This is a genomic window from Massilia sp. DJPM01, from assembly GCF_030348125.1.
In the GTDB taxonomy this organism is placed as follows: Bacteria; Pseudomonadota; Gammaproteobacteria; order Burkholderiales; family Burkholderiaceae_D; genus Telluria_A; species Telluria_A frigida.
Window position 1 is genome coordinate 1 of record NZ_JAQOZV010000053.1, and the last position, 56,380, is coordinate 56,380.

The following is a 56,380-nucleotide window of genomic DNA, read 5'->3' on the forward strand; positions in this document are numbered from 1 at the left end:
CCCTGCGCTGGTGGGCGCATGATGATGCACCGTCTTCCTTGTCCCAATGAAAACGGGCGGGCCCGGCTTGCGCCGGAACCCGCCCGATCAGACAGCGATGCCGTGAATTACTTGGCTGCTGGCGCCGCGGCCGTTGCCGGACGCTTGAGCCACATGGTCCAGTAACGCGCCAGGTCGCCGATGCCATCGTGACCCTTGACGGTTTCAAAGGTCTTGATCGCATCATCCTTGCGGCCAGCCTTGGCGTACGCCATACCCAGCTTGAGCTTGGCTTCTTCCGGACGCTTCAGGCCGCCCTTGGCGATGCCTTGTTCGATCCGCTCGATACCCTTGTCGAACTCGTCCATGGTCACGTAGGCATAGCCCAGATTCACCAGGCCGGTGCCGTCTTTCATCTTGGCAGCGCTGGCTTCGCCGCTGGCGATGTTTTTCGCGTCGTCGGCCGCACCCTTGTTGACGCGGTCGCGCAACGCCTTGTGCTTGCCGGCGTCGGCGCCGGTGCCCAGGACGTTGGCGGCGAAGCCGGCGTCAACCGCCTTCTTCGCTTCGACCGGGAAGCCGGCGCGCACTGCTTCTTCAGCCATGTTGACATAGGTCTCGGCTTCCAGCTGTTTCAGCACGGCCGACTCAAGACGGTAGGCGTCGAGCAGCAGGCGCGCGTTGAAGCTGGTCTTGCCATACATGCGGTGCAGCAAGTCGGTCCACAGCTCTTCGCTCGGGTAGGACGCGATCAGCTTTTCCAGTGCGGCCGTGTAAGCCGGCCAGTCTTTTTGCTTGCCGGTGATGGCGACCACCAGGCGCAGGTCGCCCTCGGTCGACGCGGTGCCGGTCTTCTCGTTCTCGGCCAGCACGGCCAGCGCTTCGGTCTTGGCCGTGGCCAGGTCGTTATTCAGGTAATAGGCGCGGGCGATCGAGCCGCGCACGCGCGCCGGCGAGCCGCCTTCGGCGATGTAGCGCTTCATCCATTCAATCGCCTTCGGATAGTTCTTGGCGTTGGTTTGCAAATTGCCCATCGCCAGGATGAATTCCGGCTTGTCGATGGCCGGGGTGCTTGGCGAGTTGATGATCGCTTCGAGCGAGGTCGCCGTCATCGCTTCATTGCCACTGGCCGAACCGAGCGAGAATTTCATGCGCTCGATGACGTAGTTTTCGTACGGGGTGCGATTGGCGTAGGCTTCGGCGGCAGTCAGTCTTTCCTGGACTTCAGCGAATTTCTTGCCATCGATCAAGACCTTGACGGCGGCCGGGTCGAGCAGCTTGTACAGTTCCGGACGAACGGTTTCCGGTTTGGTCGGAGCGGCGCTGGTCGCAGGCGTGGCAGGGGCGGATTGCGCGCTGGCGCTGGTCATCAGGGCGGGTGCGGCGTTCAGGCCGATGGCGGCCAAGATCAGACTGATACGGGCAAGACGAAACTGGGACATGGAAAATCCTTCAATCAAAGACATAAAGACAGCCTGACGCTATAACGCATCAGCCCGCCGAACCGTGGACACCTGGCCTACATGGGCGTCGTCCGCTTGGTGCGAATTTCGGACGAAGCGCATATTGTCACATAAACTTCATTTCTGCATCCTGATTTCCGTGCGGACCGGTTCAGGCGCGCAAAAACGCGCGTCCCCGGCCGTCGAACAGATGGCAGTGCGCGGGCGGCAAATGCAGCGCGATGCGCTCGCCCGCCAGCAGCATGGCGCCGCCCTGCGGCTGGCGCAGTGCGATCAGGGCCGGGTCGCCCGGCATGCTGGCGTAGACGATGGTCTGGTCGCCCAGGTACTCGACGTGGCCGACCACGGCCGCGATCGCATTCGACTGCTGGGTAGCGGCCGGCAGCAGCGTCATGTGCTCGGCGCGGATGCCGAGCGTGACTTTGTCGCCGGTCGTGGCGTCGCTGCCGTCGGCGTCGGCATCAACCAGCGTGCCGTCGGCCAGGCGCACGCGCACGCCGATGGCGCCGATATGCGTGACCTCGGCGGCGATGAAGTTCATCTTCGGCGCACCCAGAAAGCCCGCCACGAACAGGTTGCCTGGATTGTTATACAGCTGGTACGGTGTGCCCACCTGCTCGATGCGCCCGCCGTTGATGACCACGATGCGCTGGCCCAGTGTCATCGCCTCGACCTGGTCGTGGGTCACGTAGATCATGGTGGTCTTGAGTTCCTTGTGCAGGCGGCTCAGCTCCACCCGCATCTGCACGCGCAGGCTGGCGTCCAGGTTCGAGAGCGGCTCGTCGAACAGGAATACTTCGGGTTTGCGCACGATGGCGCGCCCGATCGCCACGCGCTGGCGCTGGCCGCCCGAGAGCTCCTTGGGCCGGCGCTGCAGCAGATGGGTGATCTGCAAAATCCCGGCGGCGCGCCCGACCTGCGCTTTCAGTTCCTCGCCCTTGTGGCCGGCCAGCTTGAGCGCGAACGCCATGTTCTCGAACACCGTCATGTGCGGATACAGCGCATACGACTGGAACACCATCGCCAGCCCGCGCTTGGCCGGCGCGATCTCGTTGGCCAGCAGGCCGCCGATATGCAGCTCGCCGCCGCTGATCTCTTCCAGGCCCGCGATCATGCGCAGCAAGGTCGATTTGCCGCAGCCGGACGGCCCCACGAAGACCACGAATTCGCCATCGGCGATATCAAGGTCGACGCCGTGGATGATGGTCTGTTTGTCGTCGTAGCGCTTGACGACCTGCTTGAGGGTGACGGCGGCCATGCTCAGCGCACCGGCGACAGCTTGGCGGCCGCCAGTTCCGCCTGCTGGCGTTCGCTGGCGCTCATCGGAATGATCTGCGACAGGATCGCCACCGGCACCGCGGCCGCCAGCACCCACAGGAAGAAGTTGTGGTAGCCGAGCGCGATCTGGATATCGCCGCTGATCCATTTGAACAGCGAGAAGCCCAGCTGCATGATCCCGGTCGCGAACGCATAGTGCGCGGTCTGGTATTTGCCCGGCGCGACCACCTGCATCATGTACAGGATGAGGCCCACAAAACCGAAGCCGTAGCCGAACATCTCCACGCTGAGCGCCGCGCCGATCAGGGTCAGGTCGGTAGGCAGGGTGGTCGACAGATAGTAGAACACCAGGTTGGGCAGGTTCACCGCCAGGATCAGCGCCAGGATCGCACGTTTGAGGCCCAGCCAGGAAGTGAAATAGCCGCCCGCGATGCTGCCGACCACGAAGGCGATGGTGCCGGCGGTGCCGTACACGGCGCCCACTTCGGTTGTGCTCAGTCCCAGCCCGCCCAGGTTGCGCGCTTCGCGCAGGAACAGCGGGCCTATCGTCTGCACCTGCGCTTCGCCCGCGCGGAACAGGATGATGAACAGGACCGATACCCAGATGCCCGGCTTCTTGAAAAAGTCGATGATGACTTCCTTGAGCGTGCGCGCAATCTGCGCCGCCGTGATGTCGGCGCTGGCCGGGTTTTTCGCCAGCGGCAGCGCCCAGCCGTTGTACAAGCCGAGGACGGCCATCGTCGCCGCCAGGATGCAGAATACGATGGTCCAGGCCGAGACCACGCCCATGGTCTTTTCGAAGTACCCGGCCAGCAGCAGCAGGCCGCCGGACGAGATGAAGCGCCCGGCATTGAAGAAGGTGCCGGTCCAGCCGGCGTAGGCCGCCTGTTCCTTCTGCGTCAGGCTGGAGATGTACAAGCCGTCGCAGGCCACATCGTGGGTGGCCGATGAAATGGCGACCAGCGTGAGCATGACGACGCAGGCAGCAAACCAGAACGGCATGTGCAGCGCCACCGCCACCAGGCCAAGGCAGGCGCCCCCGATCAGCTGGAAGCCGACCACGACGATTTTTTTGCTGCTCGCCAGCTCCAGGAATGGGCTCCAGAGCGGCTTGAAAATCCAGGCCGACATGATGGCGGCGGTCCAGTGGGAGATATCGTCGTTGGCCACGCCCATGCTCTTGAACATCTGGCCAGCCACCATCGCGACTGCGAAGAAGGGCAAGCCCTGCGCCAGGTACAAGCTCGGTACCCAGGCCAGTGGGCTGCGTTCTTTTTTAGTTGTTTTAGTCAGTTCCATTGACATCCTTGGGTGGGGTTTCTTGACAGCGTTACTTGACTGCGCCGTCCATGCCGCGCATGAAGAAGCGCTGCGTGAACAGGAAGGCGGCCAGCGTGGGCAGGATCGTCAGCACGGTGCCGGCGGCGATCACGCGGGTACTGCTGCCGAAGGTGCCGCGCAAATACAGCACGCCCACCGACAGCGGAAATTCATCCGGCTTGCTCATCACGATGGATGGCCAGATGTATTCGTTCCAGGCTTCGACCGCCGTCAGGATGCCGACCGTGGCCAGCCACGGCGCGATCAAAGGCAGCATGATCTTGCTGAAGATGATCCACTCCGACGCGCCGTCCACGCGCGCGGCGTCGATCAGGTCTTGCGGCACTTCCTCGAACGCTTGCTTGAGCAGCAGGATGGCGACTGCGGTCACCACGTTCGGCAAAATCACGCCGGTGTAGGTGTCCACCAGCGACAGCTTGGTGACGGTGATGAAGTTCACCAGGAAGTTCACTTCCGACGGCAGTACCAGCGTGGCGAGGATCACGCCGAACACCAGTTTGCGGCCGCGAAACTGCATGCGCGCCAGCGGATAGGCCGCCATCGAACACAGTGCCAGCTTCCAGAACACGGTGCATACGGCGATCAGCACCGAGTTCTTGAAAAACGCGATGATGGGAATCGCGCGAAATACCTCGGCGAAGTTCTCCAGCGAAGGCACGCGCGGCCAGAAGGTGGGCGGAAAGGCGAATACATTGCCTTCGGTCGAAATCGCCGTGACCAGCGTCCACCAGAACGGGAACACGCACACCACGGCCAGCACGCACAGGATCAGGTAATGGCCGAACGTGGCCAGCGGACGGGCGCGCATCAGCGGTGCTTCGGTTTGAGGTAGCGCAGGCACACCAGCGCGATACCGATGCAGATGCTCGATACCACCAGGCTGGCGGCTAGTGCGCGCGGCAGCTTGAGGTGCTTGAGGCCCTGGTCGTAGGCGTAGTACAGGGCGGTGAAGGTCGAATTCATCGGCCCGCCCTGGGTCAGCACATCCACTTCCTGATAGGCCTTGAGCGCGGCCAGCACCGACAGGATCGAACATACCGCAATGGTCGGGCGCAGCATGGGCACGGTGATCTTCCAGAACTGCTGCCAGCGGTTGGCGCCATCGAGCATGGCTGCTTCCTGCATGTCGGCGGGGATGGCTTGCAGCGCGGCCAGGTACATCACCATGTACCAGCCAAGCCCGCGCCACAGGGTGACGAACATCACGGCGAACAGGGCCAGCGTGTCGTCGGTCAGCCAGCCGATGGGTGCGTGCGCCAGGCGCAGCTGCATGAAGACGTAATTGAGCGTGCCCTGTTCGTGGAACATGAAGCCCCACATGATGCCGACCACCGACACCGTGGTCACCACCGGCACGTAGAAAGCGGCGCGGAACCAGCGGATGCCGGGCAGCTGGTTATTGACCAGCACCGCCAGCGCAATCGCGCCGATCTGCACGAACGGCACCATCAGCAGGAACAGCAGCGAATTTTTCAGGCCCGTGACGAACATCTCGTTATCGAAAATGTAGCGGAAGTTGTCAAGCCCGACGAAGGACGTTGGCCGTATCAGGCTGTAATCGGTGAACGCGAGGAAGGAGCCGTAGGCCACCGGCCAGAATGAAAACACGGCCAGCAGCACCAGTGCCGGTGCCAGGAACATCCATGCCTGCAAGGTGTGGCGTCGTGTATTCATTAGTGCAGCCTCTGTTTGGACAGCTTCTTGTTCCAGATCGCGACCGCCTGGTCGAGCGCCTGCTGCACGTCCTGCTTGCCGGTGACGCCCGCTTCGACAGCTTTCACCAGCGAGCGCCGAAGTTCGTCGTAATCGTCGATACCGGCCACGTACAAGGTGTGCGAGTGCGCCATCGAGCGCGCGCCCGCTTCAACAGCTTTTTCGGCCGCGCCGGCGTTGGCAGGCAGCGCCAGGAAGTAAGGATCGGCGGCCGCCTTGACGGTGGTGGGGAACACGCTGGCCTGCTTGGCAAAGGCCAGCTGGTTGGCGTCGCCGGTCAGGTACAGCGCGAACTTGCCGACCGCAGGGAGCAGCTTCGCATCGACACCTTTGGGTATCGCGAAATGAATCAGCCAGCCGCCGTCGGCGATGCCGGTCGGGCCGAGCGGCGCCGGCGCCACGCTGGTGATGGCGTAGATATCTTTTGCATCGTTCTGGATGCGTTTCAGAGCGGTTGGTGGCGCCAGCAGCATGCCGAGGCGCCCGCCCTTGTAGGCATCGACCACGGCGGGGAAGTTATCCTCGGCGAACAGGCTTTCCTTGAGCAGGCCGCCGGCCTTGTAGGTCGCGGCGAGTTTCTGCACCAGCGCCACGTGCTGCGCCGAATTGAATACCGCCTTGCCATCCTTGATGACGGCCAGGCCCTGCCACATGAACAGGCCATCGATTTTCGACAGCGCCGGGGCGATGCCGGCCTTGCCGGTGCGCGCGGCGATCTGGCGTGCGAACGCAAGCTGCTCGTCGAAGCTGTTCGGACCGCTTGTTAAGCCCGCATCCTTGAAGATGTTCTGGTTGTAGGCGATCACGGCGACGTTGCTGTACATCGGGAAGCCGTAGGTCTTGCCCTTGAAGCGCAGGTCTTCCAGGGTGCTCGGGATGTAGCTGGCCTTGGATGCGCCGAGCAGGGCGTCGATGGGCGTGAGCAGTTCGTCGCGCGCATATTCGTCGGCCCAGGGCACGTTCAGGTTGACCAGCGCCGGCGGCGTGCCGGCCACGATGCGCGTGACCAGCTTGGTCTGGATCACGTCCCACGGAAAATCGATCCACTCGATCTTCACGCCCGGATTGGCAGCCTCGTAATTGCGCGCCACCGATTCGAAAAACGGCGTGAACTTGGGCTTCATGCTGAAGGTCCAGAATTCGATTTTCGTGTCGGCGGCGGCTGCGGAAGCTGCCAGTCCCGTTGCCATCAATGCCGTCAGCAGTGTCTTTATCTTCATTGATGGCGGGCGCGCGTCAGTTGGTCTTGGTGACTTTGCTGAGGTGGCGCGGGCGGTCCGGGTCCATGCCGCGCGCTTTCGACAGGTGCGCCGCCATCACATAGAACGCTTGCACGGCGACGATCGGGTCCAGGTCCGGGGTGGCGGCGGTCGGCAGGGTCAGGTCGCGTTCAGGCACGTCGCTTGGCGCCGCCAGCAGCACGCGCGCGCCGCGGGTACGCATTTCGGCCGCCAGCGCAATCAGGCCGGCCTGGGTCGGTCCGCGCGTTGCGAAAATCAGCAGCGGATAGCCATCTTCGATCAAGGCCATCGGGCCGTGCTTGATTTCGGCGCCGCTGAACGCTTCCGCCTGCAGGGCCGAGGTTTCCTTGAACTTGAGCGCCGATTCGAGCGCAATCGGAAAACTGATGCCGCGTCCGACCACCATGATGTTGCGGGCCGGGGTGAGCACCTCCAGCGCCGGCGACCAGTCCACCTGGGCGGCGCTGCGCAGCGCCTCGGGCAGGGCGGCCAGGCCTTCGGTCAGTTCCGGGTCGTTCTGCCACTGCGCCACCAGGCGCGCACCGGCCACGAGACTGGTGATGAAGCTCTTGGTGGCGGCCACGCTCTGCTCCTTACCGGCGCGCAGCGGCATTGCCCATTCGGCAGCGGCGGCCAGCGGCGAATCGATATCGTTGACCAGCGCGATGGTGGTGGCGCCGCCGTCGCGGAAATAGCGGATCGGTTCCACCACGTCCGGGCTCTGGCCCGATTGCGAAATGGCGATGGTGAGCGTGTCGCGCGTGACCAGCGGCGACTTGTACAAGGTCACCAGTGACATCGGCAGCGAAGCGACGATGCGCCCCATGCGCGCCATGATCAGGTAGGCGCAGTAATTGGCGGCGTGGTCGGAGCTGCCGCGCGCCACCGTCAGCGCGGTGTTGAAGGTGGTGGTCCTCAGCTTGCGGCCCAGTTCCGCGTAGCGTTCGACGTCGTTTTCCAGTTGCAGGGCGACGCAGTCGGCGGCGGACAGGGCTTCTTTAAGCATCAGTGAGGTCACACTTTTCTCCTTCGATATAGACAGCTTTGATTTTCAAATCGCGGTCCAGGACCACCATGTCGGCAAAGGTGCCTGGTGCCAGGCGTCCGCGTTCGGTTTCGCCGAGGTAGTCGGCGGCGTAGGTCGACACCCGGTGCGAGGCATCTTCCAGCGACAGGCCCAGGCTGACCAGGTTGCGCAGCGCCTGGTCCATGGTCAGCGTGCTGCCGGCCAGGGTGCCGTCGGGCAGGCGCACGCCGCCCATGCATTTCTGCACGCTGTGGCGGCCAAGCTTGTAGTCGCCATCAGGCATGCCGGTGGCGGCGGTGGAATCGGTAACGCAGTACAGGTGCGGAATTGCGCGCAGCGCCACCTTGATCGCGCCCGGGTGCACGTGCAGCAGGTCGGGAATCAGTTCGGCGTACTGCGCATGCGCCAGCGCCGCGCCGACCATGCCCGGCTCGCGGTGATGCAGGCCGCTCATGGCGTTGAACAGGTGCGTAAAACCGGCTGCGCCGTGCTCCAGCGCCGCCACGCCATCCTCGTACGAGCCGAGCGTGTGTCCGATCTGCACGCGGATGCCGGCGTTACTCAGTTCGCGCACCAGGTTCAGGTGGCCGGCGATTTCCGGAGCCACGGTAATGAGGCGCATCGGCGCGTAGGTGCCCAGCTGCTGCACTTCGGCCAGGGTGGCGGCACGCGCGTAGTTCGGTTGCGCTCCCAGCTTGCCGGAGTTGATGTACGGGCCTTCCAGGTGCACGCCGAGGATGCGCGCCGCGCCCGGCCGACGGTCGGCACAGGCTGCGCCGATGGCCTTGAGGGCACGCGTGATCTCGTGCGGCGGCGCCGTCATGGTGGTGGCCAGCAGGCAGGTGGTGCCGTGCCTGGCGTGCATGGCGGCGATCACGTGGGGCGCGTCGCCGGCCTCCATGATGTCCTTGCCGCCACCGCCGTGCACGTGCAGGTCGATGAAGCCGGGGATGACGTAGTCGTCGCCGTTGACCGATGGATCGATCGCGCCGCCTTGGAAGCCCGTCACGCGTTCGCCGAAGCTGATTGCACCGTTGATCCAGCCGCTGGTGGTCAGGATGTTGCCTTTGATTGCATCGCTCATCGGCGCGACTCCGCTACGAATTCATAATAATCACTGCGGCAGAACGAGTGGGTCAGTTCCACCGCCGCGCCGCTGTCCAGGTAACTCACACGGGTAATGTGCAGCATTGCCGCCCCCGGGGCCAGGCCGGCCAGGCGCGCCTGCTCCGCATTGGCGTTGACGGCGCGGATATGCTGCAGCGCGCGCATCGGAATCGCGCCGCGCGCCTCAAGGTAGCCGTACAGCGAATCGGTCACGCCGTGCGGGTCGGGCATGTGGATGGCCGGGATGGTGGTCGTTTCGATCGCCATCACCACGTCGTCGGCGGTGCGCAGGCGGCGCAGGCGCGCCACCGGCATGTTGGGCGACAGGCCGAGCGAGAGCAGTTCGAGCGGGGCCGCCACGCCGATTTCGCGTTCCAGCCAGCGCGAGCCGGCGGTGAAACCGCGCTGGCTCAATTCTTCCGAAAAGCTGGTCAGGCGCGAGAGCGGCTGTTCCAGCTTCGGCGTGATGTAGGTGCCGGAACCGCGCCGGCGCGTCAGCATGCCACGCTCGCACAGCATGTCGATGGCTTTGCGCGCGGTGACGCGCGAGATGTCGAGCACGTCGGAAAGCATGCGCTCGGACGGCAGCGCTTCGTTGGCGCGCCAGTCGCCGCTGGTGATGCCGGCCGATAGCTTGTTCGCCAGTTGCATGTAGAGCGGGGTGACGCTGTCGGCGTCGGGCTTGAAATCGCTGAGCTGCGCAAGCATGGTTAGTGTCCTCTCACGTGGAGTTCGATCATGCGCAGCGCGCCGCTGGCGGAGTCGCCCAGCGGAGCAACGCTGCGTGCCAGAAGGTCTGGCGGCAGGTAGGCGCGCAGCGGCACGCCAAGGCCGCCGCACAGTGCCAGCGGCAGTTGGCCGGATGGGTCGAGCGCGTGCGCCATCAATGCCACTTCGCCCCCGGCGTCGGCCAGGATGGCACGCGCGGTGTCGCAGGTGTCGGCATGGGCCACCACCAGCGGTGCGAGCGAGGCAAAAGCGGTCTGGGTGGCGCGGCCGATCCAGACCTGGATCGCATTGCGTTCGCCGCCGCAGGCATCGATCACCGCTTGCGCAAAGGTGCTGTGCGGCGCGCGCCCGTCAATGACTTTTTCAATGTGGGCGATGGCGCGCAGGCCGATCCAGCCGCCGCCGGCTTCGTCGCCGGTCGGGAAGCCCCAGCCGCCCACTTCGCGCTGGCTGCCATCGGCCAGCAAGGCCTGGCCCACGCTGCCGGTGCCGATGGCGACGATGGTGCCCGGTTTGCCGCCGTGCGCGCCCATCAGCGTGGTGAAGCCGTCGTTCTCAAGGCGGATGGTGCCGAAGCCGGGATCGGCGGCCAGAAATTGTTCGGTCCACAGCGGATTGTGCACGCCGGCCAGGCCCAGGCCGATGGCGATGCTGGCGTTGGCCGGCTGCGCAATGCCGGCCGCGCCGAAGGCCGAGGCGAGCGCCTCGGCGACCGAGTTCCATGCCTGCGCGATGCCGAGCGAGAGGCCGGACGGGCCGCCCTGGCCTTGTGCCAACTGGCTGCCGTCGGCGCGCGCCAGGCGCACCCTGGTACCGGTTCCACCGCCATCGACGCCGATGAGATATTCGATCATGTGTGTTGTTGTCCGGGTTCTGAAGTGGGGAAGGTGTGGGCACTATATGATCGCCCAACCACCTTGTCAACAGGTATTTAAGTGGTATTATAAAATACTGAATTGGCCTTGCGTCCCCGGGCCTCGATATCGTCGTAAGTCATTGTTTTTAAATATTTTATTAGGCAGGGGTAATGGTATTAATCTGGCTCTGGTTTAGTGCCAATTTGGTATGGGGAGTGTGGTGGTGCGGGCGTGCGGCTTTGTTGCCCGGCGCCTGTACGCCCTGGCGGCCGATCGCTGATGGGGGCGGACGGAACGGCCCGCAAGGCAGGTTTTTCCGCGCTCTGCGCGTATTCATAAGGCATTGTCAGGTAAGTCGAGTGCGCGCCCCGCTCACGTCGATGGCCTTGGTGTGTATACCAGATAGTGGAGCCCTGCAGGGGTTGCACGGGAGTGCTTCAGGTCCAGTTGTACTGGATCGCCCTGGTTGTCAAGCAGGCGGCGTCCGTGTCCCGCCATGACGGGACAAAGAAGAAAATGCAGTTCATCCAACAGGCCAGCGAGCAGCAATGATTGGACCAGGCTGATGCTGCCGTGTACGCCGATCGTCTTGCCCGTTTGCGCCTTGAGTTCGCCAACGGCAGCCGCAAGGTCGCCATCGAGCAGCGTTGACTGCTTCCACTCCACATTGCGCAACGTGCGGCTGACGACAAACTTCGGGTTGTTGTTAATGAAGGATGCAAATGGCTCAATCGTCGAATCCGGCCAGCATTGCGACCATTCCTGATATGTCTTCCGGCCGAGCAGAATGGCGTCTTGTCCGGCGACCGTGTCGCGCGTGAACTCGTCAAAGTCGGCGTACAAGTTCGGACGGACGAAGGTATCAGGCGCTTCGACGACGCCGTCGAGCGAGATAAAAAGGTGGGATGTCAGCTTTCGCATGGCGTTCTCGTCGGTTGGTGAGAGCTGCACGATGAAGCTCTCTTGCCTTGACGACGAGCGGCGATGTCCGGAATCGACATCCGCTAATCACTTTTTTTCAAGCTACAGGTATCCCGGCGCCGGCAATCTTGCCCGCCGGAGCACTCAGTTGCGCGTCGTGCTGGCGCCTTTGCGGTCGTAGTGCACCAGTTGCGCTGGCCGCAGCGGTCGGTTTGACCCGCACTTCGGCCGTGCCGGAGCCACGCACGGTCACGCTGGCCTGTTGCGCCTCCAGGTTTTCGCCCTCCACGCTGCCCGAGCCGTTCAGCTCCGCGCTCAAGCTGCCGACCGTGCCGTCGATCTGGATCTCGCCGGAACCGGTGACCACCAGCCGTGCCTTGTCGGCCCGCAGCTGCCTGACCGTCAGTTCGCCCGAGCCGTGCACTTCACCGTGGAATTGCCCTGTGCCGCCGGGGACGCACGCTTCGCCCGAACCGCGCAGCACGGCGCTGCTGCGTTCGACCGCCAGGCCGCAGGCTTCGAGCTCGCCCGAGCCGTGCGCGTCGACCTGCAAGGTGCGCGCGGCGCCGGCCAGGTGGACGTCGCCGGAGCCTTTCATCGTCAGTTGCAGCTTGCCGGTTTTGAGCTGGTACACGTCCACGTCGCCCGAGCCGCTCAGGTTCAGCGCGAACTGCTCGCCTTCGACCTGGCTCAGGGACACGTCGGCGCTGCCCGCATTGGCCAGGCTGCGCAGGCCCGGCGCGGCGATGGTGATGGTGGTGCGCTCGTCGTCGCCGAAGCTGATGTTGAAGCCGGTGCGCGAACGCGGGCGCACGATCAGGGTATCGCCCTTGACGATGGTTTCGATGCGCTCCAGTTCCTTGCGCTGGCCCGACAGTTCGAGCGCTTGCGTGCCCTGGGCGGTGATCACCACTTTATAAGGACCGGACAGTTCGATCGCGTGGAAAGGTGCGAGCTTGCGCACGTCGGAGGTGGCCTGGGCCTGGCTGGCCGCGGCGGCGCACAGCAGGGTGGCGAAGGTGGCTTGCTTGAGGTAGGTCGTCATGGCGGGTCTGCCGCTGGGCGGCGTTGGGTTCGGAGCATGAACAATACGGCCGGGTGCGCGGGCGCGCGAGCGAAAATCGACAGATGGTCGAATCGGCGGCTTGAACGGTCGGGAGGAGGGGGTAGGGCGAGGAGGTCGGAAAACCCGAGGAGGCGTCGGGTTTTCCGGTTTGAACTGTGCTGCGGGCGAACGGTCCGGGGCGGACCGGCGCAATTAGTTCTTGTACTGTTCCAGCTGGACGGCGAAAGCGGTCTTGTAGTTCTTGACGAATTCGACGGCTTCGGCGCTGACATCGCTGCGGCTGCGCGACTGGTTGATGGTCACGGCTGGCACGCTCAGGCTCGATGCGGCGGCCGATACGGCGGTGCTGGCGGCCGGGGCGTCGGCGGCAAAGGCGGAACCGGCCAGGACCAGGGCTGCTACGGCGGTAAACAATTTCGATGCGTTCATAATATTTCTCCAGTATTAGTTCAACGTCGCGATTGTCTGCGGCGGCAAGAGCGGTGCTCTTTGATTAAGGTCAGTGTATTACGTCTGATTAATCCGAAAAAGGCCGAATGACGCAATGCGCAATTGCGGAATTCGCAATAATCAAGCTTAGTTTTTGGACATGTCCAACTGATTAGCCAGCGTCGGCTTCGCATTCTTGGCGGCCTCAAGCGCCTCGGCGCGTACTTCAGCGCGGGTGCGGCTCGCTGGGGCGCTCAGTTCCGGCACATTCAGGCGGGTGGCGCTGATGCTGCTTGCGGCCGCGCTCACGCTGGCATTCGCCACGGCTGCGTCGGCAGCAACAGCGGAACCAGCAACAGCGGAACCAGCAACAAACAGGGCAACAGCAGCAACGAAGGACAATGATTTCATGGTGTTTCTCCAGTAATGAGGTGAACGTCGCTCGCTTGCGGCGTTGACGAGTTGCCTGTTTGCGTTTGCTCGTCCATGTGAAGCAGTCTATACGTTGCGCCATCCGCAAAAAAGGCGAATAATCGCAATGCAACGTTGCGCTAAATGGGATAATCCGATATGGACAGGCTTCAATCGATGCGCGTGTTCGCCAAGGTCGTCGAGCAGGGCAGCTTTGCCCGCGCGGCGCAGGCGATGGATATGTCGAACACGGTCGTCACGCGCAATATCGCGGACCTCGAAGCCCATCTCGGTACGCGCTTGCTCAACCGCACCACGCGCAAGCTCTCGCTCACCGAAACCGGCAAGCAATACCTGGAGCGCGTGCGCCAGATCCTGGCCGATATCGACGATGCCGACGCCATCGCCTCCTCGTCGGCGCGCAAGGCCAGCGGCACGCTGCGCATTTACTGCCATCCCGGCTTCGGCCAGTACCAGCTGGCCAGGCTGCTGCCGCTGTATGCGGCCACCGTGCCGGACGTGGTGCTCGACGTCAGCCTGTCCGATCATTCGGTCGATATCGTCGAGGAAGGTTTCGACGTCGGCATTTTCATGGGCTTGCAAAAATTCGATGCGAGCCTGATCGCGCGCCGCCTGGCCACGTCGAGCGTGGTGCTGTGCGCCTCGCCCGACTACATCGCCCGGCGCGGCGAGCCGCTCACGCCGATCGACGTCTCGTCCCACGATTGCCTCAATTTCGCCTTCGAGCAGCTGCGCCACAGCTGGCCCGTGAAGTGGGACAACAAGCAGGTCGACGTGCCGATCAGCGCGCGCATGGTGTCGAACGATGTCTCGGTGCTGCGCCAGGCGGCCATCGCCGGCATGGGGATCATGGTGCGCTCCTCGCTGACGCTCGAAGACGACCTGAGCAGCGGACGGCTGGTGCAACTGCTCAAGGGCCACCACCTGGGCCAGATGTCGCTGTCGCTGGTCTATCCGAGCCGGCGCCTGCTGTCGTACAAGGTGCGCAGTTTTGTCGATTTCATGACGGCCCAGTTTCCGCGTCCGGAAAGCGATCCCTGGCTCGCGCACATGTAAGGCGCTTGAGTCGTTTCTTTCTTGCCACACTGGCTGACATTTTGTTCATGACAGGTCGACATCGTGTGCTATATTTCTAGTCGGAATTTAGTGATTCCAGAGTGGCATGTGTAATGTGCTTTCTGGCAAATTTTACAAAAACAAGATGTTTGACGGGCACGTGCTGTCCACCTCGAAAGCCCGCTCCGTGCGGGCTTTTTTTCGTGCGCTAACTTTGCCCCGGGTAGCGAAATTGCGCCGGGCAGTGTCATAATGTGACGATGTGAGAACAACCGAGGTTTATTCGCTCCGCTCACGGAATACAAAGGAGGAATAATGATCCGCTATATGGGCACGCGACAGAACGACGACGGTGCCATCGTATATGTGTTTATTATCAACGGTTTGCAGAAGGAAATTCGTGAGCATGCGCTCAAGCAGTATCCCGGCTGTTTCGAGCTGCTGCCCGCCGCTGCCAAGCAAAAAATCGCTGCGAACCGCAATTGGCTGTCCAAGCTATAGAATCGTTATCAGGAGTTCACAATGAGTAAAGCGCAAGACAGTAAGAAAGAATCGAAAAAAGAGCCGGCCAAGTCCGTGAAAGAGAAAAAGGAACAAAAGAAGGTCAAGAAGGAAGAGCGCGCGCGTCAGTAAGCACGCGGGCCAAGGGAGCTTGGATGCGCCTGGCGATGGCTTCGGAACAGGTTTTCCCGCTGGCAGGGCGCATGCGCGCACTGCTGGCGCGAAGCTGCGCCCCGGCCTCGCTGGCCTCGCTGGCCTCGCTGGCCTTTCTGGCGCTCCTGCCTTCTTCCGCCCCCGCCTTGGCCGCGCCGTCGACCTTCGGCCCCGTCATCGGCAGCGCCATCCTGTGCCGCAGCCATCTCGACAATGCCTACTTCCACGATTACCTGGTGAGCGCCTTCGGCCCGTCGTACAAGCACGAGGGCGGCGCCTACTGGTTCAAGGCCGACGCCACCTTGTGGGGCGCGACGGTGACCGACATCATGATCAGCGACGATACCAGCGAACTGGTGTTCGTGGCCGCCGTGGCCGACACCACGCCCGACAAGCTCGAAGAATCGATCCGCAACGCCGTGGGCGTGCGTCATCTGTCGATGGACAACTCGGCTTATCCGGTGCGCGCGTCCAATCCCGGCAGCAAGATCGTCTACTTCAAGACCAAATCCAAGATTTACTGCGCCAAATACAAGCCGCTACCCGTCGGCCGCCAGCGGTGATGCACTTCCAGGGAATCCATGTATAAGCAATTCTTCAGCCTGAAGCAATCACCGTTCTCGATCGCCCCCGACCCGCGCTACCTGTACATGAGCGAGCGCCACCGCGAAGCGCTGGCGCACCTGCTGTATGGCGTCGGCAGCGGCGGCGGCTTCGTGCTGCTGACCGGCGAAATCGGTGCCGGCAAGACCACCGTGTGCCGCTGCTTCATCGAGCAGATTCCGGCCGATTGCCGCCTGGCCTACATCTTCAATCCCAAGCTGACGGTGGAAGAGCTGCTGCTGTCGATCTGCGATGAATTCCGCATCGACCTGCCGCCGGCGCCGGCTGGGGCGGTCAGCGTCAAGAGCTATGTCGACGCCATCAACCGCTACCTGCTGGCCAGTCACGCGCAGGGCAAGAACAATGTGCTGATCATCGACGAGGCCCAGAACCTGTCGGCCGACGTGCTCGAACAGCTGCGCCTGCTGACCAACCTGGAAACGAGCGAGCGCAAGCTGCTGCAGATCATCCTGATCGGCCAGCCGGAGCTGCGCGCGATCCTGGCCCGGCCCGAACTCGAACAGCTGGCCCAGCGCGTGATCGCGCGCTATCACCTGGGTTCCCTCACGGAAGCGGAAACCGCCAGCTACATCGCGCACCGGCTGGCGGTGGCGGGCGGCGGTTCCTCGCGGCCCTTCCCGCGTTCGGTGATGCCGCAGGTTTTCCATTTATCCCAGGGCGTGCCGCGCCGCATCAACCTGCTGTGCGACCGCGCGCTGCTGGGCGCCTACGTCGAAAACAGCCGCGAAGTGACGCGCCTTATCCTGCGCCGCGCCGGCAGCGAAGTGTTTTCCGGCGGCGCCAAGCCGCCCGCGCCGAAAAAGCGCTGGCCGGTCATCGCGGCCGGGGTGCTGGCCGGGGCCGTGCTCAGCGCGGCCGCCGCGTGGCAGATGCGTCCGCCCGCCTCGGTCGAGCCGCAGGCGGCCGCCCCGGCGGCGCTGGCGGCCACGGTGCTGGCCGCCGCGCCGCAATCGCGCGCGGTGCAGGCGGCGCCCGCGCCACGGGTTGCCGTTGCGCCGCTGGCGCACGCCAGCGAGGCGCCGGCGCTGCGCGCCCTGGCGGCGCTGTGGGGCGTGGCCCTGGCGGCCGGCGCCACCTGCGAGGAGGCCTTGAAACTGAACCTGCGCTGCCATCAGGGCAAGGGCGGGCTGTACGAATTGCGCCTGCTCGACCGTCCGGCCATCCTCACCCTGCGCGACGGCGCGCAGGTGAGCTACGCGCTACTGACCGGCATGGACGATTCCCACGCGCGCCTGGATGTCGATGGCAAGCAGCAGAAGATCGACATCGGCGCGCTCGCCACCCGTTCGGACGGCAGCTTCGTGACCCTGTGGGTGATGCCGCGCTACTACCGCGACCAGGTCAGCACCGGCGAGCAGGGCGCCGACGTCGACTGGATTGCTTCGCGCCTGGCCAAGATCAACGGGCTGGTGCCGCCCGCGGCCGACCGGCCGCTGAGCGGCCAGACGGTGGAATTGCTGCGCACCTTCCAGACCCGGCAGAACCTCAAGGCGGACGGCGTGGCCGGTCCGCGCACCTACATGCGCCTGAACCAGCTGACCGGCGTGGCCGAGCCGCGCCTGCTGGCCGCCGCCGCAACGGGGAAACCATAAGATGTCGTATATTCTCGAAGCACTTAAAAAAGCCCAGGCCGAGCGCCAGCTTGGCAGCGCGCCGACCATCCATGCGGTGCCGCTCCATGCCGGCGAAATTGAGCGCGAGGGCAACGGCGCCAGGCCGCTGGTGATCGGGCTGGCGCTGCTGGCCTTGGGCGCCGCAGCCGCCGCCATGGTTGTCTGGCGCCAGCCGGCCACACCGGCGCCCGTGGTGCAGGCCGCCGCGCCCGCGCCCGTGCCTGCTGCTTCTGCGCCCGCTCCGGCTCCCGCGCCGGCTCCGGCTCCCGAACCGGTGCCCGTGGCGGTGGCGGAAGCGCCGCCGCGCAAGCCTGAACCGGTCAAGGTCGCCGTGGCGGAGCCTGCCGCCAAGCCCGAGCGCGTCAAGAAGCCCGAGCCAGCCATGCCCGCAGCCGTGAAAACCGAGCTGGCCAAGGCCGACACGGCGCCGACAGCGCCCGACGAGAAACTGCGCACCCTGCGCGAGCTGCCCGAAGCCTTGCAGCACGAAATTCCAGCGATCGCGGTCGGCGGCTACATTTACTCGAAGAATCCGGCCGACCGGCTCTTGCTCATCGACAAGGTACTGCGGCGCGAAGGCGAGGAAGTGGCGCCCGGCCTGGTTCTTGAAAAGTTGTTGCCCAAGGCGGCTGTCATGAAATACAAGGGCGAGCGCTACCGCCATCCGTATTGATGCCTTTGTATAATGGCGGACTCACTTTACGGCGGAAAGGCCGCGCATGCACAATCTACTTGGTGTGATCGGCTGGTCGGGCAGCGGCAAAACGACCTTGCTGGAAGTGCTGGTCCGCCAGCTGGCGGCCGACGGCCTGCGCATCAATGTCGTCAAGCACAGCCACCACGACGTGATGCTCGAACCGCCCCACAAGGATAGCGCGCGCCTGCGCACGGCCGGGGCGGCGCAGGTGATGATCGCCTCGCCGTTTCGCGTGGCCGTCATCCGCGAACTGCGCGGCGAACCCGAACCGACCCTGGCTGAACAGCTGGCGCTGCTGGGCCAGGCCGACCTGACCCTGGTCGAAGGCTATAAATGGGAAGCCATTCCCAAGCTGGAAGTGCAGCGGCCCTCGCTCGGCCATCCGGCGCTGTATCCGAACGATCCGCATATTGTCGCCGTGGCATCGGATGGGCCGCGGCCCGATGATCTGCCCGATGATGTGACTTGGCTCGACCTGAACGCGCCGGCGGCGGTGCTGGCCTGGCTCAAGGACAGAATTAATTCGCCGCAAGCCTAAAGTCCTGGCCAGTGCGGCCGTTACCATTCGTGATAGCCATTAACACGGGAGAACTCTCATGGATGTTTCAGGAATCGCCTCACTGTCAAGCAGCATGGCCGAGACAGGCATCAAGCAGGAAGTCGGCTACGCCGTCTTGAAAAAAGCGCAACAGATGCAAGGCCAGGTCGCCGCCCAGCTGATCGACGCGCTGCCGACGCCCCAGCGCTTGCCATCGAATCTCGGCAATACCATCAATACGACCGCCTGAGTGCGCCCGTGCCCGCGAGGGCGCCGCTGCCTGGACTGGCCGTGCATCGCCCGGAGTCCTCCCGTCAAAGGAGGCGCCGGGTTTTTTTTACGTTAAAATTGCCGGCGTCAGGGGGAAAGTTGTAAGGAACTGAAAAGCGCGCCGGGTAATCGGGCGGCTGGGCTTTACAATCGCCTCCGACCTGGCAATTCCTGGTTCACTTCACCATTTCCAAGGAGATTTACGATGAACAAACGTCAAGCCCTGATCGCCGCCGCCCTTGCCGGCGTGTACGCGGTATCCAACGGCGCGGCCGCGCACGATCCGGTCGACAAGGCTGAGAAAGAGAAGTGCTACGGCATCGCCAAGGCCGGCCAGAACGATTGTGCCAGCGCCAACGGCTCGCATTCCTGCTCGGGCCAGGCCAGTGTCGACAAAGCCCCGGAAGAGTGGAAATACGTGGCCAAGGGCACTTGCGAAAAAGCCGGCGGCAAGCTTTCCGGCAAGTAAGTCGTGACAGGCGGGGACTTACCGGCCGCTCTTCCATCCGGTCCCGCCGCGCCGGGCACCGGCGTCGGCTTGCGCGCCCCGCATTACCGTCAGTTTCTCGAACAGCGTCCGGCGGTCGGCTGGCTGGAGGTGCATACCGAGAACTTTCTCGACCGCGCGGGCTGGGACTGGCATGTGCTGCGCGAACTGCGCCGCGATTATCCCATCAGCCTGCACGGCGTCGGGCTTGGACTGGGCTCGGCGCGCGGTTTTTCAGCTTCCCATCTTGAACGCGTCTGCGCCCTGGTCGAACGGGTCGAGCCCATGCTCGTGTCCGAGCACCTGTGCTGGGGCGCCGTGGCCGACCGCCAGCTCAACGACCTGCTGCCGATGCCGCTTACCCAGACCGCGCTCGACCTGCTGTGCCAGCGTGTCGAGCAAGTGCAGGATCGCCTGCATCGGCGTATTTTGCTGGAAAATGTCTCCACTTACGTGCGTTTTCACGACGATGCGATGAGCGAGGCAGAATTCATGGCCGAGCTGGCCAGCCGTACAGGCTGCGCGCTGCTGCTCGATGTGAACAATCTCTACGTCAACCAGTGCAACCACGGCGAAGATGCGCTGGCGGCGATCGCGGCCATCGCCCCCGGCAGCGTGGGTGAAATCCACCTGGCCGGCCACTTGGTGACGCCGCAGGCCGTGATCGACCACCATGGCGACGTGGTGGCCGAGCCGGTCTGGACGCTGTACCAGGCGGCGCTGGCGCGTTTCGGACGCTTGCCGACCCTGGTCGAATGGGATACCGACGTGCCCGCGCTCGAGGTGCTGCTGGGCGAGGCGCGCCGCGCGCAGGACATCGCCAGCGCTTATCCGCTGCCGCACGCCGCCAACCCCTGGCGCGGCCGGCCCGCCCGCCCGCTGGCCTCGGACGCCCTGGCTGGCACCCAGCAGCGCTTCGCGGCGGCCCTGTTCGACCGCGCCGGGGAGGGCGCCGCGCTGGCGCAGTTCAAGGGCGAGGCCAATGCCCACCGCTTCGGCCTGTATCGCGGCAACCTGACGGTGACCTGGAACAAAACCCTGGCGGCGGCCTGTCCAGTGCTGCGCCAGTTGGTCGGCGAGGAATTTTTCGGCGGACTCACGCGCGCGTACGGCATGGCCCAGCCCTCGCTCGACGCCGACCTGAACCGCTTCGGCGCCGGATTCGCCCGCTTCCTGGACGGTTTTCCCCACATCGCCGATTATCCTTACCTGCCCGACATGGCGCGCCTCGAATGGGCCTTGCACCGCGCCCATTACGCGCCGGACGCCGACCCCATCGGCGCCGCCGCCCTGGCGACCCTGAGCCCCGAAGCCTTCGAGGATGCGCGCTACACGCTCCATCCGGCTTGCAGCCTGATCGCGTCAAGCTGGGCGGTGGTGCCGCTGTGGCAGGCGCACCAGCCGGACAGCGGCGTCGATTTTCCTTCAGCCATGAATTACCCCAGCGCAGCTCTGGTGGCACGCCCGCGCTGGAAGACCGAACTGGTGGCGCTGACCCCGGCGCACGCTGGCGCGCTCGCCGCGCTGGCGGGCGGCTATACAATGGGCGAGGCGCTCGACGCCGCCTTCGCCCTCGATGAGCAGTTCGACATCGGCGCGCATCTGGCGCAGTGGGTCGCGCTGGGCATCCTGCTGGCGCCGCCGGGCTGAAGCGGCCGCTTTCCCGCTGTGCGGAACGGGCGGATTTTTCCCGCGCCCGTGCGCACGCCGGAAGGCTTGCGTTTTACTCAAGCTATAATCATCCTTTATATCGATTTTATCCATGTCCATGAGCGCTGATCAAGCAATCGACGAATACCTGAGCAATGGCAATACCGTGACCACCGTGGTGGGGACCGTGCTGCTCTCCCCGGAAGCGCGGCGCGCGATCTACAAGCGCCTGGTCGATGAGCCAGCGGCGCCGTTCCACGTCTTGCTGACCCAGATGCTGGCGGAAGAAGTGAAGTTCCGCACCTGGATATCCGAAGAAATCGTGCAGGACGACATGAATTACTACGAAGGCATCTACCAGTGCGCCTTCCTGCTCTACCGTGTGGGCGATGCGCGCGATACCCTGGCCTTATGGGAAGCCAAGTACATCAATATGGATGTGGGAAGTTCCATGGGCGCCGAGTATTTTGTCGGTGCCGGGCTGGACCAGACCCTGGCGTTCCTGGCAAGCTCGCCGGTACCGCAAGCGGCCGAGATTGCGGCCTATCTTCACGGCTGGTTCGACCAGCCGGGCGCCATCACCTGGCAAGAAGCGTGGGAGCGGGAACGCGCCTCGAATATTGCCTGCGCCTGAGGCGGGCATGCTGGACGTCCCCGCGCGCCCGCGTTTTCTTGACTTCAAGGAGCGCTCCTTCAGCGCCGAGGATATTGCCTTCCTGCTCAGCAAGCCCTCGATTCGCGGCCTGACCTTCACCGGTTGCGCGATCGGCGACGACGCCGTGCAAGCCCTGTGCGCGCTGCCCAAGCTGGAACGCCTGTGGCTAGCCGCCAGCGCCGTGACCGACGCCGCGCTGCCCGCGATCGCCCGCGTTCCCGCCCTGAACTGGCTGGTCCTCGACCATACCGGCATCACCGGCTCGGGCCTGGCAGCGTTTGCCGGGCATGCCAGCTTGCGTCACCTGTCGCTGCGCTGCACCAAGGCCGACGACGCCTGCGTGCGCCACATTGCCGCCATCCCGCGCCTGTCCCACGTGGACCTGCAGGGCAGTGCGCTCACGCCCGATGGCATGCTTGCGCTGGCAATCCATCCAACCGTGCGGCCCGGCATCGACAAGGCGTTCGGGCCGGACCTGGCCGACGCTTTCCTGCGCGAACAGCGCCGCCTCGCCAGCCGCACCCCGCCCGGTTTCGTGCCGGCGGCCGGCGAAGCGCAGGCGTTGCTGGACGTGCTGCATGGCTTCTGGGAGGCGATCAGCGCCTGGGAAACCCAGCTCGCGCTCGATCTCAAGGAAACGCCGGACACGGAGGAGTGGCGCCAGCCGGCCTGCGCCGCCATCTTCGATCGTTTCTGCACGCCAAAGGAGCGCACATTCGGCCGTCCGCACGCGCTCAGCTTCAGCAGCCCGCCCGAATACCAGCGGCACACCTTGCTCGACGTGGAATGGCTGTCGACGCGCAAGGCGTGCGTCTATGCCAGGGACCATTCGGGTCAGCAAAGCCGCTTCCTGCTGCTGAAAAAGGGCAGCGCCTGGCGGCTCGATCACAAGCAACAGTTGTTCGACGGGTGGACCACGGCGTATTTGTAGCCGCGCGCAGCAGGCGCAGCGGCGGGCGGAACCAGCGGCGTAGGGAACAGGCGCCGCTGCCGTGCTTATTGGAAGGCGCGCATGATGCGCGCTTCGCCGGACAGATCGGCGTGGTCGGCGTTGGCGGCATGGCTTGCTTCGATCATGCGCCCGAGCTGCTCATCCTCGAACCTGGCGAGTTCTTCGGTGGCCGCGTTCAGTGCCAGCGCCAGCTTGGCGCGGGCACTGCGGTATAACACGCTGGTGTACTGATCCGTGTTCTTCAGCAATTCCTCCGCATTTTCGATCACGAGACGCAGGTCGCCGATCAGTCGGTCTTGGGTTTGCTGGTTTTCTTCAGGGTTATCCATGGCGGCCACCTTGAATCGGTTAATCACGTCTAAGAATATAAACAAAGCAAGAGTTTTCGTGTTTGTCGCGTCGCAATCAGCTCCGCGCCGCAGCTTGTCTCTGCTCAGCATATTTCTAATATTGCCCGATTACAAGGTGTTTATTCTGCGCCAGCGCAATCAGGCGCCATCCGTCCCATGGCTGCGGACGCTGATGCGGATGTCGCCGATGCCGACCACCTGGCCATCGCGGATCTTGGCGGTCTTGCGCAATTCCTTCTTGCCGTCGACCGATACCACGCCCGTGGCGACCAGGTTCTTGCCGGCGCCGCCGCTGTCGCACAGGCCCGACAATTTGAGTAACTGGTTCAGTTCGACGAACTCGCCTGCCAGGTCAAAAGTGACTTTCTGCATTCCTGCTCGTCCTAAAAAAGTATGTAAGAACCGCAGTGTGGCGGGATCGGCGCGGCGCGTCAACGTCCCACGCGCCGCGCCGCCATCACAGTCCGGGCCGGGTCATGTCGAGCGGCACGATCCAGTCCTGGAACTGTTGTTCTGTGACAAAACCGAGCGCCAGCGCCGCCTGTTTCAGGGTGGTGCCTTCGTGCTGCGCCTTCTTGGCGATCTGGGCCGCGCGGTCGTAGCCGATGTGCGGCGCCAGCGCCGTCACCAGCATCAGCGAGCGCTCCATCAGCTCGCCGATCCGTTCGCGGTTCGGCTCGATGCCGTGGGCGCAGTGTTCGTTGAAGGAACGCATGCCATCGGCCAGCAGGCGCGCGCTTTGCAGGAAGTTGTGGGCGATCATCGGCTTGAACACGTTCAGCTCGAAGTTGCCCGAGGCGCCACCCATGGTAATGGCGACATCATTGCCAAATACCTGGCAGCACAGCATGGTCAGCGCCTCGCACTGGGTCGGATTGACCTTGCCCGGCATGATCGAGCTGCCCGGCTCGTTTTCGGGAATGCTGATTTCGCCCAGGCCCGAGCGCGGGCCGGAGGCCATCCAGCGCACGTCGTTGGCGATTTTCATCAGTGCCGTGGCCAGGGTTTTCAGGGCGCCGTGGGTGCCGACCAGCGCGTCGTGCCCGGCCAGGGCGGCGAACTTGTTGGGCGCGGTCTTGAAGCTGATGGCCGTGCGCGAACCGATTTCGGCCGCGATGCGGGCCGCGAAATCGGGGTGGGCATTCAAGCCGGTGCCGACCGCCGTGCCGCCGGCGGCCAGTTGCAGCAGGCCGGGCAGGGTGGACTTGATCGCATGTTCCGAGTATTCCAGCTGCGCCACGTAGCCCGAGAATTCCTGGCCGAGCGTCAAGGGCGTGGCATCCTGCAAGTGGGTGCGGCCGATCTTGACGATGTCGGCGAAGTCGCGCGCCTTGACTTCCAGGGTGCCGCGCAGGCGCGCCAGGGCCGGCAGCAGCGACTGCACCACGGCCTGGGCCGCCGCCACGTGCATTGCGGTCGGAAAGATATCGTTCGACGACTGGCCCATGTTCACATGGTCGTTCGGGTGCAGCAGGCGGCCTTCGCCGCGCGCGCCGCCGGTGAGTTCGGAAGCGCGGTTGGCCAGCACCTCGTTCATGTTCATATTGCTTTGCGTGCCGGAACCGGTCTGCCATACCACCAGCGGGAATTCGCCCGGATGGCGCCCGTCGAGCACCTCGTCGGCCGCCTTGACGATGGCGTCCGCCTTGTCCGCAGGCAGCAGGCCGAGCGAGCGGTTGACGGCGGCGGCGGCGCGCTTGACCTGGGCCAGCGCGGCCACCAGCTCGGGCGCCATGCGTTCGCTTGAAATGGCGAAGTGCTCCAGCGAGCGCTGCGTCTGCGCGCCCCACAAGCGCTGTGCCGGCACCGCGATCGGGCCAAAACTGTCCTTTTCGATTCTTGTTTCCATTTAGCTACCTGTTTATTTGGGACTGGGGTTAAAGAAGTTTATATCAGCGTACGTTAATTACGGCAGGGCTACAGATTTCACTGCGTCCGCCATCATTAGCTGAGCAACATTACCATATATGCACCATTCAGGAATCCTCCGGCTGGTCCGGTCCGGCATTACCCTGTTCCTGGCCCTGGCCCTGGGCGGCGCGCTGGCCTGCGTCCACGCGGCCGAGCTGGGCGAGGTCCAGGTGCGCTCGTACAGCGGGCAGCCGCTGGTGGCCGACATCGAACTGACCTCGCTGGGCGAGTCCGGCGCCAGCGTCCAGGTACGGCTGGCCGATCCGGACGTGTGGCGCGGCGCCAATGTGCGCATGCATCCGGTGCTGTCGAACCTGACCCTGTCGGTGATGCGGCGCGACGGCCGCCAGTTTCTGCACATAACCTCGGTCAAGCCGGTCGAGGGCGATTATGTGCACCTGTTCCTGACGCTGGGCGAAGGCGGCAAGCGCGAAGTGCGTGCCGCCACCTTGTGGCTGAGCCCGGATCCGCAGCCGGCCCCGCCGCCACCAGTTTCCGCGCCAGCGCCGCTACCCGCACCCGCACCCGCACCGGCACCCGCGCGAACCGTGCGAACCGTGCGCGCGGAACCCGCCGTCATCGCTCCGGCGGCGCCGCGCCCGGTACGGGTATTGCAGCTGCCATCGGCGCCGGCTTCCTGTCCCCAGCCATTCAGCGATGAACAAATCAAACTCTGCGCCGCGCTCGATCACAAGAACGGCGTACTGACAGCCAAGATTGTTGAACTGGAAGAAAAGGTCAAACTGCTGCAACTGGCCACCGACAACAAGGGCGCGGCGCCGAGCAGCCACAGCGAAGCGGCCAGTACGCCGGCGCCGGTCCTGTCGCGCGCCGCCCTGGCCAAAAAGAATGCCGCAGCAGCCAAGAAAGGGGAGGAGCTGCCCTGGATGCTGATCGGCGGCGCGGCCGGCGCCCTGATCGTGATCGGCCTGGCGGTCTGGTTCCTGCTGCGCCGTCGCAAGCGCAAGGCCGCGCTTCCCGCCGAGGCCGCCGCGCCGGCCGCACCGGCCGCACCGGCGACGGGCATGCTGGCCAAGCTGGCCGCGCGCTTCAAACGCAAGCCGAAAGCGCCCGCGGCGGTCGCGCATGGCGAGCCCGGCGCGGGCTGATTTCATTGTATTTAGCAAAATGTTGTAAAAAAGATCCGCCCACGCACGAAGTCGTCTACACAAGTCGGAGAACTGCGTTATACTTGTTTCCGTGGTCCTGCGGGACTGCACAAACGGGCCCAGGATCTGGCGCAGCCACCAACGATAGCGTGGCGCGGCAAGCAGATAATCGTTGAAGAAACGCCTGTCCCCGGAAGCGGTCCGCCAGCCAACGATGCGCTTGCGGACGCCGGATGCAACCGGCAAGAGGCGACACCAGGAGATACCTGGTGCTCGCTCTCCAGAATTCTCCCCTCCCCCAGCGATCGATTTGCCTTCACGCTATACTCTTCGGTGATCCCATCACCGAAAGCAAGCTCATGACGACGGCAACACACTCAGCGCAAGCGCAATACGACCTGTTCCTGCAACGCGGACTCAAGCTCGACATGTCACGCGGCAAACCGGCCCCGGAACAACTCGACCTCTCCAACGATTTGCTCGACGCTCTGCCCGGCTTTACTGCGGCCGACGGCACCGACGCCCGCAACTACGGCCTCGGCGTCGGCCTGCCGGAAGCGCGCGCGCTGTTCGGCGGCTTGCTCGGTGTGCCGGCCGCGCAGGTGGTGGTCGACAGCAGCGCCAGCCTGTCGCTGATGCATGATGTAATCGTGTACGCCCTCTTGAACGGCGTGCCGGGCGGCCAGCCCTGGGTCGGCCAGCAAGCGGTGTTTTTGTGCCCGGTGCCCGGCTACGACCGTCATTTTTCGATTTGCGAAGCGCGCGGCATCAAGATGATCAACGTGCCGCTCAACGACGACGGGCCGGACATGGACATCGTCGAGCGGCTCGTGGCGAACGATGCCAGCATCAAGGGCATGTGGTGCGTGCCCAAGTACAGCAACCCGTCGGGCACCGTGTATTCGGACGAGGTGGTGCGCCGCCTGGCCGCCATGCCAACGGCCGCCCCCGACTTTCGCCTGATGTGGGACGACGCCTATCGCTTCCACCATCTGACGGACGAGAACGTGCGCATTGCCGAGATCATCGCCGAATGCGCCAGTGCCGGCCATCCGGACCGGGCGATCGTGTTCGCATCGACGTCGAAGGTGAGCTGGGCCGGATCGGGGATTGCCGCGCTGGCATCGTCACCGGCCAATATCGCCTGGTGGACGAAGCATGCGGGCATCCGCAGCATCGGCCCGGACAAGATCAACCAGCTGCGCCACGTGCGCCTGCTCAAGGATGCGGCGACGGTGGAAGCGCTGATGACGCGCCACGCGGCGCTGCTCAAGCCCAAGTTCGACGCGGTGCTGGCGCAGTTCAGCGCGCATCTGGGCGCGGTGGCCGGGGTGTCGTGGACGGTGCCGAAGGGCGGGTATTTCATCGATCTGGTGACGCCGCCGGGTGCCGCGAAGAGGACCATCGCGCTGGCCAAGGAAGCCGGGATTACGCTCACGCCGGCGGGCGCCGCGTATCCGTACGGGGTCGATCCCGAGGATAGCCATATCCGGATCGCGCCGAGTTTTCCGTCGCTGCCGGAGATTACCCAGGCGGCGGAGGGGATTGCATTGGCGCTGAAATTAGCCGTGGCCGGCTGATTAGCCCCTCGTTGTTCCCGTATCCCGGTTGTTCCCGCCAGTTCGTCGTCTCTGGCATTGCCAGAACCGACGGAGGTGGTGGCGGGAACGACGGAGGTGGTGGCAGGAACGACGGAGGTGGTGGCGGGAACGACGGAGGTGGCGTCAGGACCCCGCCAACAAAAAAGCGCCCTCAGGCGCTTTCATTCACATCGTGTAACTGGCTCAGTGCGTTGCGCACATCACGTCCGACAACTGCCACGGCTCGGTAATCTCGCGCACGGCGCGGTCATTGGCCATGATCTGCTTGAGCAGATCGATCTTGCGCATGCGCGGAGCGCCATCCAGTGCCGGCACGCCGGTCTTGGTCGCCGACGCCTGCTGCGCGCACTGCGTTTCCAGCTTGGCCAGGCCATTCCAGTCGCCCGCTTTTGCCGCGACCGCCATCTTGCCAGTCAGGCCAGCAATATTTTCGTACATCGAGAGAACGTCGTTGGAGGTCATGCGCTCACCTGGCCAAAAAATTTATAAAGATTACCGCGTGTCCTTCCATAACGTCGGGATTGGGCGGAACTTTAGGCCTTTTTTCAAAAAAACCAAAAATATTTCTGACTTGCTTAATTGATAAGCTCTTCCAGCCCGCCGCTCAGCTCGCCCAGCGGCGGAATGCCGGCGAACAAGGCATCGGGCGGCACGCCCAGTCCGGTCGCCAGCGCCGGCGTGAAACAGGCCGCCAGTTCCGCGTCGTTCGGCTGGCGCTCTTCGTAGCGCGCGCGCAGCACGGCCAGGTGAATCACCGCCGCCATCCGGTACGAAGGCGACTCCGGGGTCGGATCGCCGACGTGGCGCAAGGTCTGGTGAAACAGGTCGGGAAACTTCCAGCGTGCCGCCAGTTCCGCCCCCACCTCGGTGAAATCGTAGCCGAACAGGGCTTTTTCGGCGGCGATGCGGCCATGTTCGTATGGTCCGACCGTCTGGTCCAGCTCGCGCGCCTGCTGCGCCACGCCCGCATGCATCACCAGTTGCCCGATCCCGTGCATCATCCCGATCGTGAACGCCAGGTCGGTATTGGCGCCGATCTGCTTGGCGATCCACTTGGCCGCCACCGCCGTGTGCAGGCTGTAGCGCCAGAAGCGCTTCAGGTCCAGGCCCGGCACGGTCTTGAAGCTGCCCACCAGGCCGGAACTGATCACCAGGGTGCGCACGGTCACGAAACCGAGCATGCGCACCGCGTCGCCCACGTTGCCGATCCGGCGCGAGACGTGATAGTAGGCCGAATTGGCCAGGCGCAGCAGCTTGGCGCTCAGCACCGGGTCGAGCGAGAGCTTGCGCGCGATCTCTTCGACCGCCACATCCGGATCGTCGAAACTGCTGATCAGTTCCGCCACCACTTTGGGCGCGGAGGGCAGGGCGTTCGGATTTTGCAGCAGGGCTTCAAGGGTCATCGTGTCTCCTGGTCGATGCGGGGCAGGGAGGACTATATAGCGATTCCTGCGGGCACGCCACCACCGCGCCCCTGGCCGCCGCTCACGCTTCGTCGAGCTGTTCGAAACGGATGGCCAGAAAGTCGATCAGGGTGCGCACGGCGGGGCGCAGCCAGCGCCGCGACGAATACACGGCGTGAATGATCCCGCCTTTGGGAATCCAGTCCGGCATCAGGATGACCAGCGAACCCTGCCTGAGTTCTTCCGTGATCATCATCAGGGGCAGTTGCACCACTCCCACTCCCGCCACCGCCGCAGCGCGCAGCGCGAGCATGTCGTCGGTGACCAGGCGCGGCGTGTGGCGGATGCTCGCCACCGCGCCATCGGGTCCGTCCAGGTGCCAGGTGTGCTGCGCCACGGGACCGCCCCAGTCCAGGGTCGGCACGCCGCTTAGCTCCGCAGGCGCGTGCAAGGCCGGATGGCGTGCCAGGAAATCCGGGCTGGCCGCGACACACCAGCGCCGCGTGCTCAGCACTTTCATCACCAGGTCGCTGTCCTGGAGCGGCGGCACGCGCACCCGGATCGCGATGTCGGTGCCCTCGGCCACCACGTCGACCCGCCGGTTGCTCGCTTCCAGGTGCAGGGTGACCATGGGATGCTCGACCATGAACTGGGCCAGCATCGGCCCGACCCGCACATGCAGCAGCGCGATCGGGCAAGCGATGCGCACCACGCCGCTCGGCTCGGCCCGGGTCCGGTCCACGGCTTCCTGGGCGGCCTGGGCTTCGACCAGCATCGCCTTGCAATGGAAAAAATAACTCTTGCCGATTTCGGTGACTGAAAACTGGCGGGTCGAGCGCTGCAGCAGGCGCACCCCGAGATGCTCTTCGAGGATGCAAATCCGCCTGCTCAGCTTGGATTTCGGAACACCGATCGCCCGGCTGGCCGGCGCGAACCCTTCATGTTCGACCACCTGCACAAAGTAAAACAGATCGTTCAGGTCTTGCACGCCGGTGTCCAGTGTTCCATTGGTAGGACGCTGAGTATAGATTCCGGCGTCTGGCGGCGCAACCGCGTAAAGACTACGATGCGGGTCCGCCATCGGGCCAGGTACGTCGACCAACGTGCCGCAGCCCGACGGCGCCTCCATTTTTATGTGCCATTCAAAGGACTTAGCATGACCAGTGAAACCATCCGGGACGCCAGCAAGGACCATCTGCTGACCCCGCAAAATTCGGCCTTGATCGTGATCGACTACCAGCCGGTGCAGGTCAATTCGATCGCCTCGATGGACCGCCAGCTCCTGATCAACAATATTGTCGGCGTGTCGAAGGCGGCCATCGCCTACGGCCTGCCGATCGTGCACTCGACGGTCAACGTCAAGACCGGCTTGAACAAGCCGCCGATTCCCCAGTTGCGCAAGGTGCTCGAAGGTATTCCAACCTATGACCGCACCACCATCAATTCGTGGGAAGATGTCGAATTCCAGGCCGCCGTGAAAGCCACCGGCCGCAAGAAACTGATCATGACGGCGCTCTGGACCGAGGCTTGCCTGACCTTTCCGGCGCTGGACGCTTTGCGTGACGGCTATGAAGTCTATGTCGTGGTCGATGCCGTCGGCGGCACCTCGGGCGCGGCGCACGAGGCGGCACTGCGCCGCATCGAACAGGCGGGCGGCAACATGATCAGCGTGGTGCAGATGTTCTGCGAATTGCAGCGCGACTGGGCCCGCCATGACACGGTTCCCGCCTTCATCGACTTGTTTGTCGAAACCGGCGGCACGGCAGGCATTCAATTCTCGTACGACAAGGCTTGACGCCCGACCCGGACATGGCGCGGCCCTGGGCGGCAAGGCAATGTCCGGATTTCGGCACTCTGGCGGCCTATTGTGCAGTTGGTCGCATTTGGTGTACGTTTCGCCCTGCGCTCGATTAGAGTGCAGGCTGGGAAGTCGCGCCGTTCCTGGCGCCGCCATGAAGAGAGAAAACACATGACATTATTGAAAGCCAGACTTCTGGCCGCCACCGCGCTGGCCTGCACCGCTTTTGCCGCCCACGCCGAAGCCCCGTATTCGTTCGCCGCCACGCCGGGCAAGCTGCCCAAGGATATTGTCCCGGTGCAATACGCCGCCCATCTGATTCCCGACCTGGCCGCGAATACCTTCCTCGGTTCCGAGACGGTCGAAATCGAAGTGCTCAAGCCGACTTCCCTGATCATGCTCAACGCCGTCGACCTCGAGATCGACGCCGCCAGCCTGTCGGGCAAGAACATCGGCTCCCTGAAACTGGTACCCAAGATCGACAAGGAACAGGAAACGCTCAGCTTCGCGCTGGCGCAGCCGCTCGAACCGGGCCGCTACAACCTGGCCCTCAAGTTCCATGGCACCATCAACCGCGAAGCGCGCGGCATGTTCCACATGAAGTACAAGGCCGGCAGCGCATCGCGCACCATGATCGCCACCAACATGGAGCCGACCGATACGCGCCGCATGCTGCCGACCTGGGACGAACCGGCCTTCCGCGCCGCCTTCAAGCTCACCGTCGACCTGCCGGCCAGCTTCAAGGCCTACTCCAACACCCCGCTCGAACGCCAGGAAAAGCTCGACGGCGGCCTGCAGCGCTTCCACTTCGGCGTCACGCCCAAGATGTCGAGCTACCTGGTGGTGCTGGTCGCGGGCGAACTGGAACGGGTCAGCGCCAGGCAGGACGGGGTCGACATCGGCATCGTCACCACCGAAGGCAAGCAGGAATCGGCCGCCTACGCACTGGCCGCCACCAAGGACCTGCTGCGCTACTACAATAAGTACTTCGGCCAGCCCTACCCGCTGCCCAAGCTGGACCAGATTGCCATCCCCGGCGGCTTTAACGGCGCCATGGAAAACTGGGGCGGCATCGTCTATAACGAATCGACCCTGCTGGTCGACCCCAAAAAGAGCCCCGACAACGTGCGCCAGAACTCGTTCGGCATCAATGCCCACGAAGTGGCGCACCAGTGGTTCGGCAACCTGGTGACCATGGGCTGGTGGGATAACCTGTGGCTCAACGAAGGCTTCGCCTCCTGGATGGCGACCAAGGCCACCGACCATTTCCATCCCGAGTGGCGGGTGCAACTGGGCGCCCTGGCCGAGCGCGAAAGCGTCATGAACCTGGACGCGCGCAAGACCACGCACCCGATCCAGACCCCGGTGCTGACCGAAGCGCAGGCCGCCGACGCCTTCGACTCGATCACCTACGCCAAGGGCCAGGCCTTCTTGCGCATGCTGGAGGCTTACCTGGGCGAGGAGCCCTTCCGCAAGGGCATCCGCGCCTACATGGCCAAGCACCAGTATGGCAACACCACCACCGCCGACCTCTGGTCCGCGCTTGAAAAAGCCTCCGGCAAACCGGTCGAAAAACTGGCCTCCGACTGGACCACCCAGCCCGGCTTCCCTCTGCTCAAGGTCGAACAAAGCTGCGAAAACGGCAAGCGCAAGGTCACGCTGTCGCAGGAACAGTTCCGCCTCGACGAACCGGCCACCGAAAAACGCCTGTGGAACGTGCCGGTCCAAGTGGGCACCGTGGGCGGCAAGGCCAGTTACGCCTTGCTCTCGGGTGCCAGCAGCACGGTCATGCAAGCCTCGTGCGACGGCGCGCTGGTGATCGACCCGGCCAGCGTCGGCTACTTCCGCGTCCAGTACGACAAGGCCGGCTTCGACGCGCTGGCGGGGCAGGCCGCCAAGCTGCCCGACACCACCCGCCTCAAACTGCTGGGCGACACCTGGAGCCTGGTGCAGGCCGACCGTTTGCAGCTCGATAGCTACCTCAAGCTGGTCTCTGCCTACGCCGACGAACCGCGCCTGGCGGTATGGAGTGCCATGCTCGACAACCTGGCCACGCTCGACACCCTGGCCGAAGGCGAACCGGAACGCGCGCTGGTGCGGCGCTACATCACCGGGCTGGCCGGACCCAAGTTCGCGCGCCTGGGCTGGGACGACAAAGCGGGCGAATCGACCGAAGAGCGCCAATTGCGCGCCCTGCTGGCCGGCGCGCTGGCCAAGATCGGCGACCCGGCCGTGATCGCCGAAGGGCGCGCCCGCTTCGCGCGCTTCCTGCTTGATCCGGCCAGCGTGCCGCCATCGATGATCGACTTCGTCATGCGCGTGGCCGGCCGCTATGGCGACGCCGCCACCTACGACGCCCTGGCCAGCCGCGTGGCGCAAGCCCAGACCGACGAAGAGCGCAACCGTTACGCGCGCTCCATGGCGCTGGCGCGCGACCCGGCGCTGGCCCGGCGCACCCTGGCCATGGCGCTCTCGCCCGACTTGCCGGCCCAGCTGACCTCGACCCTGGTGTCGGCGGTGGCGCGCGGCGAACACGTCGAACTGGCGTGGTCTTTCGCCACCGCCAACCGCGCCGCACTGCTCAAGGACCAGGAATCGATTGGCCAGAACCGCTTTTTCCCGAGCGTGGTATCGTCCTCCTCCAATCCGGTCCACGCGGACATGATGGAAGCCTACGTGAAGCAGAACTTCGGCCCCGATGCCCAGGTCGAAGCACAACGCGTGGCCAATGCCATTCGCACCCGCGCCGCCCAGAAAACCCGTTTGCTGCCGCAAGTGCGCGCGGCGCTCAAATAAACACCGCATCAAGGAACCGCATGAAAACCAACTGGACCCCGATCAAGACCGCCCTCAGTGTCGCCCTGTGCGGCGCCTCGCTGGCCTTTGCCCCGGCCCACGGCGCCGGCCAGGATGGCGCCCCTGCCGCCAAGGCCATGACCGCCCCGGTGCTGCCGGGCGACGACTTCTTCGCCTACGCCAACGGCGACTGGCTCGCCAAGACCGAGATCCCGGCGGACCGCAGCAGCTGGGGCGCCTTTGCCGGCATGGCCGAAAGCAGCAATGCGCGCATCGTCAAGCTGATCGAAGAAATCTCGGCCAACAAGAAGGCCAAGGGCGAGGCGCGCCAGGTTGCCGATTTCTACAACACCTTCATGGACGAAGCGGCCATCGAAGCCAAGGGCACGGCCCCGCTCAAGCCGCTGCTGGCCAGGATCGACGCCATCAAGGACAAGGCGCAGCTGGTGCGCGCGCTGGGCGCCTCGCTGCGCGCCGACGTCGACCCGCTCAACGCCACCAACTTCTTCACCGAGAACCTGTTCGGCCTGTGGGTCGCGCAGGGCCTGAACGACCCGGTCCGCAACACCCCCTACCTGCTGCAGGGTGGCCTGGGCATGCCCGACCGCGCCTACTACCTGACCGACAGCCCGCGCATGGCCGAGTTGCGCACCAAGTACAAGCAGCACATCGGCGCCATGCTCAAGCTGGCCGGCTATGCCGACGCCGACGCGCGCGCGGCCAGGGTGTTCGATCTCGAAATGAAGATCGCCCAGTCGCACGCCAGCCGCGAAGATTCGGCCGACGTCCTCAAGGCCAACAACAGCTGGACCCTCAAGGACTTTGCCGCCAAGGCCCCGGGCATGGACTGGACCGCGTTCTTCAAGAGCGCCGGCCTGTCCGGTGCGCAGCACTTCATCGTCTGGCATCCGGGCGCCGTGAAAGGCGCGGCCGCGCTGGTCGACAGCACCGACGTCGCGACCTGGAAAGACTTCCTCGCCTTCCACCAGGTGAACCACTTCGCGCCGACCCTGCCGAAGGCATTCGCCGACCAGCGTTTCGAATTTTCCGGCAAGGCCCTGAGCGGCACGCCGCAGCAGTCGCTGCGCTGGAAGCGCGCGCTGGCCGCCACCAACGATGCGCTCGACGAAGCGGTCGGCCACCTGTACGTCGACCGCCACTTCCCGGCCGAGAACAAGGCGCGCGTGCAGAAAATGGTCGGCAACATCATCGCCGCCTTCAGCAAGCGCATCGACCAGCTGGACTGGATGGCCCCGGCCACGCGCGCCCAGGCGCAGGAAAAGCTCAAGACCATGTACGTCGGCGTGGCCTATCCGGACCGCTGGCGCTCGTACGCGGGCCTGAAGGTCGTGCCGGGCGATGCGCTCGGCAACGCCGTGCGCGCCGAACAGTTCCACTACGCGCAGCAGCTCGCGCTGCTCAAGCAAAAGGTCGACCGCACAGCGTGGGCGATGCCGCCGCAACTGGTCAACGCGGTCAACCTGCCGCTGCAAAACGCCATGAACTTCCCGGCCGCGATCCTGCAACCGCCGTTCTTCGATCCCAAGGCCTCCGATGGTGAAAACTACGGCGCCATCGGCTCCATCATCGGCCACGAAATCAGCCACAGCTTCGACGACCAGGGCGCGCAGTTCGACGCCCAGGGACGCCTGCGCGACTGGTGGACCAAGGAAGACATGGCCCACTTCAAAGGCGCCGCCGACAAGCTGGTGGCGCAGTTCAGCGCCTACAAGCCGTTCCCCGACCTGGCGGTCAACGGCCAGCTGACGCTGAGCGAAAACCTGGCCGACCTGGCCGGCGTGGCGGCGGCGTACGATGCGTATAAAACCTCGCTGGGACAGGCCGCGCCGGCCGACGCCGACCAGCAGTTCTTCCTCGGCTACGCGCATGCCTGGCAGACCAAGGTGCGCGAAGCGGCTGCGCGCCAGCGCGTGCTGACCGATGGCCACGCGCCGGCCGAATACCGTACCGCCATCGTGCGCAATCTCGAGCCGTGGTACAAGGCCTTCGACGTCAAGCCCGGCCAGGCCCTGTACCTGGCGCCGGCCGAGCGCGTGAAGGTATGGTAGGAAGGCGCATGCCATGAGCGAGGAGATCGACGCCATCACGCGCCGCACCCTGGCTCACTACGACAGCAGCGCCGAGCAGTTCTTTCGCGGTACGGTGGACCACGACGTCAGCCAGAACATCGCGGCGCTGCTGGACGCCATCGAAGGGGAGGCGCCGTACACCTTGCTCGACCTGGGCTGCGGCCCGGGTCGGGACCTCAAGACCTTCAGCGCCCTTGGCCACCGCGCCATCGGCCTCGATGGGTCGGGCGAATTCGCGGCCATGGCGCGCGCCTACAGCGGCTGCGAGGTGTGGCAGCAGGACTTCGTGCACCTCGACCTGCCGGCCGGGCTGTTCGATGGCGTGTATGCCAACGCGGTGCTGTTCCACGTGCCGAGCCGGGCGCTGCCCGAGGTGCTGGACCGGCTGTACGCGGCGCTGAAACCGGGCGGCGTGCTGTTCAGTTCCAACCCGCGCGGCAACAACCAGGAAGGTTGGAACGGCCCGCGCTACGGCAGCTACTACGACCTCGCGACCTGGACGGAATACATGATCGCAGCCAACTTTTCCCCGCTGCATCATTACTATCGTCCAGATGGCTTGCCGCGCGAACAGCAGCCGTGGCTGGCGAGTGTCTGGCGCAAGCCGACGGGATAGCGCTTCGGTTAGGTAGCGAACGGAACGGTTGAACGGAATGTCCTATTCTGGGTCCGTCGCACAAGGCAGTGCGCCCGCAGTTTCACTCACCATATGAGGTAGCGAAAATGAACAAGGACCAAGTAAAAGGCAAAGCGAAAGACATCGGCGGCAAGATTCAGGAACAAGTCGGCAAAGTGGTCGGCAGCAGCGAACAGCAAGCCAAGGGCTTGTCGAAGCAAGTCGAAGGCAAAGCCCAGGAAAAATTCGGTGATGCCAAAGAAGTGCTCAAGGATCAAGGAAACCGCTGATCCAGCGCTGAATCCCCCTACAACCGGGGTCTGACCTCTGATTAGAAATATTTCTAATCAGAGGTCAGACCCCGGTTCCGTTTACCGGCTCCGTTCGATTGTTCTATGCAAACAGGAAAAAATCTTGGCAATTGCGCCGGGTGCGCCGGGCAAAAACTTTCCTAACCGGGGTCAGACCTCCGAATCGAAACATTTTTGTTGCTAATCAGAGGTCAGACCCCGGTTGGGAAATATTTAATTGTTTGCTTATGTGCGGGAGCGAACTGATCAATTCTGAGCTCAACAGTAAGATGGCTTCACTACATCGCCAACCTGGCAATGAGCACTAAAGGAGCCTTACCATGAACAAAGATCAAGTCAACGGCAAACTGCAAGACATCGGCGGCAAAATTCAGGAAGAAGCTGGCAAACTGGTCGGTAGCACCGAACAGCAAGCCAAGGGCCTGGAAAACCAGCTCGAAGGCAAGACCCAGGAAAAAATCGGCGACCTCAAGGAAGCCATCAAGGATGCGACCAACTAATATGGTCCGCTCCATATGAAAACAGCCGCGTTGATCGCGGCTGTTTTTTATTGGACGATCGCTTTGCCGCTTACTTCGGCGCGTCGGCCAGGTTCTTCTTGAAGAACGCTTCGATGGTGCCGTACACGTGGCGTTGCCCCGGCCGCGATGAGATCCCGTGCTTGGCGCCCGGGTAGGTCATCAGGTCGAAACGCACGTTGCGGTTGACCAGCCCGTCGATCAGGCGCGTACTGTTGGTGAACAAAACGTTATCGTCGGCCATGCCGTGCACCAGCAGCAGCGGCGACTTGAGCCCGTCCAGGTGCGCGAACACGCCGCTGGTCTTGTACGCGTCCGCCTGGCCCTTCGGGGTGCCGCCCACATAACGCTCGGTGTAGTGGGTGTCGTACAGCGCCCAGTCGGTCACCGGCGCCACCGACACGCCCATCGCGATCTTGTCGGACGCCGCCGCCAGCAAACGCAGGCTCATGAAACCGCCGTAACTCCAGCCAAACACGCCGATCCGCTTGGCGTCCACGAAACCCTGCTTGCCCAGCCAGTCGATGCCGCTCAACTGGTCTTCAACTTCGTGCTTGCCCAGTCCATTGTAGATCGCATCGGTGAAGGCGCGCTCGCGCCGGTACGAGCCGCGGTTATCGAGGCGGAATACCACGAAGCCCTGCTGCGCCATGTACTGGTCGAAGTAATTGCCCCACTTGCGCGAGACATGCTGCGCATGCGGCCCGCCGTAGGTCGACAGGTACACCGGATACTTTTTCGCGGCGCTGAAATCGGACGGCTTGATCATCGAGTAGTACAAGGTCTGGCCGTCGCTGGCCTTGATGCTGCCATACTCGGTGGCCAGGTGGTCGGCCTTGTATTTGGCATACGGGTGCTCCGCATTGAGCTCGTTCTTCTCTAACCAGCCGACCATCGCGCCATCCGGACGGCGGATCGAAATCTGCGGCGGGGTGGCCGGGTCGGAGTAGGTGTCGACGAAGACTTCGCCATTGCGCGAGAACGCCGCTTCGTGCCAGCCGTCGCCCTTGGTGATGCGTACCGGCTTGTCGGCGCCGCTGCCGTCGAGCGCCAGCGCGTAGGTCTGCTTGTCGATCACGGCGTCGCGATTCGACGACACGTACACGCGGCCGGCTTTTTCGTCGACCGCCAGCACGTTGTCGATGCCCCATTCGCCGCTCGACACCGGATGCAGCAGCTTGCCATCGAGGTCGTACAGGTACAGGTGATTGCGCCCGCTGCGCTCGGACGCCCATAGGAAGGCATTGCGCTTGGAGAGAAAGCGCAGGTCGTCATGGATGCTGACCCAGGTCTTGGAGGTTTCGGTGAGCAGGGTGCGCTGCGCCAAGGTGGCGGCATCGACCGAGATCAGGTCGAGGCGCTTCTGGTCGCGCGACTGCAACTGGTACACCAGCTGCTTGCCGTTGGCGCTCCAGTCGGCGCGCACCAGGTAAATGTCGCGGTTCGGGCCCAGCTCGACCTTGCGCTGCGCGCCGGTGACAGGCGAGACGATCATCAGGTCGACCAGCACGTTGGCGTCGCCCGCGGCCGGGTAGCGCTGTTCGACGACGTCGGTGCGGTCGGCGAAAATCTCGAAGCGCCGCACCACCGGCACCGGCGATTCGTCGAAGCGCTTGTAGGCGATGGCCGAATCGTCGGGCGCCCAGTAGTAGCCAGTGCGCTGGCCCATTTCTTCCTGCGCCACGAATTCGGCTTCGCCATTGAAGATGGTCCCGGCGCCGTCGGTGGTGAGCTGCTTTTCAAGGCCCGAGACCAGGTCGATCACATACAAATTCTGCTTGCGCACGAAGGAGACGTAACGGCCCTTGGGCGAAATCTTGGGGTCGGCCACGTTGCCCGTGGCAACCTTGCGCGCCGCCTGCGGCTTGGCCGCGTCGACCAGATACAGGTCGCCCGCGATCGGCACCAGCAGCTGCTTGCCGTCCGGCGACCAGCTGTAATTGAGGATGCCGGTCAGGCTGGCGGTGCGCGCGCGCTCGCGCCTGGCCTGTTCTTCGGGTGACAGGCTTTCGTTGGGAACCAGCAGTTTGGAGTCGACCAGGCGTTTCGAGGTCTTGTCCTTCATGTTGAATTCCCAGAGATCGAGCTGGAACTGGTTGTCCTGGCGTCCGCGCAGGTAGGTGACGCGTTCGCCATCGGGCGATACGCGCAGGTTGCGCACGCTAGGCCCCGCCAGCGCCGGGTCGGCGTGGATACGGTCCAGTGTCAGGCGTTCGGCGGATGCGGGAACGCTGGACAATGCGGCGAGAAAGCAGAGAAGAAATCGCATGGATGTCTCGGTGAGGTGGATGTGGAGAACCCCGGACGATACCAGAGTTCCGCACCCGTGGGCACCCCTCGCCAGCGACCCGCGTCAAGCCTGCGCGCGCGTGCGCGAGAGGTGGTGTAAAGACCAGGTGAGCAGCACCGCGGCCACGGTCAGGCCCAGTACCAGCCCGATCCAGAAGCCGGCGGCGGCCATCGGCAGCGCCGGCGACCAGGCGAACCATGACGGCGCCAGTCCCAGTACATACCCGACCGGCATGGCGAAGCCCCAGAATGCGAGCAGCTGGATCTGCATCGGCTGGCGCGTGACCTTGTATCCGCGAATTGCGCTCGACGTGGCGACCTGGGTGGCGTCGGACAGCTGGAACAGCGCCGCGAACAGCAGCAGGTGGGCGCACAGTTCCTGCACTGCCGCATCGGAGGTGTAGGCGCGCGCGATCTCCCAGCGGAACACGGCGATCAGCGCCGCCGAAATCAGCGCAAAGGCGAGCGACATGCCGACCCCGACCCAGGCCACGAACCGCGCGCGCACCGCGTCGCCTTCGCCCAGCGCATGGCCCACCCGGGTAATCAGGCCGATACCGAAACTGAGCGGCACCATGAATACCAGCGACGAGAAATTGAGGGCGATCTGGCTGGCCGATACCTGCACCACGCCGAAGCGCGCGATCATCAGGCTGACCGCCCCGAACGCGCTCACTTCGGCCAGGTAGGTCACGCCGATCGGCAGGCCAAGGCGCAGCATGCTGCCGATCTCCGGCCAGTTGGGCCATTCCCAGTGGGTGAACGGGTAGGTCTGGCGGTAGGCCGGGGCGATGCGGATCCAGGCCAGCATGGCGCCGAGCATGAGCCACATGCACACGCCGGTGGCGACCGCGCAGCCGACCCCGCCCAGCTTGGGCATGCCCCAGTTCCCGAACACCAGCAGCCAGTTGACGAAGACGTTGAACAGCAGCCCGAGGACGGCGATCACCATCACGGGCTTGGTCTGGTTGATGCTGGTGGTGTAGCCGTACAGCGCGCGGTAGCAGGCAAAGGCCGGCATGCCGATGCTGATCGCATGCACGAACATGGCGGCGTTGGCGGCAACGTCGGGGGTGAGGCCGATATGGTCGAACACGAGGGTCGACAGATTGGCCACCAGGCAGGCCACCAGGCCCACGCCCACGCCTTTCCAGAGCGCCTGGCGCACCACGTGCGGAATCCGCCCGTATTGGGCGGCGCCGATGTCGTGCGCGACCACGGTGTTAATCGCCATCATGGTGCCCATCACGGTGACCAGGATGATCGACCAGACCGACGCGCCGAGCGACACGGCGGCCAGTTCGCTGGCGCTGACATGGCCCGTCATCGCCACGTCGGCCACGCCCATGCCGACGGTGGCCAGCTGCCCCACCAGCATGGGCCAGGACAGGCGCCACAGGGCGGCGATTTCGGTGCGGACGGGCGTATCGGACGGGGCGAGGATGGCGGACATGGTGGACACGGTAGGAGCAAACATGGATTTTACCGGCTAATCGCGGGCAGGGTGGGCGGCGGCTTGGTTCGGCTCCGTGTAAAGACTTGTTACACATCTCACAGCTTGGGCACTGGCGCGGCGGGCGCGGGGTCGTCACAATCGGTCATCGCACATCAAGGATGGTTCCATGCTCAAATCCCGCTTCACACTCGCGCTGCTGCTCGGCGCCGCCATCTTTTCTCACGCCGCCGCCAGCGCCGGTGAGCTGACCCTGTTCTCGCGCGATGGTTTCGACGGCCGCGAGCTGACCTTGCGCAGCACCACGCCCAACCTGGTCGAGAGCGGCTTCAACGATCGCGCGTCGAGCATGATCGTGCGCTCCGGGCGCTGGGAGGTGTGCGAGCACGTCGGCTTCGAAGGCCGCTGCGTCGTCTTCGAGCAGGGCGAGTATCCGACGCTGGAGCGCTTCAACGACACCATTTCGTCGGTGCGCGAGATCATGCCTGAGCGCCGTCATGGCGGCGGGCGCCATCATGGCGGACCGCGCGGGATGATCGCGCTGTTCACCGGGCGTGGCCTGGAGGGCGACGCCAGGCGCCTGCGGCGCGATGCCGACGATTTCTCGGGGATCGATTTCAACGACAGCGCGCACAGCGCCCAGGTCATGGAAGGCAGCTGGCAGTTGTGCAGCGACGCCGGCTACCGTGGCACTTGCCGCATTTTCGCACCGGGCCGTTACCAGGATCTGGGGCGCGGCTTGCGCGGCCGGGTTTCGTCGGCGCGCCTGGTCGATGCGGACGATGGCGGCGGGCAGCGCGAGGTCGACGTGGAATTGTTTTCCTCCAGCGGCTTTGGCGGCGAGCGCCTGGTGCTGCGCGACGACACGCGCGACCTGACCGAGTTCGGATTCAATGACCGCGCCGACGCGCTCATCGTGCATCAGGGCGAATGGGAGTTCTGCAAGCACGCCGATTTCGGCGGTCGCTGCGTGACCTTCGGCCCTGGCCGTTACGACCGTCTCGGACCGATGGGCAACCTGATTTCATCGGTGCGCCGGGTCCGTTAAGCGGGCGCTCAGCGCTGCCCGCCCGCACGCGGCGGCAGGCTTTGAAGGTAGGCGTGCAGCGCGCGCATGTCGACCTCGTTCATCTCGCCCAGCGCCCCGAACGGCATCACCGCGCTGATGCTGCTGCCGTCGGGGCGCCGCCCGCTGCGCAGCATCGTCATGAAGCTCTCTGGCGTGCGGTAGCGCGTCATGGCGCTGCCATGGCCCGGCGTCAGGTTGGCCGGCGCCGGCCAGGCGGACGGCGCGCCGGGAATGCGCCCGCCCGTCAGGTTTTCTCCGTGACAGCCGATGCAGCTGTGCGCGACGTAGGCGCCATGCTCGAGCGTGATGGCCGGCGCGGTTGCCGGCGCCGGCGGCGCGCTGTGGTCGATCGTTTCGGCGGCGTCGCGCACCGCGCCGAAGGCGTACATGACTTTCACCGCCACCGGCAGGCGCACCTGCGCCGCCTGTCCGGGCACGGGCGCCAGCTGGCGCACGTAGGCGATGATGGCGCCCACGTCGGCGTCGCTGAGCAGGCTGTAATCCTCGCTCGGCATGATCATCAGCGGCCTGCCATCGGGCTTGACGCCGTGGCGCAGGGTGCGCACCCAGTCGAGCGTGCGGTAGCGCGTGATGGCGCTGTTGGCGCCGGCCGTGATGTTGGGCGAGACGATCCGCATCGCGCCATCGTCAATGACGGCGGCGCCGCTGCCGTCGCGCCCGTGGCAGGTGGCGCAGCCGCGCGTGTTGAACAGGTAGCGGCCATGTGCGATGCTGGCCGCGTCCTTGGGCAGGGCCATGTCGGCCACCTCCACCGCGATCGTGCGCGCCATCTTGCGCTCGCCGAGCCAGGTGCCGGCGCACACCGTCGCGGCCCCCGCCAGGCCCAGCGCCAGCATGGCCAGGCCGGTCCCACTCACCCACCCGTTCATAGCGTTTCTCCTTCAAAAAATGTGGCTGGCAAGCGTGCGCTGCCTGCGCCGGGTGCGTTGTAGGATGATCAAAACCGATCCGGGAGCGCCGTTCGTGGAATACAAGGACTATTACAAGACCCTCGGCGTCGACCAGGACGCTTCCGCGGACGCCATCAAAAAGGCGTACCGCAAGCAGGTGCGTAAATACCATCCCGACGTGAGCAAGGAACCGGACGCCGACCACCAGACCAAGGAAATGAACGAGGCGTACGGCGTGCTGGGCGATGCCGACAAGCGCGCCGCCTACGATGCGCTGGGCCGCACCCGGCGCGCGGGGCAGCAATTCCAGCCGCCACCCGACTGGGGCGCGGGCTTCGATGGCGGCGGGGCCGGTTCCAGCGATTTCTTTTCCGATCTGTTCGCGCATGTCGGCGGCCGCGCCCGCCCCGGCGGAGCAAGTTTCCAGATGCGCGGCGAGGATATCCACGCGGCCATCTCCATCGACCTGGCAGATGCGTATCACGGCTCCACCCGCGCCGTGACCTTGCGCGTGCCCGAGCACGATGCCCATGGCAGGGTGGTGACGCGCGAGCGCGCCGTCAACGTCAAGATTCCCAAGGGCGTGCTGCCCGGCCAGCAATTGCGCCTGGCGGGCCAGGGCCATCCGGGCAGTGGCGGTGCCGCTGCGGGCGACCTGTTCCTGGAAATCGGGTTCCATCCCGATGCGCGCTACCGGATCGAGGGGCGCGATGTGTATGCCAGCGTGCCGGTGGCCCCGTGGGAAGCGGCGCTGGGGGCCGGCATCGACGTGGCCACGCCGTCCGGACAGGTGGAAGTTTCCGTGCCGCCCAGCTCGCAAACGGGGCGCAAGCTGCGCCTCAGGGGGCGCGGCATTCCGGGCACGCCGGCGGGCGACCTGTATCTCGTTCTCGAGGTCGTCCTGCCGCCGGCAAATACCGACAAGGCTCGCGAGCTGTACCGCGCAATGGCACGCGAGATGGCCTTCAATCCGCGTGCGCGGGCGGGAGGGTAGGGCATGGCCAATATCGATATCGTGGGCGTTCTGCTCGACGACGAGGCGCTCGACCTGCACGAGCTGGCGCGCGCCTGCGGCGTCGAGCCCGACTGGGTGGTGCGGCATGTGGGTGACGGTTTGCTGGGCGCCGACGAGATCATGGCGCTGGGCCTGGACGAAGATGCCCGCGCGCAGTGGCGTTTCCGCAGCGCCGACTTGCGGCGCGCGCGGCGGCTGGTGAGCCTGGAGCGCGATCTCGACGCCAACGAGGAAATCGCCGCGCTGGTGCTCGACCTGGCCGACGAGGTGAGCCGCCTGCGCACGCGCCTGCGGGTGCTCGGCGCGCAGTGAGTGCAGGGCGGCGCGCCTGCGGCATGCGGTGAACATCAGCCATCTCCTGGCGATTTGATGTAGTGACTATGCTACCGGCGGGCGCGATGCGTTTGATGCATCACAATCGTGCTGGGTTGGCGCCGCGCGTGTTTTTGTCGAGTCCGCTTGCGCGGCGGCGCAGGCGACGGGCGAGATCCTTGTTGGCATGGCTGGCGATCGATCCCGCATGGGCGAACCGGGGGGCATCCTCGTATGCCCATGCGGTGACGAGGCAATACCGTGGCGCGCTGATTGTCAGGAATGGGTTGCGCCAGTTCGCCCGCGTGAACGCGAACGATCGCAACGGTGTGCGCCTGCTTGGTAAATTGCAGAAATGGAAAGGCGTTGCTCGTAGCGTGCTGACGTGGGCGCCGACGTGATACTGCAAGTCCATCCGGCAAATTTATGCCGACATGCACAAGGCGATGCGATCGGTCGGGCTCTGCTACGATGGCGTGTTCCGATCAACTGCGCCTCACGTATGAAAACTCTGATCGCCCTCTCAGGCAGCCTGCGCCGTGACTCGGCCAATACCGCGCTGCTGCGCGCGGCGGTCGCGCTGGCGCCGCCCGGTGCGCGCGTTGTGTTGTACGACGGCACGCACATGCTGCCGTTCTTCAATCCCGATATCGAGGCCGATCCGCCGCCAGCGGTGCGCGAGCTGCGCGCCTTGCTGAGCGCGGCCGACGGCGTCATCGTGGCCAGCCCGGAGTACGCGCATGGCGTACCGGGCGCCTTCAAGAACATGCTGGACTGGCTTGTCGGCTGCGCCGAGTTGAGCAGCAAACCGGTTGCGCTGATCAATACCTCGGCGCGGGCGGTGCACGCCCAAGCGGCCCTGGCCGAGATCGTCACCACGATGGGGTGGCGTGTGATCGCCGCGGCGTCGCCCGTGATCGCGGTTGCCAACAGGGGATTCGATCAGGCGCACATTGCGGCCGACCCGGCGCTGGCCGGGGCGCTGCTGGGGGCCATCGGCGCGCTGGCGCAAGCCAGCGTGGAAGTCGGCCCTCCATGAGGACGGATTTTGCCTGTCCCCGATGTGGTTCATCCGCCCATGCGACGCCCAAGCTGTTGCTGATTGCAAAGCATGCGCCGGTGTATGGCGTCGACTTTGGCGAGGGAGGGCACTGGCCGTATCAATTGGCTAGCGATGAATGCCTGCCGCAGGCATTGAGAGAGCCGCCGCTCAGCCAGTTCGTCGATGGCTGCTATTGTTCCAGTTGCGGCATCGGCTTCGTTCCCGCCTCCCTGCTGGTCGGGGCCGCGCCGGAAAACAGTCCGCAGGGCGGGACGACTCCCCGGCATCCGGAAGGTCCGCATGCAGGCGACCATGTGGGCTATCTCCGCAACCCCGGGGCACGGCCGGAATTTGGCACGCTTGCCGCTCACTTGTGGGGGGCGGATTCCGATATCGATTCCGATGGAAACAGCGCGTATTCCGGGGACGCCGGCTGGACCGAACTGACGCTGGTTCTGCGCGCGGCTCCCGAGCGGCAGCGCGTCGATGTGGACCCGGTATCGCACGACCCGCTGGTCCTGGCGATACGCTCTCCCGATGCCAGCCTGGCCACGCGGGCGCTTGCGTATTTGCAGGAACATGCCGGCGGTACCATCGAGCGCTGTTGGCCGCTCGAATAACAGCTTGAACAAGGACAGCATGAATGCCATCACGACCTTCGTCGAATCGGTGCGCGCCTTTTGCCAATGGGCCGAAGGCGATTTGCTGCCGGGCGACGCCCAGATGAGCATCGCGCGCCGCCATCTCGCGCATTTGTATGCGCAGGCGCTCGATTTGCCGCAGCGCGAATGCGATTGGGGCGATGACGCGGCGGCCATATCGCACGAGGCGTGGAGCGCGATGTTCAAGCGCTTTGGCGCGCTCCCCGTTAACTACTATTCGGAGTGCGCCAATCCCCTCGATGTTCCCTGCGGCGAGACCATGATCGGCGATCTTGCCGATGACCTGGCGGACATATGGCGCGACCTGAAGCACGGCCTTCCTCTGTTCGATGGTGGCGCTGCCGATGCTGCCGTGTTTCACTGGCGCGAACATTTCATCATCCATTGGGGCAGCCATGCGGCCAGCGCCCTGAATGTCTTGCAGTACTGGGAACAGCACCGCCCCCGCGACTACGCCGTCGCGGATGACGGTTTGCCGCCCGCAGCCATTGCCGGGTCCGACCCGCGCTGATCCCGGCACGCAGCAGGTTTATGGCGCGAGTTGCTTGAGGATAGCGTGGCCCGCTTTAATACGTGCTGGAATCGGATAGTTTTTGTTCGCCAGGATCACGACGCCGATTTTTTTCGCCGGCACGAAAGCCACATAATTGCCGAATCCGCCCATCGAACCAGTCTTGTTGAACAGGGTCTTGGCGGACGTTCCGGGCCCCGCAGTGATCCGCTTCGCTGCATTCGGCTCCATGATCATGGTGCTCGAATTGCCTGCCAGCAGACGCTGCAAGGTGACCGGGTAGGGGTATTGCTCCCATCCGAGCCCCTGCATCATGGCGCCGACCTGGAAATAGCCGACATGGGTGCCGTGCACCGCGCGCTGCATTGGCTCATCCAGACGCTGCGGATCGATATTCGCTTCGACGAAGCGCAGCATGTCGGCGGCTGTTGACCGTACGCCATACGTTTCGGCGGCGAGTACGCCAGGGTTCATCCGGCGCGGTTTGTTGTCCTCGTCGTAGCCCCACGCATAATTGGCCATCGCGCTGTCGGGCACGCGCAGATGGCTGCTCTTCATGCCGAGTTGCGGGAATAGCTGTTGTTCCATGGCGTCGGCGAAATCGCTCTTGAGCGCCAGTGCGGTGAGATGCCCGAACAGGCCGAGGCTGGGATTGGAATAGCGGCGTTGAGCGCCCGCCGTCGCTTGCGGTTGCCATTGGCGGAAATAGTCGCTCATCGTGGCGCCCGTCACCGCGTCGGGAAATTGCAGCGGCAGCCCGCTCCCGGTATAGGTGCCGAGATTGAGCACGCTCATCTTGTCGATCGGGCTGCCTTTCAGCTCCGGCATGTAGGTGCCCGGATGCGCGTCCAGCGACAGCTTGCCGAGCACCTGCGCATACGAGGCCAGGGTTGCGGTCAGCGTCTTGCTGACCGACCCGAGTTCGAACAGCGTGGCGTCGCCGACCGGGGTATGGTCCTTGACCGATGCGAGCCCGTAGTTGAACACATGGGGCTGGCCGTCGACCGTCACGGCCACCGCCATCCCGGGCACCTTGTATTCGGCCATGAGCGGGCCGATGGCCTTGTCGACAATGGCGCGGATGCGCGCGTCGCTGTCGGCGGCGTGGCTGTTGACGGCGGCGAAACAGGACGCCACGAGGGCGATGGCAATGTGCTTGGTAAGCTTGGGCGAGAGGGTCGACACGATGTTCCTTTTCTGATGGATGGGATGCAAACGGGTACAGTGATCCACCCCCGCTCGTTTGCATGAACGGGGTTGCGTGGCATTCTTTTGTGACGGGTTTTTGTTGGGCGGTGGCGCGCTTACAGGGTGTCGAGCCGCGTTCGCAGCTCGCGCAGGAAGGCTTCCTTGACCCGGCCGCCGGCAAAGCCTTCTTGCCTGCGCTCCAGTGCCATGCGGGCAAATACGATCGTGCGCTGCCCCTTGCTGGCCCAGCCGACGTACCAACCGTACTGGCGCTCCGGATCGTCGCGCCCATTAGGCAGCACGGGCGACGCCGTGCCGGTTTTGCCGTGGATTTCCCAGCCGTTGTCCAGCGTCTCCGGCTGCATGATGCGCAATGTCATGTCATATGCCTTGGGTGCCAGCGGCAACTGGCGCTTGACTACCTTGCGCAGGAACGTTACCTGTTCGGCCGGCGATATTTTCAGCGATGAGCTGACCCATGACAGGGCCAGGCCGTTATCCTTGCCCGGGTCGCCCGACAGGTCGCCGTTGCCGTAGCCGAAGCTGGTCACATAGCCCTGGAAGCGCGCGGCGCCAAGCCGGGACGTGACTTGCTGGGCGAACCACAGCACCGAGTGCTTGAACCAGCTGGTCGGGTCGGTGGCCGTGCGCCAGGCCGGGTTCCAGTGGACGTAGCCCTTGCGAAATGGCATGGCCGGTGCGTGTTCGTCTTCCAGGATGCCGCTGTCGTAGCCCATCAGGCTGACGGCGATATTGAAGGTCGATGCCGGCGTGATGCGCTCGTCGCACTGGCCTTCGTGCACCAGGCGCTTGCCGCTGGCGGCATCGGCCAGTTCGGTGCAGCTGATGGCGTCCGTGGCAGCGCCGGGGCTGACGGGGGTGGACGATGCCTGCGCTGCCGGCCCGGGCGGCGGCGCGGCGGATTCGGCGCGCCATGCGAGTGTCGGCTGGAGCGCGAGGCTGCCCATCAGGACGCTTGCCAGGGCGGCCAGGGCGGCCAGGCGTGTCCAGCGCCGGTGCGGCATGGCGCCCGGTTCGCGGATCAGGGCAATCCTGCCGGCCAGGGTAGGCGCGCTGACGGCGCCGAAGGCGAGGGCGTTGCTCACCGGCGAACGCTGCAGTTTTAACTGCACCACCAGGGCCGCCGCGTACGCTTTGCGCTGGATGGCCGGGCGGCCGTCGAGGACATCGCGGTCGCAGCCCAGTTCCAGCGCCCACGACAGGTTGGCGCGCAGCAGCCGCATGAAGGGGTTGAACCAGAACAGGGTTTGCAGCAGGACGCTGGCGCTGATCCAGTGCAGGTCATGGCGCCGCAGGTGGGTCAGTTCGTGTTCCACCATCATTTGCTGCTGGGTCGTCTCGAAGCGGCGCAGATGCGCGGGCAGCAGCAGGCGCGGCTTGAAGAGGCCGAACAGCATGGGCGAGATCGGCGCGTCGACTTCGATGACCGTCGGGTCCAGGGGCAGGGGGTGGATGAAGCCGTCGTGCCGCTGCGGGGCGCGCAGGCGGCCTCCGGTCGCGGCAAGGCTGTTCAAGATGCGCCGCGCTTGCAGCAGCCGGGCAATCGCGTAGCCAAGGCCGAGCAGGTAGCACAGCAGCCAGGCTTGCGCGCCCAGGGCCAGCCAGGAACGCCCGGCGCTCTGCACGTCTGGAGCGCTCGATGCGCTGGCGCTGCTTGTCGCTGCGGGGGCGTGGTCCGCGATGGCGCGCTGCGCTTGCAACGGGCTGTCGATTTCGATAGGCGGTACCAGGCGCAGGCGCTCGCTATGCGGCAGAAGGATCAGCAGGAAGGCCGCCACGATGGTGAGCTGGGCGAGTAGCCAGACCGAGCGCTGCGAGGCGATGGCGGGCAGGGCGCGCCGGCACAGCGCCATCGCGGCCCACACGGCCAGTCCGGCGGCGATGCAGCCGCCGCTGGCCAGCAGGAAGCGGAATATCAGCAGATCGGTCGGATTCATTGGCTGCCACCATCGGGTTCCGGCCAGTCCTGCAGCAGTTGCTCCAGTTGCGCCAGTTCGGCATCGTCGACCAGCTTGCTGCCGGTGAACATATTGACCGGGAACGGGCTTGCCATTTCCATGACGCGGGTGCCGAAGTCGTGCGCAAAGCTCGCCAGGGTGCCGACTTTTTCAAGCGCGGCTTCGTACACTTGCACCCCGTGCAGGGTGGCCTGGCGCAGCGAGCCCTTGTCCAGCATGCGCTCCAGCGTCTTGCGGGTCGACGAGTATGACCAGCCAAGCTCGTCTTCGATCTGCTGGTGGATTTCGCGCGCGCTGAGCGGCTGTTGTCGCCACAGCGCCTTGAGGATGATGAGTTCGGATATCGAAGGAATTGCCATGGGATGCTCTGCGTGCGACGGGTGCCACCATTATGCGACACGCGTCACATCAACGTCAAGAAGGGATTTCGATGCATCGGACCCGGCCCACGACCGGCCGTCAACGCTACCTGGGACGCATTTTGATGGGCTTCAATTTCAAGGAATGCAGCGCCAGCGTGAAGGCGCCGTTGTACTTTTCGTAGTAACGCGTGTGCGCCGACATGGTAAACAAGACGCCGATGCCATCTTTGACCGTTCCCGCGTAGCGGGTGTAGTAATTCTCGACCTCCGATCCGAGTTGCAGGCTGTCCACCCAGACCGTCCCGTTGATGACCACCTGGGTGGCCGGCTGCACGATTTTTCCGGTTTTCGGCGTGACGTTCAAATGCGCCGTATAGTTGAACAGCGTGTCTTGAGGACCGGCTTCCTTGGCTGCCATGATGATGACCGCCTCCTTTTGCGCCTGTCCTTTGTTGGCCCGGCACACAAATTCGGTGCCTTCCTGTTTACATCGCCAGCCATCGTCCATGGTAAAGCTGAGGTAGGCGTTTTCGAATTTCTCGGCATGCGCCGCTGGCTGGAACAGCGCGGCGGCGCAGCCGATGAGGATGCGGGTCCAGTGCGTCATCATGTTGCCTCCTGGGTGGGTTAAGCCGGTGCGCCCGGTGGCCGCAGACCAGCCAGGCGCGGCCAGAGCGCCGCTTGCGCGCCACCGGTAATCGATGCGTAGTAATCCTGGTACAGCTCGACAGCGGGCAGGGCCAGGGCGCCGCTGGCAAGCAAGGCATCGCGCACCTGCGCCGTGAGCTCGTCGATGCGCTGGGCCGGCTCGGTTCCCACCTGCGAATTGACGATGACGAGTTTCGGCAGGCTGATCGCATCGATCCGCGCGCGCAGCAACTCGACATGAAATGGACGAATCAGGCTCTTCTGGCTTAGTGCCAGCAGCACGAAAGGCTGGCCGTTGGGCGTACTCAACATGCTGAAGGGCATCGTGGACGGCATGGCGCGCGCGCCCATGTGCAGCAGCATCTGCTGCGCCAGGTCGATCAGTTCGGTGGGATCGGCGCTGGCCAGGATGCGGGTCATCTTGCGCGACGCGGAAATTTCCTGCTGTAAGGCCAGAATGCGCGCCTCGATCCCCGCCTGGGTGCGGACCAGGTCGAGCAAGCTCGTTTCGGCGCTGCGCGCATGAGGCAGGTCATGTGCCAGCATCCAGGCGGGATCGTCCGCGGTCAGCCGCTGCCGCCAGCTGAGCTCGCGCACGAAGCTGTCGCTGACACGGTGGTCTTCCAGCTTGGCGGCCAGGGTGATGAGCTGCTCGCGCAGTGCCACGGCCGCCCCGGCCGGCATGCTGCGCGCCAGGTAGGGAAAGACGCCGGCAAAGCGGGCATCGTTGGCGTAGGTCGCCTGCTCGTCGGCGGGCATGTCGAGGAAACTGAAGTGCGTGAAGAAATCGCGGATGCGCTCGTGCCGGAAACGCACTTCCTGGGCCGTGACCTTACCCGCCGGATCGGTAAAGCTATGCAGTTGCGCCAGCTTTGCCGCCTGCAATTGAACCACTTCGGGTTTGAACGGCAACTCGCCCAAGTCTTCCCTGTCGTCGCGCCGCTGGGCCAGCAGGGCGCGCGAAAAGGCTGTCGTGCGAAACGGCGTGGCGTTGGCGGCAAGGTGGCGCTTGACGTGCTCGAACTGCTGGTTTTCCAGCGCCAGCAAGTCGGGAACTCCCCCCTCCGACAGCAGTATCGCGATCGATGTCAGGTCCATCGGGTTGACCAGGATTTCCTGGAACGCCCGTTCTTCCTCGCTCGCTTGCAGCTGGCTCCAGGTGTCGTCGAGGAATGCGCCAGCGGCGCGCTCGAATGCGGCGCCCGTCAGGACGGCATCGGGCGCGAGGATGCTGGCCCTGCCCATCAGGAACTCGCGTACCTGCCCGTGGTCGAGCGCTTGCAGTTCAAAGGTTTCGATACCGGACAAGCCGCGCAAGGGGATCTGGCTGGTCACCAGGATGTTGCCATGCGGGTAGTTGGCGACGAAGGAAGTGATTTCCTCCTGGGTCGCCAGGTCGACTTCGTTGTAGCCATCGACGTAAACTGACAGCTTGCCCGCGTAGATCATCGCGTGCAGCAGATTGGGGTCGTTGCCGATACCCTGCATGCGGCGCTTGATTTCCGCTTCCACGCCGGTGCGGCACTGGTCGGCGCGCAAGTAAGCCATCACGTCGTAGCTGCCGGCCGCGCGTCTGGCGAGCCAGAAGCGCAGAAAACTCGATTTGCCCAGGCCGGATTTGCCCTGCAACAGGACGCGCCCGCGATGCTTCGCCAGCGCGACCGTGATCGCTTGCGGAACCGCCGCCGTGCTGGCGGCTCCGATGCGGGCAGGCCGGTGCAGCACCTTGCTTTCCCCAAAGTAGGCCCGCGGCTCGGTGCCGTCGCCGCCGTATATGTCGCGCAGAAATTCTGGCAGGAAGGGCGCAAACAGGCGGCGCCGCGCTTGCGGAACATACAGCAGGACCAGGTCGATGTAGCCGAAGCCGAGCACCTTGCGCACCACCGGGTTCCAGAATACGACCGCCTGCAAGGTAGGCGAACTGGGGTAGCCTGTCAGGAGAATGCACCATACGCCCAGATGCAGAAAAATCGCCGTCGGTATGCCGATCAGGGCGGCCATCCACATGCGCCCGCGGCGCAGGGCACGCAGTTCGGCAGCGTCGCCCGGATAAGCGTCTTGCAAGGCATGTTCCCACCAGGCCAGCGTCGATTGCGTGCTCAAGTCATAGGGCAGCTTGCGGGCGGCGCCGATCACCATGCGCGCCACGTCGGCGCGCAGCGCCAGCGAGGCAGCCTGGAATTCGCCGCTTTCCCACAGCGATTGCAGCGCGCCGAGGGTGGCGGCCGGCGGGCTGTCGGGCTGTGCGCCAGGCTGGCGCACCAGGCGCGCCAGCGGCAGGCGCGGATCGAGCAGCAGGCCGGCGCAGGCGCGCACGGCCTGGTATCCGGTTTCGGTCGGACCGGGCGCGAGCAGGGCCACGCCGGCCGCGCTGCCCAGCGGCCGCGCGGCACTCAGGCGCCAGCAGGACTCGGGCGCATTGGTCGACCATGTGGATTGCTCGACCTGCAACTGCGCATAGGCCGCGCCGAAACGTGCCAGGCGCTGCAACACCAGCTTGGCCGTTTCGGACAGGTCCGGCCGGGTCAGTACCAGGCCCAGGTGCTCCATCGGGATCGGTTTGAGTTCGCCTGGCACCGCGGCGCGCTCGTAGGCCATTCCCAAAAGAACCAGTGCGGTCTTGGCGACGATGTCGTTGTGATCGGCAAGCGCGGCGTGAAACAGTTGCTGTTCCGCGACCAGGCGGCCGCTGGCGGCCAGTGCCAGCAGCGCCGCCGCGCGCACGACGGGGTCGGCCGCGTTCGCGGCCAGCCCGGCGGCCATGCGCAGCACCGGCGGCGGCGCGCCCCCGGCCGCTTGTACGATACGCAAAAACTTTCGCTCATCGAGCCCCGCTTGCCCGGGCATGTTGCTGGCCCAGAATGCATCGCTGGTGATGAGGTTGGGGCTTGGGCGTGCGCCACCGAGCATCATGTCCCTGGCGCCGGCCCAATCGGCGCCAAGCAGCCGCTGGTCCAGTACGGTCGACAGCGCGGCCGCCAGTTGGTCCGAGCCGGTGGACCACTCGGTCAGCTCGCCCAGGCCGTGCCGGCGAATCAGCGCGGCCAGCGCCGGGGCGGGGTCGCCGTGTTTGCGTTCCGCCAGCAGGTAGGCATCGATCGCCGCTCCGTAGGCTGTGCGGCAATCGTGATCGCGCACCACAATCGCGGCCCAGAAATCGGGCAAGCTGCCTGTGGCCAGTTTGCTGCGCGCGGTCAGCAGCGCCAGTTGGTAGCCGATCGCCTCGCATGGGGCGGACTTGTCGTTGAGTGCTTGATACATATCGAGCGGGAAGGCGGCAACCGTGGCGCGCGCTGCGTCGGGCGCAAGACTGATCCAGCGTGCGGCGATGTCGGCCTGCAGCGTGGCGCGGATGGCCTGGGCATCCTTCTCTTGATACAGCGCATTCAGGTAGGCCGGATCGGCGGCGCCCAGCAAGTCATAGGCGCTGGTCCAGTCCTCGCCTGTGGTTTCTCCCCACAGTTGCGCGGCCAATTCGCGCGACAAGCCGGCGCGGGCGCGCGCGTCCAGCGTTTTCAGGCGCCGCAGGGCTGCGCGCTTCTGGGCAAGGTCGTTCGACAGCAGGGCCGTGCGTACCTGTTCCTGGCCGAGCGGCGCCTCCATCGCCAGCAAGGCCGTGCGCGCCAGGGTTTGCCGCTGGCGCACCAGTGGCGAGTCGGCCTTGTCCGCCAGCCAGCGCTCGAACACGGGCCGCTGCGCTTGCAGCTGGTCGGGGAAATTGGCCAGCAGTCCAAACAGCTCGTCCCGCGCCTGGCCTTCCAGCCGGCCGGTATCGAGCGCCTTGACGATGTGATCGACGGCCGCGCCTGGCAATCGGCGGAAATTGTTGGAAGCCGCAAGCGTCATGACGATGCGCTTGGTTTTGCCAGAGGCTAGTGCATTCTTCAGTTCTAGCAGGAAGGGTTCAGGCGCGTAATCCATCAGTTTGGCGATCCCCATCGCCCGTCCGTTCCGGATGCGGGATGTGAGATCGTTCGATGCCGCATCGATCGCCTTGGCCAGGCGGTCGGAATGCGCTAGCCGCGCAGCAATGGCGGCGTTCAGCCCGGGCGGGGCGTCCGCCAGCAGCTCCACGGCACCCACCGCCAGTGCCGGATCGGCGGGGCCGACCAGGGACATCCAGGCCTCGGCCAGCTTGTCGCTGTCGGTCTTGCTCAGGTGGGGAGCCAAGGGCGCGAGCGCGAGATCCTGTAGCCGTATGGATGTCAGGGGCGCTGTCCGTTTGCCGTCATCCGCGCTCGCCGGCGGCAGCGCCGCGGCGAACAGCATCAGCGACGCCAGTGCGCTGTGGAACCGGATATGTTTCAATCAACCTCCTGGACGGACGGCGTGCGGCGGGATGAAAAAGGATAGCGTAAATATATGCTCTTCTGATGATATGTTTCGATAACTTGATGCGGCGCAAGGTAGTGTTGTGAAAAGATTCGATGGACTTGTGATTATGCAAATGCCGTGCTTGGGGGAGTGTGCTTGCGATGGAGGGCCGGGATGGCGGCGGTGACAGGCGTTTGACTGTCGGGGCGGGCCCAGCGCGGGATGTGCTGGGTGGCGACGCTCTCGTGCGCAGGGATTGGCGAATAGTGGCGCGGATGGATGCCAGTGGCAAAGATGGGTTAGCGCAAGGTACTCGGTGTCACGCCAAACTCGCGTTTGATTAATTTACGCAAGGCTGTACTGTCCTGATAACCGACCTGCGCCGCGACTGTGTCGATCGAAAGCGCCGTCGTTTCCAGCAAATGGGTCGCTTGTGACAAACGCCGCCCTTGAATGAATTTGATTGGCGATACACCGGTCGCGGCTTTAATACGTCGCGCCAGTGTCTTGGGCGAGAGCGCCGGTTCGGACGACAGCGCAGTCACCGTCATCGGCTGCGCCAGATGCGCATCGATCCAGCGCTCCGCCGCAATCACCGTCTGGTCTTCATGCTCCAGATGGTCGCGCATCATGTAGCGCGCCTGCGAAGAGCGCTGATCGATCAGCAAATAGCGCGAACACAAATGCGCCACCGACTCCCCCGCCACGTCGGAGACGATGGCCAGCATCAAGTCCAGCTGCGACAAGGCCGCGCCCGCAGTCAGGCACGGTCCATCGCGCACCAGGATGCGCGCTTCGTCGAGTATCACCGCGGGATAACGCGCGCGAAATGCCTGGGCGAGCCACCATGCCGTGGTCGCCTTGCGGCCGTCGAGCAAACCGGCTTGCGCCAGCAGAAACGCTGAACTGCATGAAGCCGCAATCTTGGCGCTGCCCGCTGCCGCCGCAGCCAGCCAGTGCATCGCCTGCATGGTGTCGCTGCGCGCAAGACAGGCGCTGAGCTCCTGATCCGAACGGTAACCAAGGCCTGGAACAATGATCCAGTCCGATACCTCCTGTTTTGCTGTCTTGAACCGGAGGTCGGCCTTCATCCGCAAGCCGGCACCGGTCGTGATGCAGGTCGTGGCGGCGATGGTCCTGACCTGCAATTGCGGCGCACCGCCGCGCGCCGCAAGAATGGCTTGAGCCGCATGCAAAGTATCGAGCGTGATCGACAAGCTGCTGTCGAATACGCCGTCCAACACCAGAACCGTGATGATTTTCATTTGTCCATTTTGACACAAAAAATGTCAAATATCGGCCTTCACGGACGAGCTGCAAAGCGCCAGACTGGCGCTGCCTGC

The 56,380-nt window shown here is 64.7% G+C and carries 55 protein-coding genes; 26 read left to right on the top strand and 29 right to left on the bottom strand.

Features of this window, described 5'->3' with window-relative positions:
• Window positions 1-107 precede the first annotated feature (107 nt).
• From PO883_RS26480 to PO883_RS26545, 14 genes are all read right to left on the bottom strand, one after another.
• A complete protein-coding gene (locus PO883_RS26480; RefSeq protein WP_289312417.1) occupies window positions 108-1,421 on the bottom strand; it encodes a tetratricopeptide repeat protein in 1,314 nt (437 codons plus the stop codon).
• A gap of 172 nt (window positions 1,422-1,593) precedes the next feature.
• On the bottom strand, window positions 1,594-2,700 hold the full coding sequence (locus tag PO883_RS26485; RefSeq protein ID WP_289312418.1) for an ABC transporter ATP-binding protein: 1,107 nt from the start codon (window positions 2,698-2,700) through the stop codon (window positions 1,594-1,596).
• Between the two features lie 2 nt (window positions 2,701-2,702).
• A complete protein-coding gene (locus PO883_RS26490) occupies window positions 2,703-4,019 on the bottom strand; it encodes an MFS transporter (RefSeq protein WP_289312419.1) in 1,317 nt (438 codons plus the stop codon).
• A 31-nt stretch (window positions 4,020-4,050) separates the two neighbouring features.
• The gene (locus tag PO883_RS26495; protein ID WP_289312420.1) at window positions 4,051-4,869 is read right to left on the bottom strand and encodes a carbohydrate ABC transporter permease; all 819 of its coding nucleotides are present in this window, start codon (window positions 4,867-4,869) and stop codon (window positions 4,051-4,053) included.
• Window positions 4,869-5,735, bottom strand: a complete 867-nt coding sequence (locus PO883_RS26500; protein ID WP_289312421.1) for a carbohydrate ABC transporter permease — start codon at window positions 5,733-5,735, stop codon at window positions 4,869-4,871. Before PO883_RS26500 ends, PO883_RS26495 begins: the two co-directional genes overlap by 1 nt.
• Window positions 5,735-6,994, bottom strand: coding sequence for an ABC transporter substrate-binding protein (locus tag PO883_RS26505; protein WP_289312422.1), 1,260 nt, complete (start codon window positions 6,992-6,994; stop codon window positions 5,735-5,737). Before PO883_RS26505 ends, PO883_RS26500 begins: the two co-directional genes overlap by 1 nt.
• Before the next feature lie 16 nt (window positions 6,995-7,010).
• On the bottom strand, window positions 7,011-8,021 hold the full coding sequence (locus PO883_RS26510) for an SIS domain-containing protein (RefSeq protein ID WP_289312464.1): 1,011 nt from the start codon (window positions 8,019-8,021) through the stop codon (window positions 7,011-7,013).
• On the bottom strand, window positions 8,014-9,126 hold the full coding sequence (gene nagA, locus PO883_RS26515) for an N-acetylglucosamine-6-phosphate deacetylase (RefSeq protein ID WP_289312423.1): 1,113 nt from the start codon (window positions 9,124-9,126) through the stop codon (window positions 8,014-8,016). The genes PO883_RS26510 and nagA overlap by 8 nt, the downstream gene beginning before the upstream one ends.
• Window positions 9,123-9,857: a GntR family transcriptional regulator gene (locus tag PO883_RS26520; RefSeq protein ID WP_167091712.1), complete on the bottom strand. Its 735-nt coding sequence runs from the start codon at window positions 9,855-9,857 to the stop codon at window positions 9,123-9,125. Before PO883_RS26520 ends, nagA begins: the two co-directional genes overlap by 4 nt.
• 2 nt (window positions 9,858-9,859) lie before the next feature.
• Window positions 9,860-10,732, bottom strand: coding sequence for a BadF/BadG/BcrA/BcrD ATPase family protein (locus PO883_RS26525; RefSeq protein WP_289312424.1), 873 nt, complete (start codon window positions 10,730-10,732; stop codon window positions 9,860-9,862).
• Between the two features lie 375 nt (window positions 10,733-11,107).
• On the bottom strand, window positions 11,108-11,686 hold the full coding sequence (locus tag PO883_RS26530; protein WP_289312425.1) for a dihydrofolate reductase family protein: 579 nt from the start codon (window positions 11,684-11,686) through the stop codon (window positions 11,108-11,110).
• Window positions 11,687-11,753: 67 nt separating this feature from the next.
• Window positions 11,754-12,701, bottom strand: a complete 948-nt coding sequence (locus PO883_RS26535; RefSeq protein ID WP_289312426.1) for a head GIN domain-containing protein — start codon at window positions 12,699-12,701, stop codon at window positions 11,754-11,756.
• 213 nt (window positions 12,702-12,914) lie between these two features.
• Complete coding sequence (locus tag PO883_RS26540) at window positions 12,915-13,151, bottom strand: hypothetical protein (protein ID WP_289312427.1); 237 nt, start codon at window positions 13,149-13,151, stop codon at window positions 12,915-12,917.
• A 147-nt stretch (window positions 13,152-13,298) separates the two neighbouring features.
• Complete coding sequence (locus PO883_RS26545; RefSeq protein ID WP_289312428.1) at window positions 13,299-13,562, bottom strand: hypothetical protein; 264 nt, start codon at window positions 13,560-13,562, stop codon at window positions 13,299-13,301.
• Window positions 13,563-13,721: 159 nt separating this feature from the next.
• Between PO883_RS26545 and PO883_RS26550 the strand changes: the two genes are divergently transcribed.
• The 11 genes from PO883_RS26550 to PO883_RS26600 all read left to right on the top strand — a co-directional run bounded on the left by PO883_RS26550 (window position 13,722) and on the right by PO883_RS26600 (window position 22,758).
• Window positions 13,722-14,639, top strand: a complete 918-nt coding sequence (locus tag PO883_RS26550; RefSeq protein ID WP_289312429.1) for a LysR family transcriptional regulator — start codon at window positions 13,722-13,724, stop codon at window positions 14,637-14,639.
• 315 nt (window positions 14,640-14,954) lie between these two features.
• Window positions 14,955-15,140: a hypothetical protein gene (locus PO883_RS26555; RefSeq protein WP_167091737.1), complete on the top strand. Its 186-nt coding sequence runs from the start codon at window positions 14,955-14,957 to the stop codon at window positions 15,138-15,140.
• Between the two features lie 155 nt (window positions 15,141-15,295).
• The gene (locus tag PO883_RS26560; protein ID WP_289312430.1) at window positions 15,296-15,856 is read left to right on the top strand and encodes a hypothetical protein; all 561 of its coding nucleotides are present in this window, start codon (window positions 15,296-15,298) and stop codon (window positions 15,854-15,856) included.
• An 18-nt stretch (window positions 15,857-15,874) separates the two neighbouring features.
• The gene (locus tag PO883_RS26565) at window positions 15,875-17,509 is read left to right on the top strand and encodes an ExeA family protein (RefSeq protein ID WP_289312431.1); all 1,635 of its coding nucleotides are present in this window, start codon (window positions 15,875-15,877) and stop codon (window positions 17,507-17,509) included.
• Window position 17,510: 1 nt separating this feature from the next.
• Window positions 17,511-18,203 (top strand): general secretion pathway protein GspB, encoded by a 693-nt coding sequence (locus PO883_RS26570; protein WP_289312432.1) that lies wholly within the window; start codon window positions 17,511-17,513, stop codon window positions 18,201-18,203.
• Between the two features lie 46 nt (window positions 18,204-18,249).
• Window positions 18,250-18,765, top strand: coding sequence for a molybdopterin-guanine dinucleotide biosynthesis protein B (mobB, locus tag PO883_RS26575; protein ID WP_289312433.1), 516 nt, complete (start codon window positions 18,250-18,252; stop codon window positions 18,763-18,765).
• 58 nt (window positions 18,766-18,823) lie between these two features.
• Window positions 18,824-19,015, top strand: a complete 192-nt coding sequence (locus PO883_RS26580) for a YjfB family protein (protein WP_167091749.1) — start codon at window positions 18,824-18,826, stop codon at window positions 19,013-19,015.
• Window positions 19,016-19,240: 225 nt separating this feature from the next.
• Entirely contained in the window at window positions 19,241-19,504 is a 264-nt protein-coding gene (locus tag PO883_RS26585; protein ID WP_167091752.1) for a DUF2282 domain-containing protein, read from the top strand.
• Between the two features lie 3 nt (window positions 19,505-19,507).
• Entirely contained in the window at window positions 19,508-21,172 is a 1,665-nt protein-coding gene (locus PO883_RS35220) for a DUF692 family multinuclear iron-containing protein (protein ID WP_289312434.1), read from the top strand.
• Between the two features lie 112 nt (window positions 21,173-21,284).
• Window positions 21,285-21,806, top strand: a complete 522-nt coding sequence (locus PO883_RS26595; protein ID WP_289312435.1) for a hypothetical protein — start codon at window positions 21,285-21,287, stop codon at window positions 21,804-21,806.
• 7 nt (window positions 21,807-21,813) lie between these two features.
• Window positions 21,814-22,758, top strand: coding sequence for an NTF2 fold immunity protein (locus PO883_RS26600; protein ID WP_289312436.1), 945 nt, complete (start codon window positions 21,814-21,816; stop codon window positions 22,756-22,758).
• Window positions 22,759-22,823: 65 nt separating this feature from the next.
• Here PO883_RS26600 and PO883_RS26605 read toward each other — a convergent pair whose 3' ends face one another.
• The 3 genes from PO883_RS26605 to fumC all read right to left on the bottom strand — a co-directional run bounded on the left by PO883_RS26605 (window position 22,824) and on the right by fumC (window position 24,978).
• Entirely contained in the window at window positions 22,824-23,108 is a 285-nt protein-coding gene (locus PO883_RS26605) for a DUF883 family protein (RefSeq protein ID WP_167091761.1), read from the bottom strand.
• Between the two features lie 159 nt (window positions 23,109-23,267).
• Window positions 23,268-23,501: an RNA-binding S4 domain-containing protein gene (locus tag PO883_RS26610; protein WP_289312437.1), complete on the bottom strand. Its 234-nt coding sequence runs from the start codon at window positions 23,499-23,501 to the stop codon at window positions 23,268-23,270.
• A gap of 85 nt (window positions 23,502-23,586) precedes the next feature.
• The gene (gene fumC / locus PO883_RS26615) at window positions 23,587-24,978 is read right to left on the bottom strand and encodes a class II fumarate hydratase (protein ID WP_289312438.1); all 1,392 of its coding nucleotides are present in this window, start codon (window positions 24,976-24,978) and stop codon (window positions 23,587-23,589) included.
• A 118-nt stretch (window positions 24,979-25,096) separates the two neighbouring features.
• Here fumC and PO883_RS26620 point away from each other — a divergent pair, with 118 nt between their 5' ends.
• Window positions 25,097-26,149 carry a hypothetical protein gene (locus PO883_RS26620; RefSeq protein WP_289312439.1) on the top strand — a complete coding sequence of 351 codons (1,053 nt, stop codon included), beginning with the start codon at window positions 25,097-25,099 and terminating at the stop codon, window positions 26,147-26,149.
• A gap of 359 nt (window positions 26,150-26,508) precedes the next feature.
• Window positions 26,509-27,729 carry an aminotransferase class I/II-fold pyridoxal phosphate-dependent enzyme gene (locus PO883_RS26625; RefSeq protein WP_289312440.1) on the top strand — a complete coding sequence of 407 codons (1,221 nt, stop codon included), beginning with the start codon at window positions 26,509-26,511 and terminating at the stop codon, window positions 27,727-27,729.
• 204 nt (window positions 27,730-27,933) lie between these two features.
• On the opposite strand, the gene PO883_RS26630 is transcribed toward PO883_RS26625, so the two are convergent.
• From PO883_RS26630 to PO883_RS26640, 3 genes are all read right to left on the bottom strand, one after another.
• The gene (locus PO883_RS26630; protein ID WP_289312441.1) at window positions 27,934-28,212 is read right to left on the bottom strand and encodes a flagellar protein FliT; all 279 of its coding nucleotides are present in this window, start codon (window positions 28,210-28,212) and stop codon (window positions 27,934-27,936) included.
• Window positions 28,213-28,325: 113 nt separating this feature from the next.
• Window positions 28,326-29,153, bottom strand: a complete 828-nt coding sequence (locus PO883_RS26635; protein WP_289312442.1) for an HDOD domain-containing protein — start codon at window positions 29,151-29,153, stop codon at window positions 28,326-28,328.
• Window positions 29,154-29,235: 82 nt separating this feature from the next.
• Complete coding sequence (locus PO883_RS26640; protein ID WP_289312443.1) at window positions 29,236-30,141, bottom strand: LysR family transcriptional regulator; 906 nt, start codon at window positions 30,139-30,141, stop codon at window positions 29,236-29,238.
• Between the two features lie 168 nt (window positions 30,142-30,309).
• Between PO883_RS26640 and PO883_RS26645 the strand changes: the two genes are divergently transcribed.
• The 6 genes from PO883_RS26645 to PO883_RS26670 all read left to right on the top strand — a co-directional run bounded on the left by PO883_RS26645 (window position 30,310) and on the right by PO883_RS26670 (window position 37,264).
• On the top strand, window positions 30,310-30,948 hold the full coding sequence (locus PO883_RS26645) for a hydrolase (protein ID WP_289312444.1): 639 nt from the start codon (window positions 30,310-30,312) through the stop codon (window positions 30,946-30,948).
• Window positions 30,949-31,122: 174 nt separating this feature from the next.
• Entirely contained in the window at window positions 31,123-33,747 is a 2,625-nt protein-coding gene (locus PO883_RS26650; protein WP_289312445.1) for a M1 family metallopeptidase, read from the top strand.
• A gap of 20 nt (window positions 33,748-33,767) precedes the next feature.
• Complete coding sequence (locus PO883_RS26655; RefSeq protein WP_289312446.1) at window positions 33,768-35,816, top strand: M13 family metallopeptidase; 2,049 nt, start codon at window positions 33,768-33,770, stop codon at window positions 35,814-35,816.
• 13 nt (window positions 35,817-35,829) lie between these two features.
• On the top strand, window positions 35,830-36,453 hold the full coding sequence (locus tag PO883_RS26660; RefSeq protein ID WP_289312447.1) for a bifunctional 2-polyprenyl-6-hydroxyphenol methylase/3-demethylubiquinol 3-O-methyltransferase UbiG: 624 nt from the start codon (window positions 35,830-35,832) through the stop codon (window positions 36,451-36,453).
• Window positions 36,454-36,560: 107 nt separating this feature from the next.
• On the top strand, window positions 36,561-36,743 hold the full coding sequence (locus PO883_RS26665; protein ID WP_289312448.1) for a CsbD family protein: 183 nt from the start codon (window positions 36,561-36,563) through the stop codon (window positions 36,741-36,743).
• 341 nt (window positions 36,744-37,084) lie between these two features.
• Window positions 37,085-37,264 carry a CsbD family protein gene (locus PO883_RS26670; protein ID WP_099874789.1) on the top strand — a complete coding sequence of 60 codons (180 nt, stop codon included), beginning with the start codon at window positions 37,085-37,087 and terminating at the stop codon, window positions 37,262-37,264.
• A 70-nt stretch (window positions 37,265-37,334) separates the two neighbouring features.
• Here PO883_RS26670 and PO883_RS26675 read toward each other — a convergent pair whose 3' ends face one another.
• Window positions 37,335-39,551 (bottom strand): S9 family peptidase, encoded by a 2,217-nt coding sequence (locus PO883_RS26675; RefSeq protein WP_289312449.1) that lies wholly within the window; start codon window positions 39,549-39,551, stop codon window positions 37,335-37,337.
• An 84-nt stretch (window positions 39,552-39,635) separates the two neighbouring features.
• A complete protein-coding gene (locus PO883_RS26680) occupies window positions 39,636-41,024 on the bottom strand; it encodes an MATE family efflux transporter (RefSeq protein WP_289312465.1) in 1,389 nt (462 codons plus the stop codon).
• A gap of 169 nt (window positions 41,025-41,193) precedes the next feature.
• On the opposite strand from PO883_RS26680, the gene PO883_RS26685 reads away from it, so the two are divergent.
• A complete protein-coding gene (locus tag PO883_RS26685; protein WP_289312450.1) occupies window positions 41,194-42,072 on the top strand; it encodes a beta/gamma crystallin-related protein in 879 nt (292 codons plus the stop codon).
• Window positions 42,073-42,080: 8 nt separating this feature from the next.
• Here the strand turns inward: PO883_RS26685 and PO883_RS26690 are convergent, their stop codons facing one another.
• Window positions 42,081-42,983, bottom strand: coding sequence for a c-type cytochrome (locus PO883_RS26690; RefSeq protein ID WP_289312451.1), 903 nt, complete (start codon window positions 42,981-42,983; stop codon window positions 42,081-42,083).
• Window positions 42,984-43,077: 94 nt separating this feature from the next.
• On the opposite strand from PO883_RS26690, the gene PO883_RS26695 reads away from it, so the two are divergent.
• The 6 genes from PO883_RS26695 to PO883_RS26720 all read left to right on the top strand — a co-directional run bounded on the left by PO883_RS26695 (window position 43,078) and on the right by PO883_RS26720 (window position 46,546).
• Window positions 43,078-43,998, top strand: a complete 921-nt coding sequence (locus PO883_RS26695) for a DnaJ C-terminal domain-containing protein (RefSeq protein WP_289312466.1) — start codon at window positions 43,078-43,080, stop codon at window positions 43,996-43,998.
• Window positions 43,999-44,001: 3 nt separating this feature from the next.
• A complete protein-coding gene (locus PO883_RS26700; RefSeq protein ID WP_167093596.1) occupies window positions 44,002-44,331 on the top strand; it encodes a chaperone modulator CbpM in 330 nt (109 codons plus the stop codon).
• Between the two features lie 179 nt (window positions 44,332-44,510).
• On the top strand, window positions 44,511-44,732 hold the full coding sequence (locus PO883_RS26705) for a hypothetical protein (protein WP_289312452.1): 222 nt from the start codon (window positions 44,511-44,513) through the stop codon (window positions 44,730-44,732).
• 101 nt (window positions 44,733-44,833) lie between these two features.
• On the top strand, window positions 44,834-45,370 hold the full coding sequence (locus PO883_RS26710) for an NADPH-dependent FMN reductase (RefSeq protein ID WP_289312453.1): 537 nt from the start codon (window positions 44,834-44,836) through the stop codon (window positions 45,368-45,370).
• Window positions 45,367-45,993, top strand: coding sequence for a hypothetical protein (locus tag PO883_RS26715; protein ID WP_289312454.1), 627 nt, complete (start codon window positions 45,367-45,369; stop codon window positions 45,991-45,993). Before PO883_RS26710 ends, PO883_RS26715 begins: the two co-directional genes overlap by 4 nt.
• 19 nt (window positions 45,994-46,012) lie before the next feature.
• Window positions 46,013-46,546 carry a DUF5063 domain-containing protein gene (locus tag PO883_RS26720; RefSeq protein ID WP_289312455.1) on the top strand — a complete coding sequence of 178 codons (534 nt, stop codon included), beginning with the start codon at window positions 46,013-46,015 and terminating at the stop codon, window positions 46,544-46,546.
• Window positions 46,547-46,564: 18 nt separating this feature from the next.
• Here the strand turns inward: PO883_RS26720 and ampC are convergent, their stop codons facing one another.
• The 6 genes from ampC to PO883_RS26750 form a co-directional block, all read right to left on the bottom strand.
• A complete protein-coding gene (gene ampC / locus PO883_RS26725; protein ID WP_373890108.1) occupies window positions 46,565-47,698 on the bottom strand; it encodes a class C beta-lactamase in 1,134 nt (377 codons plus the stop codon).
• Window positions 47,699-47,850: 152 nt separating this feature from the next.
• Window positions 47,851-49,692 carry a class D beta-lactamase gene (blaOXA, locus tag PO883_RS26730; protein WP_289312457.1) on the bottom strand — a complete coding sequence of 614 codons (1,842 nt, stop codon included), beginning with the start codon at window positions 49,690-49,692 and terminating at the stop codon, window positions 47,851-47,853.
• Window positions 49,689-50,072, bottom strand: a complete 384-nt coding sequence (locus tag PO883_RS26735) for a BlaI/MecI/CopY family transcriptional regulator (RefSeq protein WP_289312458.1) — start codon at window positions 50,070-50,072, stop codon at window positions 49,689-49,691. The genes blaOXA and PO883_RS26735 overlap by 4 nt, the downstream gene beginning before the upstream one ends.
• 106 nt (window positions 50,073-50,178) lie before the next feature.
• Window positions 50,179-50,685 carry a hypothetical protein gene (locus PO883_RS26740; RefSeq protein ID WP_289312459.1) on the bottom strand — a complete coding sequence of 169 codons (507 nt, stop codon included), beginning with the start codon at window positions 50,683-50,685 and terminating at the stop codon, window positions 50,179-50,181.
• Between the two features lie 17 nt (window positions 50,686-50,702).
• Window positions 50,703-55,031, bottom strand: a complete 4,329-nt coding sequence (locus tag PO883_RS26745; RefSeq protein WP_289312460.1) for a hypothetical protein — start codon at window positions 55,029-55,031, stop codon at window positions 50,703-50,705.
• A gap of 305 nt (window positions 55,032-55,336) precedes the next feature.
• A complete protein-coding gene (locus tag PO883_RS26750; RefSeq protein WP_289312461.1) occupies window positions 55,337-56,302 on the bottom strand; it encodes a GlxA family transcriptional regulator in 966 nt (321 codons plus the stop codon).
• Window positions 56,303-56,380 lie beyond the last annotated feature (78 nt).

Coding starts and splice junctions, on each gene's coding strand:
- PO883_RS26480 (WP_289312417.1), bottom strand. CDS start 1,421: ATGTCCCAGTTTCGTCTTGCCCGTATCAGTCTGATCTTGGCCGCCATC.
- PO883_RS26485 (WP_289312418.1), bottom strand. CDS start 2,700: ATGGCCGCCGTCACCCTCAAGCAGGTCGTCAAGCGCTACGACGACAAA.
- PO883_RS26490 (WP_289312419.1), bottom strand. CDS start 4,019: ATGGAACTGACTAAAACAACTAAAAAAGAACGCAGCCCACTGGCCTGG.
- PO883_RS26495 (WP_289312420.1), bottom strand. CDS start 4,869: ATGCGCGCCCGTCCGCTGGCCACGTTCGGCCATTACCTGATCCTGTGC.
- PO883_RS26500 (WP_289312421.1), bottom strand. CDS start 5,735: ATGAATACACGACGCCACACCTTGCAGGCATGGATGTTCCTGGCACCG.
- PO883_RS26505 (WP_289312422.1), bottom strand. CDS start 6,994: ATGAAGATAAAGACACTGCTGACGGCATTGATGGCAACGGGACTGGCA.
- PO883_RS26510 (WP_289312464.1), bottom strand. CDS start 8,021: ATGCTTAAAGAAGCCCTGTCCGCCGCCGACTGCGTCGCCCTGCAACTG.
- nagA (WP_289312423.1), bottom strand. CDS start 9,126: ATGAGCGATGCAATCAAAGGCAACATCCTGACCACCAGCGGCTGGATC.
- PO883_RS26520 (WP_167091712.1), bottom strand. CDS start 9,857: ATGCTTGCGCAGCTCAGCGATTTCAAGCCCGACGCCGACAGCGTCACC.
- PO883_RS26525 (WP_289312424.1), bottom strand. CDS start 10,732: ATGATCGAATATCTCATCGGCGTCGATGGCGGTGGAACCGGTACCAGG.
- PO883_RS26535 (WP_289312426.1), bottom strand. CDS start 12,701: ATGACGACCTACCTCAAGCAAGCCACCTTCGCCACCCTGCTGTGCGCC.
- PO883_RS26540 (WP_289312427.1), bottom strand. CDS start 13,151: ATGAACGCATCGAAATTGTTTACCGCCGTAGCAGCCCTGGTCCTGGCC.
- PO883_RS26545 (WP_289312428.1), bottom strand. CDS start 13,562: ATGAAATCATTGTCCTTCGTTGCTGCTGTTGCCCTGTTTGTTGCTGGT.
- PO883_RS26550 (WP_289312429.1), top strand. CDS start 13,722: ATGGACAGGCTTCAATCGATGCGCGTGTTCGCCAAGGTCGTCGAGCAG.
- PO883_RS26555 (WP_167091737.1), top strand. CDS start 14,955: ATGATCCGCTATATGGGCACGCGACAGAACGACGACGGTGCCATCGTA.
- PO883_RS26560 (WP_289312430.1), top strand. CDS start 15,296: ATGCGCCTGGCGATGGCTTCGGAACAGGTTTTCCCGCTGGCAGGGCGC.
- PO883_RS26565 (WP_289312431.1), top strand. CDS start 15,875: ATGTATAAGCAATTCTTCAGCCTGAAGCAATCACCGTTCTCGATCGCC.
- PO883_RS26570 (WP_289312432.1), top strand. CDS start 17,511: ATGTCGTATATTCTCGAAGCACTTAAAAAAGCCCAGGCCGAGCGCCAG.
- mobB (WP_289312433.1), top strand. CDS start 18,250: ATGCACAATCTACTTGGTGTGATCGGCTGGTCGGGCAGCGGCAAAACG.
- PO883_RS26580 (WP_167091749.1), top strand. CDS start 18,824: ATGGATGTTTCAGGAATCGCCTCACTGTCAAGCAGCATGGCCGAGACA.
- PO883_RS26585 (WP_167091752.1), top strand. CDS start 19,241: ATGAACAAACGTCAAGCCCTGATCGCCGCCGCCCTTGCCGGCGTGTAC.
- PO883_RS26595 (WP_289312435.1), top strand. CDS start 21,285: ATGTCCATGAGCGCTGATCAAGCAATCGACGAATACCTGAGCAATGGC.
- PO883_RS26600 (WP_289312436.1), top strand. CDS start 21,814: ATGCTGGACGTCCCCGCGCGCCCGCGTTTTCTTGACTTCAAGGAGCGC.
- PO883_RS26605 (WP_167091761.1), bottom strand. CDS start 23,108: ATGGATAACCCTGAAGAAAACCAGCAAACCCAAGACCGACTGATCGGC.
- PO883_RS26610 (WP_289312437.1), bottom strand. CDS start 23,501: ATGCAGAAAGTCACTTTTGACCTGGCAGGCGAGTTCGTCGAACTGAAC.
- fumC (WP_289312438.1), bottom strand. CDS start 24,978: ATGGAAACAAGAATCGAAAAGGACAGTTTTGGCCCGATCGCGGTGCCG.
- PO883_RS26620 (WP_289312439.1), top strand. CDS start 25,097: ATGCACCATTCAGGAATCCTCCGGCTGGTCCGGTCCGGCATTACCCTG.
- PO883_RS26625 (WP_289312440.1), top strand. CDS start 26,509: ATGACGACGGCAACACACTCAGCGCAAGCGCAATACGACCTGTTCCTG.
- PO883_RS26630 (WP_289312441.1), bottom strand. CDS start 28,212: ATGACCTCCAACGACGTTCTCTCGATGTACGAAAATATTGCTGGCCTG.
- PO883_RS26635 (WP_289312442.1), bottom strand. CDS start 29,153: ATGACCCTTGAAGCCCTGCTGCAAAATCCGAACGCCCTGCCCTCCGCG.
- PO883_RS26645 (WP_289312444.1), top strand. CDS start 30,310: ATGACCAGTGAAACCATCCGGGACGCCAGCAAGGACCATCTGCTGACC.
- PO883_RS26650 (WP_289312445.1), top strand. CDS start 31,123: ATGACATTATTGAAAGCCAGACTTCTGGCCGCCACCGCGCTGGCCTGC.
- PO883_RS26655 (WP_289312446.1), top strand. CDS start 33,768: ATGAAAACCAACTGGACCCCGATCAAGACCGCCCTCAGTGTCGCCCTG.
- PO883_RS26660 (WP_289312447.1), top strand. CDS start 35,830: ATGAGCGAGGAGATCGACGCCATCACGCGCCGCACCCTGGCTCACTAC.
- PO883_RS26665 (WP_289312448.1), top strand. CDS start 36,561: ATGAACAAGGACCAAGTAAAAGGCAAAGCGAAAGACATCGGCGGCAAG.
- PO883_RS26670 (WP_099874789.1), top strand. CDS start 37,085: ATGAACAAAGATCAAGTCAACGGCAAACTGCAAGACATCGGCGGCAAA.
- PO883_RS26675 (WP_289312449.1), bottom strand. CDS start 39,551: ATGCGATTTCTTCTCTGCTTTCTCGCCGCATTGTCCAGCGTTCCCGCA.
- PO883_RS26680 (WP_289312465.1), bottom strand. CDS start 41,024: ATGTCCGCCATCCTCGCCCCGTCCGATACGCCCGTCCGCACCGAAATC.
- PO883_RS26685 (WP_289312450.1), top strand. CDS start 41,194: ATGCTCAAATCCCGCTTCACACTCGCGCTGCTGCTCGGCGCCGCCATC.
- PO883_RS26690 (WP_289312451.1), bottom strand. CDS start 42,983: ATGAACGGGTGGGTGAGTGGGACCGGCCTGGCCATGCTGGCGCTGGGC.
- PO883_RS26700 (WP_167093596.1), top strand. CDS start 44,002: ATGGCCAATATCGATATCGTGGGCGTTCTGCTCGACGACGAGGCGCTC.
- PO883_RS26710 (WP_289312453.1), top strand. CDS start 44,834: ATGAAAACTCTGATCGCCCTCTCAGGCAGCCTGCGCCGTGACTCGGCC.
- PO883_RS26715 (WP_289312454.1), top strand. CDS start 45,367: ATGAGGACGGATTTTGCCTGTCCCCGATGTGGTTCATCCGCCCATGCG.
- PO883_RS26720 (WP_289312455.1), top strand. CDS start 46,013: ATGAATGCCATCACGACCTTCGTCGAATCGGTGCGCGCCTTTTGCCAA.
- blaOXA (WP_289312457.1), bottom strand. CDS start 49,692: ATGAATCCGACCGATCTGCTGATATTCCGCTTCCTGCTGGCCAGCGGC.
- PO883_RS26735 (WP_289312458.1), bottom strand. CDS start 50,072: ATGGCAATTCCTTCGATATCCGAACTCATCATCCTCAAGGCGCTGTGG.
- PO883_RS26740 (WP_289312459.1), bottom strand. CDS start 50,685: ATGATGACGCACTGGACCCGCATCCTCATCGGCTGCGCCGCCGCGCTG.
- PO883_RS26750 (WP_289312461.1), bottom strand. CDS start 56,302: ATGAAAATCATCACGGTTCTGGTGTTGGACGGCGTATTCGACAGCAGC.